A 53,604-nucleotide genomic window follows, 5' to 3' on the forward strand; every position below is an offset into this window, starting at 1 on the left:
AGCGCCCCCCATGGCTTTGCCTCAGCCGCGCGCGATGCTATAGCCGCACCGGATATTTTTCCGGATACCGGCGCCATCCGGCGCCACAGCTTCGAAGGTGAGGAATTCATGGCAAAGATCAAGGTAGCCAATCCGGTCGTCGATCTCGACGGCGACGAAATGACCCGTATCATCTGGCAGCTCATCAAGGATAAGCTGATCCTGCCATACCTCGATCTCGACATCGAATATTACGACCTTTCGGTTGAAAACCGCGACGCCACCAACGACCAGGTCACCGTCGATGCGGCGCACGCCATCAAGAAGCACGGCGTCGGCATCAAGTGCGCGACCATCACCCCGGATGAAGCCCGCGTCGAGGAGTTCGGCCTGAAGCAGATGTGGAAGAGCCCGAACGGCACGATCCGCAACATTCTGGGCGGCGTCATCTTCCGCGAGCCGATCATCTGCAAGAACGTTCCGCGCCTCGTTCCCGGCTGGACCAAGCCGATCGTTGTCGGCCGTCACGCTTTCGGCGACCAGTACAAGGCAACCGATTTCAAGTTCCCCGGCAAGGGCAAGCTGACCATCAAGTTCGTCGGTGAAGACGGCCAGGTCATCGAAAAGGACGTCTTCGACGCCCCGAGCGCCGGCGTGGCGCTTGCCATGTACAACCTTGACGAATCCATCCGCGAATTCGCCCGTGCCTCCATGAACTATGGCCTTATGCGCAAGTGGCCGGTTTACCTCTCCACGAAGAACACCATCCTCAAGGCCTATGACGGCCGCTTCAAGGATATCTTCGAAGAAGTCTACCAGAACGAGTTCAAGAAGCAGTTCGATGAGATCGGCATCACCTATGAGCACCGCCTGATCGACGACATGGTCGCTTCCGCGCTGAAGTGGTCCGGCGGCTACATCTGGGCCTGCAAGAACTACGACGGCGACGTGCAGTCCGACACGGTTGCTCAAGGCTTCGGCTCGCTCGGCCTGATGACCTCCGTTCTCCTGTCTCCCGACGGCCGCACGGTCGAAGCCGAAGCCGCACATGGCACGGTGACGCGCCACTACCGCCAGCACCAGAAGGGTCAGGAAACCTCGACCAACTCGATCGCTTCGATCTTCGCCTGGACCCGTGGCCTCGCCCACCGCGCCAAGCTGGACGACAATGCGGAACTCGCAAAGTTCGCGGCAACGCTCGAAACCGTCTGCGTCGACACCGTGGAAAGCGGCTACATGACCAAGGACCTGGCGCTCCTCATCGGTCCCGACCAGCCCTGGCTCTCCACCACGGCTTTCCTCGACAAGATCGACGAAAACCTCAAGAAGGCGATGGCAGCTTAAGCCTGCTTTTCCAGTGACTTCAAAACCCGGCCTCAGCGCCGGGTTTTTCATTTGTACCGTATAGACGAAACATAAGTTCCGCGGCGCGGATCGACCGCGCCCGCAGCTCCTCTTGTGTCGGCAGGCCAAGCGCACCCGTCGCGCGCCTTATCTGCAAATCCCCCACCAGAAGCGACAACCAGATTTCCGCAGGCTCCTCCGATGCACCCGTGCCTATGAGACCCTGTTTCTCCAGCGCCTGAAAATATGCCGCAAGCTTCGGCATCACGTGGTCACGGCCCTTTTCCGCCAGAAATGCTCCCAGTGCGGCGTCACCGCCGGCTTCCGCCGCCGCAACCCGATTGAGCAGAACCGCTCGCTCCCCCAGGAGCATCGACAATAATTCAGCCCCGAAACGGGAAAGCTCCTTCACGCCATCGGCCGCATCCGCCGAGGGCAATACCAGTCTGGCCGCGTTTTCTTCCACCATGGCTTCATAAAGCCCGGCCTTGCCGCCAAACCAGCCATAGAGCGTTTCCTTGGACGATTTGCTCACCTTCGCCAGCGCCTGCATGGAAAAGACGGCATAGCCATCCCGGGCAAGCATGTCGAAGGCGTGTTCAACGATCTCACGCCGGCGCAATTCCCTGTTTTCGTTTCGCATCCGCATTTCCTTGACAATAACCGTACGTATGCGTACGGATAAGCCGTACATATATGTACGGTTATTCGATGGAGATTTTCATGTCCAGCTCATTTCTGCACGAAATAAGAACAAGATATTTTCCCGCCCTTGGCCTTGTCGCAGGCCCGGCGATTTCGGCCCTGCGCATCGTAGCGCCGCTAAACCTCGGCGTGATGGCCGGCTTTTTCTTCGCTTTCAGCAATCCGGTGATGATGGCCTTTCCCCAGCTTGAGGCGGAGATTTTCATTGCGGCGTTCAACAGCATCAACATCAGCGTCCGAAATGGCGTCTTTTATGCCGCCTTCTTCGCCCCGCTGGCTCTCCTTCTCGGGGCCATGCTGGCAGACCGGCGCAACCGGCTGATATGGCTGTCCGCTCTGGTCATCTACACCGTCGTCGTGATCCAGACCCGCATGGTCAATGTCCCCATCAACGAGTTCTTCAAAACCGTCTCGGCCGAAATACCGCCGAACTGGCAGGATTTGCGTGATCGCTGGGCGCTTTCCAATCTTATCCGCACCATATTGACCATCATTGCCTTTTTCCTCGCCCTCATCGCCGCAACGCGGCATGCGGGAAAAAAGACAGACAACTAGGCTGCCGCGGCGACGGCTGCCCTCTCCAGGCTGTGGCATGCGATGCCAATGATGGCCGGCCAGCGCCGTGCCACATCAGGGAACGGGACCCGGCCGCAACGCCGGGTTTCTTTTTTGTTCACAGTATCTTGATTAGCAATTGTACTAGGCGCAGAGTCCGATTCCACGTGCCACGGCCAGTACAACAATAAGACAAAGCTAAAACAGCATCTACTTGCACATAACTTGCCCGGCACAGTCAAATATTCATCGGAGCATCGGCGCGATCCTTAAGGAACGTGCGAATGATGCTGCGGGTCTTGAAAAAACGAAGCGCGAGCGTGAAACCCCCGCCGGTTTTCCATGATGCTTCGACAATTTTGCTTGGGGAGGCAAAAGCATGAGTGAATTGATCTTTTACACCAACCCCATGTCGCGCGGACGCATTGCGCGATGGATGCTCGAGGAAGTGGGCGTTCCGTATAAAACCGAAATATTGGGCTTTGAAACCTCGATGAAATCGCCCGCCTACCGGCTGATAAATCCGATGGCGAAGGTGCCCGCCATCAAGCACGGCGATACCATCGTCACCGAGGCGGCGGCGATCTGCGCCTATCTCGCCGATGCCTTTCCCGGCGCGAACCTCGCGCCGACACCCAAGGCACGCGGACTTTATTATCGCTGGATGTTCTTTGCCGCCGGCCCGCTGGAAATGGCGGCCAGCATGAAGGCGATGGGTTTCGAAGTGCCCAAGGAAAAGCTGCGCATGGCCGGCTGCGGCAGCTATGTGGATGTGATGAACACGCTCGAGCGGGCCGTCAGTGAAAACCGCTTCATCGCCGGCGATCTCTTCACCGCGGCGGATGTCTATGTCGGCGCCCATATCGGCTGGGGGCTGCACTTCGGCACCATCGAAAAACGCCCGGCCTTCATCGACTACATGACCCATCTTACCGACCGCCCCGCCTTCAAGCGGGCCACCCAGCTCGATGAGGAGGCGGCAAAGGATTTGCGGGCAACCGGATAAGACGGGCCAACCGTTTCACCACCAGTCAAACAGTAGCCCGCCCGAAAATCGAACATCCGATCGATCATCGCGGCGGGTTATGTACCGGACTGGCCGAGCGGCTCCCCGACCTCTATCGCGTGCCCGTCCGGATCGTAAAAACGAAACACCCTCTGCCCCCAGGCCTGTCGCTGGAGTGGATGGATAAGCTCCACATGCGGCGCGATATTTCGAAAGGCCACATCGACATCCCCATGTTCGAAATAAAGCAGCATATTTCGTCTGCCATAGGGTTCTTCCGCGCCCGACGATGTGCCCCAGACGGTCTCCGCGAGCGACCGCCCCTCATGAATTGCAAAGCCGCTTTCAAAGAGGACGAAGTTCCCGAAATCCTCGACTATATTCAGGCCAAGCCTGTCGCGATAAAACGCCTTTGAGCAATTGATGTCGCGCACGAAAGGGATGGGATTTACAAAACGCATCGCTTCCCTCCGCCGCCTCTTTGGCGGCCCCTAAGGCCGAAACAAAAAGGCGGGGTAAAACCCCGCCCTCTTCAATTCACGCCTATCATGCAGCCAGCGCCGCCGCCACCGCTTCGATGGCATCCTGCGCCCTGGCGCCATCCGGGCCGCCGGCCTGCGCCATGTCGGGGCGACCGCCGCCGCCCTTGCCGCCAAGTGCGGCGGAAGCGGTGCGGACGATATCGACAGCGCTGAAACGGGCCGTCAGATCTTCGGTCACGGCCGCGACAGCGCTTGCCTTGCCGTCTTCGGAAACGGCAATCAACAGCACGACGCCCGAGCCGAGATTGGCCTTGGCCTCATCGGCAAGACCCTTGAGATCCTTGGCGTCGATGCCGGAGAGCGATTTCGCCAGGAAATTGACGCCGGCAACCTGCTTGACGTCGCTTGCGCCGGCGTCCGCCGAACCGCCGCCCATGGCAAGCTTCCGGCGCGCATCCGCAAGCTCACGTTCCAGCTTCTTGCGCTCATCGAGCAGGCCTTCGACACGCGACAGCACATCGCCCGGCTGAACCTTCAGCGACGAAGCGAGCGCCTTGACCCGCTCATCCTGCTCGGCGAGATAGGCAAGCGCGCCCTGACCCGTGACGGCTTCGAGACGGCGCACGCCCGCACCGACGGCGCTTTCACCGAGAATGCGGATGAGGCCGATCTGGCCGGTGGCCGCCACATGCGTGCCGCCGCAAAGCTCGACGGAATAGGGACGATTGGCTTTTGCGCCGTGAACGCCGGTGCCCATGGAGACGACACGAACTTCATCACCGTATTTTTCACCGAACAGCGCCATGGCGCCCTCGGCAATGGCGTCGTCGACGCTCATCAGGCGGGTCACGACCGGCGAGTTCTGCAGCACGATTTCGTTCGCCATTTCCTCGACGACCTTCAGCTCCTCGGCCGACATCGGCTTCGGATGCGAAACATCGAAACGCAGGCGCTCGGGCGCAACCAGCGAACCCTTCTGGGCAACGTGTGTGCCGAGCACTTCGCGCAATGCCTCGTGCAGCAGGTGGGTGGCGGAATGGTTGGCGCGCAGACGCGAGCGGCGGTCATGATCGACCGTCAGCTGAACGGCGTCGCCAACTTTCAGACCGCCCTTGGAGACCGTGCCCAAATGCACGAACAGGCCTTCGCCCTTCTTCTGGGTATCGGAAACGGCAAAGACGCCATTGTCGCCGGATATCACACCAGTATCGCCCATCTGGCCGCCGGACTCGCCATAAAACGGCGTCTGGTTAACCACGACCTGCACCGCCTCGCCATCGGCAGCGCTTTCAACAGCCTTACCGTCCTTGACGATCGCCAGGATGACGCCTTCAGCGGTTTCGGTGTCGTAACCGAGGAATTCGCTCGCGCCGAGCTTTTCCTTCAGCTCGAACCAGACGGTTTCGGTCGCCTTGTCGCCGGAACCGGCCCAATGCGAGCGGGCTTCGGCCTTCTGGCGCTCCATCGCATCGGTGAAACCGGAAAGATCGACGCCGATTTCGCGGGCGCGCAGCGCATCCTGCGTCAGGTCGAGCGGGAAACCGTAGGTGTCGTAAAGCTTGAAGGCGGTTTCGCCATCCAGCATGTCGCCCTTGTGCAGGGTCGAGGTGGCGTCTGACAGCAGCGACAGGCCGCGTTCCAGCGTCTTGCGGAAACGGGTTTCCTCAAGCTTCAGCGTCTCGGAAATCAGCGCCTCGGCACGGACCAGTTCCGGATAGGCGCGGCCCATCTGCTGCACCAGCGCCGGCAGCAGCTTGTAGATCAGCGGCTCGCGCGCGCCGAGAAGTTCGGCATGGCGCATGGCGCGCCGCATGATGCGGCGCAGGACATAACCACGGCCCTCATTGGACGGCAGAACGCCATCGGCGATCAGGAAGGCGGACGAACGCAGATGATCGGCGATGACGCGGTGGCTGGCGCGCTTTTCGCCTTCGGCCGGAACGCCGGTCGCTTCCACGGAAGCGGCAATCAGCGCGCGAAACAGGTCCGTATCGTAATTGTCATGCTTGCCCTGCAGCAGCGCCGAAATACGCTCAAGGCCCATGCCGGTGTCGATTGACGGACGCGGCAGGTCGATACGCTCTTCCTTCGTCAACTGCTCATATTGCATGAAGACGAGGTTCCATATCTCGATGAAGCGATCGCCATCCTCTTCCGGCGAGCCGGGCGGGCCGCCCCAGATATGATCGCCATGATCGTAGAAGATTTCCGAACAGGGACCGCAGGGGCCGGTATCGCCCATCGCCCAGAAATTGTCGCTGGTCGGAATGCGGATGATACGGTCGTCGGAGAAACCGGCGATCTTCTTCCAGAGGTTAAAGGCCTCATCGTCGGTGTGGTAGACGGTGACCAGCAGACGATTGCGGTCGATGCCGAATTCCTTGGTAATCAGGTTCCAGGCATGGGTGATCGCTTCTTCCTTGAAGTAATCGCCGAAGGAGAAATTGCCTAGCATTTCGAAGAAGGTGTGGTGACGGGCGGTATAACCGACATTGTCGAGGTCGTTATGCTTGCCGCCGGCGCGCACGCATTTCTGCGCCGAAGCGGCCGTGGAATAGGGACGGCTTTCAAGACCGGTGAAGACGTTCTTGAACTGCACCATGCCGGCATTGGTGAACATCAGTGTCGGATCGTTGCGCGGCACCAGCGGGCTGGAGGGCACGATCTCGTGTCCGTTCTTCTTGAAGTAGTCGAGAAAGGTCGACCGAATTTCATTCACACCGCTCATGCCCACACACCGCTCACAGCTGGAGTCCATCACTTCCACCCCGAAGGATGGCTATATTGCAAAATCACTGGCTTTTATCGTCCGCACCCGGCCCTGTCCAGCCATGGAGGCCCGCGAAGGCGCGCCGACAAACAAAAAGGGCCATGCGAGGCAAATCGCACGGCCCTTTTTGTTCAATCGCAGTTCACATCAGGCAAAACCACCGGGCAGGAAACACCCGCAGTTCTGCCGGAAATCAGCCGTCGTCGCCGTCGCTGTCACCGGCCTCCGGGCCGCCATTCTGCAGGAAGCGGTCGGCGATCAGGCCGGCATTCTGGCGCAGCGCCAGTTCGATCTCATTTGCCGTGTCCGGATTGTCGCGCAGGAAAATCTTGGCGTTTTCACGCCCCTGCCCCAGACGCTGGCTATTATAGGAGAACCATGCACCGGACTTCTCGACGATACCGGCCTTCACGCCGAGATCGACAAGCTCACCGGTCTTGGAGACGCCTTCGCCATACATGATGTCGAATTCCACCTGCTTGAAGGGCGGCGCCATCTTGTTCTTGACGACCTTGACACGCGTCTGGTTGCCGACAACCTCCTCGCGCTCCTTGACGGAGCCGATACGGCGGATGTCGAGGCGAACGGACGCATAGAACTTCAGCGCGTTGCCGCCCGTCGTCGTTTCCGGCGAACCGAACATGACGCCGATCTTCATGCGGATCTGGTTGATGAAGATCACCATGCACTTCGACTTCGAGATCGACGCCGTCAGCTTGCGCAGCGCCTGGCTCATCAAACGCGCTTGAAGACCCGGCAGGCTGTCGCCCATTTCGCCTTCGATTTCCGCCCGCGGCGTCAGCGCCGCAACGGAGTCGACGACCAGCACGTCAACCGCGCCGGAACGCACCAGCGTATCGGTAATTTCCAGCGCCTGTTCGCCCGTATCGGGCTGCGAGATCAAAAGGCCCTGCAAATCCACACCGAGCTTGCGGGCATAGACCGGATCGAGCGCATGTTCAGCGTCCACGAAGGCGCAGATGCCGCCCTTCTTCTGGGCTTCGGCAATGGTCTGCAATGCCAGCGTCGTTTTACCGGAGCTTTCCGGGCCGTAAATTTCAATGATGCGCCCCTTCGGCAGACCGCCGATGCCGAGCGCGATATCCAGGCTGAGCGAGCCCGTCGAAACGGTTTCCACTTCAACCACGTTTTCATTGGAACCGAGCTTCATGATCGATCCCTTGCCGAACGACCGTTCGATCTGGGAGAGCGCCGCTTCCAGTGCCTTGCTTTTATCCACCGATTTATCCTCTACGAGACGCAAAGAATTTTGTGCCATCCGAACCACCTTTAGGTTATTGAAGCCGCACAGGCAATGAAGCAGTATGGAAACGGTATGTACTCTATTTGTTCTCATTTCGCAAGGCTAAGCCAGCATATTGAAAACAAATAGCGATAAGTAGTTTGTTCTGCTTTCGTTTTTCCGTGCCCGGCCCATGGCCGCAAACCGGATGCGAGGTCAGGAAGACGTCAGTTTAGGCCGAATCGTCCGGTCTTTCCATCCGCCAAAGAGGGAAACGCAAGCGTGAAGAAAATACTCGTTCTGGGCGGCGCGCATATCGACAGGCGCGGCATGATCGAGACTGAGACGGCGCCCGGCGCGAGCAACCCCGGCTCGTGGATGGAAGAGGCCGGCGGCGGCGGTTTCAACGCCGCGCGCAATCTTTCCCGCCTCGGTTTTCAGGTCCGCATCATCGCCCCGCGCGGCGGCGACGTTACCGGCGAGGCGGTGGCGGAGGCCGCACGGCAGGCGGGCGTGGAAGATACGCCCTTCACCTTCCTCGATCGCCGCACGCCAAGCTACACCGCCATTCTGGAGCGTGACGGCAATCTGGTCATCGCGCTTGCCGACATGGACCTGTACAAGCTCTTCACTCCACGGCGCCTCAAGATACGCGCCGTTCGCGAGGCGATCACGGCGAGCGACATCCTGCTCTGCGACGCCAACCTGCCGGAAGATACGCTGACGGCGCTCGGCCTCGTCGCCCGCGCCTGCGAAAAGCCGCTGGCGGCCATCGCCATTTCGCCGGCCAAGGCGGTGAGGCTGAAAGCGGCGCTCGGCGATATCGACATCCTCTTCATGAACGAGGCGGAGGCCCGCGCGCTGACCGGGGAGACTGCGGCCAATGTCCGCGACTGGCCCGACATCCTGCGCAAGGCCGGGCTTTCCGGCGGCGTCGTTACCCGCGGCGCAAGTGAAGTCGTGGCCTTCAACGCAACCGAAAAAGCAATCCTCCACCCGCCGCTCATCCGCGAGGTAAAGGATGTGACCGGCGCGGGCGACGCCATGGCGTCGGGTTATCTTGCCGCCATCGCCGAGGGAAAGACGATTGCGCAAGCGTTGAGGCAAGGCGCGGCGGCGGCCGCCATCACCGTGCAATCGCCCTTCGCCACGTCCCAAGACCTATCAAAAGACAGTGTCGACGCCATGTTGGGGCTTGTTCCCCAGGCTGAAATGCTGGCATGAACCCGCTTTTAAAAACTGGAACAGATGCAATGACCCGCCCCATCTCCCCGCTCCTGCCCATCGTCTACTCTCGGGAAGTCGCCGCCGCCAAGCAGCGCGGCGCGCCGATCGTGGCGCTCGAATCGACCATCATCACCCACGGCATGCCCTATCCCGGCAATATCGAGATGGCGGAAAGCGTCGAGCAGATCATCCGTGATCAGGGTGCGGTTCCGGCCACCATCGCCGTCATTCACGGCACGCTGCATATCGGCCTTGAGAAGGACCAGCTCGAGGCGCTCGCCCAGACCACCGACGCCATGAAGGTTTCGCGCGCCGATATCGCCTTCGCGATTGCCGAACGCCGCACCGGCGCCACCACGGTTGCCGCCACCATGATCGCCGCCGCCCGCGCCGGCATCCGCGTTTTTGCGACAGGCGGTATCGGCGGCGTGCACAAGGGCGCTGAAGAGACCTTCGACATCTCCGCCGATCTGACCGAGCTTGCGAAGACCGGCGTGATCGTCGTCTGCGCCGGCGCGAAGGCGATCCTCGACATTCCGAAAACGCTCGAGGTTCTCGAAACCAATGGCGTGCCCGTCGTCACCTTCGGTTCGGAAGAATTCCCCGCCTTCTGGTCGCGTTCCTCCGGCCTGCCGAGCCCGCTCTCGCTGAACAGCCCGGCGGCGATTGCCAATTTCCAGGCAACCCGCGAACAGCTGGGTATCGATGGCGGCATGCTGGTGGCCAATCCCGTGCCCGAAGCAGACGAGATTCCGCGCGAGGAAATGGAAATCTACATCAACCGCGCCATCTCCCACGCCGAGCGCGACGAGGTCACCGGCAAGGAAGTCACCCCCTACCTGCTCGGCGACATCTTCCGCCTGACGGACGGCCGCAGCCTGGAAACCAATATCGCGCTGGTGCGCAACAATGCCCAGCTTGCGGCCGAGATCGCGGTGGCGCTGAACTGAAGACACATATCTCCCCTTCGGGCGGTTCCCAAAGGGAGTGCTGGCGAGGTTTTGGAGGCTGGAACAAACACTTCCTCCGTCATGCTCGGGCCTGTCCCGAGCATCTACTACGTCTCGACCGGAGGAAACCTGATTAGATCCTCGCCACAAGGGCGAGGATGACGTCGCGTATTTGGAAAGCCTGTCCCAACAAAAAAGGCCCGGAGAGCTTGCGCTTCCGGGCCTTTGTTTTTCCTGTCGAACCCAATCAGTTCTGGGCGACCGGCTTCACCAGCGGCGTCACGCGGCGGATGGTGACGCGGCGGTTCTGCTGTTCCGGGCCGAGCGTCTGGACCTTCAGGTAACGCTCGCCATAGCCCTGCGTCGCGAGGTTTTCCGGCGGGATGCCGTAAACGTCGGTCAAAACATTGGCGACGGAAGCGGCGCGTTCGTCGGAAAGCACGAGGTTGCTTTCATCGGAACCGACGGCGTCGGTATGGCCTTCGATGAGGAAGGTTTCCCCCGGGTTCCTGTCCAGCGCCTTATTGATGGCGTCAGCAACCTTGCGCAGCGAACGGGCCTGCGCCATCGGTATTTCGGCGCTGCCGGTAGCGAAGGTGATGGTATCGAGGTCGATACGGCGCACCTTGTCGCGGATACGGGCCGAATAACGCACTTCATCCAGCGAATAGACACGTTCCACCGGCTCGACCGGCGGCTGTTCCAGGAAGCGGTAATAATCTCGGTCCGGATCGCTCGAGGTGTCGATGATGTAGTCGCGCACAGGAATGCGCAGGCGCATCGGCGGCAGGTCGAGGCCGGGATCGCGATAGACGTAGTCACGATCAGGATCGTCCATCAGATCGGGCGCATAGAACAGCACATATTCCCGGCCGCGATCGTCGATGCGCGAACGCTGGATCACATCGCCGTAACGGTTGCGGATCGTCACCACCTGCGTGCCGTCACGCCGCTCCACGGTTTCGCGGACACGACCGCCGGGCAGGCGCTCGTAATAGGGCTCGCCGCCATCGCGGATGAAGCGCTGGTTGTCATCGCCGCGCACCACGACACGGTCGCCAAATTGCAGGATAATCGGCGCGTCGCGATCGCGGTCACGCGGGCGGCCTTCGCGCGGCTGCCATTCGCGCACGCCTTCCGGTCGCTCATATTGCGGACGACGGTCGACACGCTCGCCCTGCTGGGAGGTGATCGCCTCCATCTTCACGGGCGGCGGCGGTGCCTTGCCTTCGGCGGCGCCGGCGCGCTGCGCCTCGGCGTCCGATGTCGGCACCTTCACGTCGCCGGCCTGCTCGCGTTCACGACGGCGCTCCTCACGGGTCTGGCGGCTGCCGGAGCGTTCCACTTCCTTGTCGCTGTCGAGAACGGCGGCGCCCTTGTCGACCGGCAGAATGACGGTATCGGCCGTCTTGGACGGGTCCTTGGCGATGGCCTTGGCCTTGTCCAGCTCCTCCTTCGTCATCGGCGGCGCTTCCGTCTGCGGAACCGCAACCTGATTGGGGACCGGCTCACCGGCAGGCGCCTGCCCGGTCACGGCACCGCTCGGCGGCGGTGTCGGGCTGCCCGGCAGCGGCGCTGCGGGCTCTGTCCTGCCCTGCCCTTCGGCCGGTTTTTCGGAAGGCTGTTGGCCTGGCGCAGGGTTTGGCTGCGCCTCGGGTGCCGGCGGGCGCGCAGGGGTCGGCGCCTCGGTCGGAACAGGGGCTTCATTCGCGGCAGGCTCGGGAGCCGCTGGTTTCTTTTCCGGAACAGCCTTTTCGGCCGGTTCGGACGCCTTTTCCTCTACCTGCGGCTTTTTCTCCGGCGCCGGTTTGGCGGGCTGCTCGGCATTTTCAGGGCGGGCGGCAGGCTGTTCGTCGGCCGGCTCCTTTGCGCGTTCCTTGCGCGGACGCTGCTCACCCTCGCCTGCCGGCTGCTCGGCACGCTCCGGCTTGCGGGGGCGCTCCTTCGGCTGCTGTTCGGCCGGTGCGGCCTCAGGCGCAGCTTCGGGCGCCGCCTCCGGGCGCTGGCGGGCGGGACGCTGTTCGCCTTCGGCCTGCGGCTCCTGCGCAGGCTCGGCGCGGCGCGGGCGCTCCTGCGGTTGTTCGGCCGGTGCGGGTTCCGGGCGGGCTTCACGTTGCGGCTGCGGCTCCCGCTGGGGTTCCGGCTGCGCTTCGCGCTGGGGTTCCCGTTGCGGCTCGGGGCGCGGTTCGGCGGGTGCGGCTTCAGCCTTCGGCTCGGGCGGGCGTTCACGCGGCGGCTCCGGCGCCTGTTCCTGCTTCTGCGGCTCGGCCTGCGGCTGCGCCTCCTCGGCCTGCTGGCGCTGCTTGCGCAGAAGCTCTTCCGGATTCTGTTCTTCCGCGGCCTGCCCTTCCGGTTGCGCCTGCGCCAGAATCAGCGGGGTCTGCGACTGGGGCATCTGCGCCCGCGCGGCACCGGCAAAACCGGCGGCGGCCGGCTCCACCGCGATCGCCAGCGACATGAGGGGGAAAACCACCCCCGTCAGCAATGTGTTCTTCTTCAGCATCGGTGCTTCCTCATCTGCCATTTTTGGTCGCTTGTTTTGCGACATCTTGAATCCGGCTGCGCGTGCAGGCGCTGGTCAACGCCTCGCACAGGCTTCGGTTCCCATGATGGACAAAGCCTTGTGTACCGGAAATGAACAGATCAAGGCGTTTTCGTGAAAGCACTGCGGCGCAAACGCGGTCACTAATATTGCAGTTGCATTTTTTGACCAACCGGATGAATAATCTCATCCGCGCTGAAGGTCACAGGCGGTATCCTCCGTCCTGCCGCGCCCAGCGCCCATGGCGTCCGCACTGAAAATAACAACAGACTGCGGATGAACGACCAAAAGAGAGGATCGAAATGCCTATTTCCACCCGTCTGCTCGCAGCCGCATCGATTGCCGCCATCTCGCTGTTGTCAGGCGCAGCCCTCGCGCAGGACAAGATCGTCATCGGCACCGAAGGCGCCTATCCGCCCTTCAACAATCTCGAAGCCGACGGCACGCTGACCGGCTTCGACATCGACATCGCCAAGGCGCTGTGCGAACAAATGAAGGCCGAGTGCACCTTCGTCACCAATGACTGGGACGGCATCATCCCCGCCCTTCAGGCCAAGAAGTTCGACGCCATCATCGCGTCCATGTCGATCACGCCCGAGCGTCTCGAGAAGGTCGACTTCTCCAAGAAATATTACAACACCCCGCCGGCCATCGCCGTACCGAAGGATTCGCCGATCAAGTCCGTCGAGGACCTGAAGGGCAAGTCGCTCGGCGCGCAGGGTTCCACCACCCACTCCAACTATGCCGAAAAGCATTTCCCCGATGCCGACGTGAAGATGTATCCGACCGCCGACGAATATAAGCTCGACATCGCCAATGGCCGTATCGACGCCGTCATCGACGATATCGTCGTTCTGTCGGAATGGCTGAAGACGGATGCCGGCGCCTGCTGCAAGATCCTGACGCCGCTTCCGGTCGATGTCGAGATCAACGGCAATGGCGCGGGCGTCGCCGTGCGCAAGGGTGACACGGCGCTTGCCGACAAGTTCACCGCCGCCATCGCCGGCATTCGCGCCAGCGGCAAGTATCAGGAGATCAACAAAAAATACTTCGATTTCGACGTTTACGGCGAGTAAGCCGGTTCGATCTGTTGAAATCTCGTGGCGGAAGGCTTGCCCTTCCGCCATTTTTGTTTGAAAACGTCACGATAACAATCACGGCGGCTTAAGACCGCAGGGGAAAATTGGCATGAGCGGAGCATTTTCCGCCATAGGTGCGTTCTGGACCTATGTCTCGACACTTCTCGATCCCTTTTGCGGGCCGGTCGGTCTCTTCTCGCTTTTCGGAAACGGCACCCTGGTCGCCTGCGGCGATGCGGGCTGGGGCGACGAAATCGCCTTCGGCGTCAAGGTCACCATCTCGCTGGCGCTCGCCACCCTGCCCGTCGGGCTGCTGATCGGCTTCCTCATCGCGCTCGCTGCGCAATCGGAGGAAAAGTCGCTGCGGCTGGCGACCGGCATCTACACCACCATCTTCCGCGGCCTGCCGGAACTGCTGACGCTCTTCATCGTCTATTACGGCATACAGATGCTGCTGCAATCGGTGGCCGGTTATGTCGGCATTACCGGTCCGGTCGAGATCAACGCCTTCGTGGCGGGCATGGTGGCGCTATCGGTGGTGTTTTCATCCTACGCGTCCGAAGTGCTGCTCTCCGCCTTCAAGGCCATACCGAAGGGCCAATATGAGGCGGGTCACGCCCTTGGCCTGTCGCGCGGCCGCACCATGGTGCTCATCATCATCCCGCAGCTGGTCAGGATCGCCCTGCCCGGCATGACCAATCTCTGGGTCATCCTGCTGAAGGACACCTCCTACGTCTCGATCATCGGCCTTGCCGATATCGTCCGCCAGACCGGCATCGCCGCCCGCGTCAGCAAGGAAGCCTTCTTCTTCTACAGCATCGCCTGCCTGCTCTACCTCATCCTCGCGCTGCTTTCCTCCATCGGCATCGGCTTCATCGATCGCTGGTCGCGCAAGTCGGAGGTGAGCCGATGAGCCATATCAAGGAACTCATTCCACCCCGCCCCGCCCCGGCCGTCGCGGACAAACCACTCAATATTTCGCGCATCGTCGGCATCGCCGTCATCACGCTCTGGCTGCTGCTCGCCGCCGGGCTGATCTTCGCCATGATCGAGGGCTGGGACTGGGACAAATTCCAGCGTTACGGACCGCGCTATATCGACGGTCTCATCACCACCATCACGCTGGTCGGCAGTTCGATCATTCTCGGTGCCATTCTTTCCGTGCCGATCGCCTTCGGCCGCATGTCGGAAAACCGCATCGTCGGCGCACTGGCCTATGCCTATGTCTACGTCTTCCGCAGCACGCCGCTTTTGGCGCAGCTTTTCCTGATTTATTACGGCCTCGGCAGTTTCCGCCAGGGGCTGGAAACTGTCGGCCTGTGGTGGTTCTTCCGCGAGGCCTGGTATTGCGGCCTGTTGTCGCTCACCCTCAACACCGCCGCCTATCAGGCTGAAATCCTGCGCGGCGCGATCCGCAGCGTGCCGCGCGGCCAGCATGAGGGCGCCGCCTCGCTCGGCCTGTCGAAACTCGTCACCTTCCGCAAGATCATCCTGCCGCAGGCGCTCATCGTGGCGCTGCGTCCCTATGGCAACGAAATCATCCTGATGATCAAGGGTTCAGCGGTGGTCTCCATCGTCACGGTGTTCGACCTGATGGGCCAGACCCGCTACGCCTTTTCCCGCACCTTCGACTATCAGGCCTATCTCTGGGCCGCGATCTTCTACCTGACGATCGTCGAAACGCTGCGGCATGTCTGGGCATGGCTGGAGGCCCGCCTGACGCGCCATCTGAAGCGTTAGTCGCAACGTTGGCAGCACTCATCAGATGAGGCTGCCAACATTTTGAAAAATATAACAAATTTGTGACATATCCAGGCCTTTGGCAAGGTTGGATTAACCCTGTCGTGTTCCCATCTTAGATACAGCGGTAATGCTGTGATCGGCAATCATGGATACGGGAACCGCCGTCATGAACAAGGACATGGAAATGATGCTGAGAGGCTACGGCCTCACCACCGCCCAGATATTCTATCGCCTGCCGGACCATCCGCTGGTTCTCCAGACCTATGTCTGGCAGGACTACGATCTGGCCCCTGACTTCCCCGAAATGCACGGTTTCCTCAAATTCTGGCAGGAAAAGCTCGACGGTCCGCTGCATTCCGTCCGCTACGTGCACCGGCAGGTGATCTCGGCGCAGGAATGGCGCGCGCTCAAAGGGGAGTTCATCATCCACTGAGCCATCGCGCCACATAAACATTGCGCCCGTCCCCGATGCGGCTTACAGCAAACCTCAACTGAAGATGCTGACGGATAAGGCACGATGACGAAGAACCAGAAAATCGACGAAGAGGCGCTTGCCGAGGCCTATAATCGCGCGCTGGCGCTTGAAAAAGCCGGCGATGTGGACGCGGCGGTGAAGGCCTATGAAGAGGTTCTGGCCATCGATCCCGACGATCACGGCGGCGCGGCCGTTCGCATCGCCGCCATGGGCCGGGGCGAAACCCCGCCAAAGGCGCCCGACGCCTATGTCGAAACCCTGTTCGACCAGCATGCCGAAGCTTTCGAGGATATTCTTGTCGAGCAGCTCGGTTACGCCGTGCCGATGATGGTGCGCCAGCGGTTGCAGACGCTGAACCTCGGCCCCTTCAAGCGCCTGCTCGATCTCGGCTGCGGCACCGGCCTGACAGGCGAAGCGCTGCGCGACATGGCCGACGATATCACCGGCATCGACATTTCCGAAAACATGGTCGAGATCGCCCATGAGAAGGACCTCTACGAGACGCTCTACGTCGCCGAAGCCGAGGATTTTCTCGAAGACAATGACGACGAACCTTTCGATATCATCACCGCCACTGATGTGCTGCCCTATCTCGGCGCGCTGGAGCCGCTGTTTTTCGGCGCAGCCGAAAACCTCAATGCCGGCGGCCTGCTGATCTTCTCGTCGGAAACCCTGCCCGAAGAAACCCTGGCCGGACGCCCCTATATGGTCGGCCCGCACCAGCGTTTCGCCCATGCGGAAACCTATGTCCGAGAAAGACTGGCCGCGACCGGTTTCGAGATTCTCGAAGTGACCGACATCAATGTGCGCATGCAGGACGGCAATCCGACACCCGGCCATCTGGTGATTGCCGAGCTCAAGGGCTGATGCGGGATCGAAGGCTTATGTCGCCGACGTCTCGGCAGTTTTCTTCTCCCCAAGGGGGAGAAGGTGGCCCGAAGGGTCGGATGAGGGGGCAACGTCAGCGATAGGCCGCACCCTCGCCCCCTCATCCCGCTGCCGCGGACTTCTCCCCTGCGGGGAGAAGAAACAAGCGGGACATGCTCGCCCTGCATTTAAGGAACATTGCTGAATCAACCTCTCAGCAACACCCGCCAGCAGATTGAAGAGACTCACCTTTTCCGGCCCGCTCAGCTCGCCTTCGGCCGCCAGACAATATCCGCCACCTTGAGTTTCTTCGGCACGATCTTCAGATCGTAGAACTCATCCGCAAGCGCCTGCTGATAGGCGATGGCCTCATCGGGAACCAGCGAAACCCGCCCGAGATCGGCGCCCGGCCGCGTCAGCGAGACCTTGGTGACATCTTCGGGAACGCCGGTGATCGACGCCAGCGACTTTGCCGTTGCATCGATATTGATCTGCGCTTTCGCACCCACATTCGCCAGCTCCTTGAGGATCAGCGGCACGAGATCGGGATTGGCCTCCACGAAATCGCCATTGGCAAGGAAATAGCTCCACGGATCGACGATGCCTTCGGCGGTCGAGAGAACCCGCGTCGTCGGCTCTTTTTCCGCCACGGCGAAATAGGGATCCCAGATCGACCAGGCATCGATGCTGCCGCTGCGGAAGGCGGCGGCCGCATCCGGGGGCGCAAGGTCGACCGGCGTAATGTCGTTTAACGTCAACCCCGCCTTTCGCAGCGCCTTCACCGTCACGTTATGGGCGCTGGAACCACGCTTGAAAGCGACCTTCCTGCCTTTCAGGTCTTCCAGCGTCTTCAGCGGCGAATCCTTCTGCACAAGGATGGCCGATCCGCCGGCCGCCGCTTTGTAAGTGCCCACATAACGCAGATTGCCGCCGGCGGCCTGCGCAAAAAGCGGCGGCACATCGCCGGTCGGGCCGATATCCAGCGCGCCGGCACCCAGCGCCTCGAGAAGCGGCGGTCCGGAGGAGAATTCCGACCATTTAACCTCGATGCCGCGATCCTTCAGCAGCGCTTCGAGCGCGCCCTGACTTTTTGCGAGCGCTATCACGCCATTCTTCTGCCAGCCAATCCGCAATGTGGTGGTTGCGGCATTCGCCCGCCGGATATGCGGCAGAAACGCCGCCCCGGTCGCACCTGCAATCAATCCCAATGTTCCGCGTCGTGTCAGCATATGGATATCCCTCGCTATTCCATCCTTCGACAATAAAAGCGTAGATATTCGAGCGATTTTATCAAAATCGCAGTTTGCACGGAGACAGCGCCGGGAGAATTGAATATGCGAATTTGCCGCTATGGGCGGAATAGAATTGTCGTGCCCCGGCAGCGGTTACCGGATGGACCTTCCGGCTGGATCAGCCCTTGGCGGGCCAGATCGACGGGAAAAACGACCCGCAAATGAAAACGCCCTCCCCGGCAACCGGAAAGGGCATTGGTCGAAAAACTGACCGGCGGCGGATCACTCCTCGCCGGATTTCGGATTGTCCAGCAGCATGTAATCGAGCGGCAGTTCCGTCGTATATTTGATCTGCTCCATCGCGAAGGCGGAAGACACGTCGCGAATTTCGATCTTGGCGATCATGCGCTTGTAGAAGGCATCATAGGCCGCAATATCGGGCACGACGACGCGCAGCAGATAATCGACATCGCCGCTCATGCGGTAAAATTCGACGACTTCCGGAAACTCGGAAACCACCTCGGAAAAACGCTTCAGCCATTCGATGGAATGGGAGGCGGTGCGGATGGAGACAAAAACCGTGACCTTGGTGTTGACCTTGACCGGATCGAGCAACGCCACGCGCCGGCGAATAACGCCGTCTTCCTCCATTTTCTGGATACGCCGCCAACAGGGCGTCGTGGAAAGGCCGACCTTTTTCGCCAGATCGGCAACGGCCAGCGTGGAATCCTCTTGCAGAATGCGCAAAATCTTACGGTCTAGGCGATCCAATGCGTCTACCCTCCTGAATTAATTTCCTTTCAATACACTAATTTTCGCAGAAAAACAGAAAATTGTTTCACGCTAGCCGCATTTCCACATGTTGCCGCAGAACCGGCAGCAGCTCCTCCGTGAACCATGGATTCCTTTTCAGCCAGCCCGTGTTGCGCCAGCTTGGATGCGGCAGGGGTAAAATGCCGGGGCCGCAATTGGCATGAAGATAGCTGCGCCAGTCCTGTACGGTTTCCGTCATGGTCTTGCGCCGCCTTTCACCCAGGTGAAATGCCTGCGCATATTGGCCGATGGCGAGGATCAGCTCCACCTGCGGCATCGCCGCCATTACCCGCTCGCGCCACTGCGGCGCGCATTCGCGCCTTGGCGGCAGGTCGCTGCCCTTATCGTCATAACCGGGAAAACAGAAACCCATGGGCACGATGGCGAAGCGATCCGGATCGTAGAATGTCTGCCGGTCGACGTTCAGCCATTGGCGCAGCCTGTCGCCCGAGGCATCGTTGAACGGCAGTCCCGTTTCATGCACGCGCAGCCCCGGCGCCTGCCCGGCAATCAGGACGCGCGCTTTTGTCGACATGACGACCACCGGCCGGGGTTCGTGCGGCAGGCGATCTGCCATTCCCCTGAGCGGCCTGTCGCGACAGAGCCGGCAGCGAGCGATTTCGCCGCGCAACCCATCCAGCCCGTCATCATGCACCGGCGCAAACCGGTCATCCTCAGCCATGGTCCCACCCCAGAAGATGACGGATAACGGTGAGGAAACCCACCGCCGGCGTTTCCAGATCCGCGGCGCGGTGCTCCCGCCGCCATTGCGACGGTTTCTCGAATTCCCCCGCCCAGATGCCGCGTGCTTCCTTTCGCGCCGCCGCCTGCTCGCTGGAGAACTGGAAATAACCTGATGCGACGGCAAAACCCGCCGACACCATTTCCGATGAGACATCCCTGCCGCTTGAGGCGCAATAAACGAGCAGCCGCCCGTAACGGTCTCTGGAGCTGCCGGAACAGGAGAAATCCGCCGGCGCGGCCAGCCGTTGCAGGACACGGCGCGCTTCCTCGCCGCACGGCCAGCTTTCGCCGCCGCGCAGGCATGTCTGCGCAAGCTCCGGCGCATCGATGCCGAGCAGCCGGAACCGCTCCTCCCCCTTCGACAGCGTATCGCCATCGATCACGAAGAAGCGGCCGTGATAGGTCTCGCTGTTGATCTGGTCGAGCTTGGCGGCAATCAGAATGCCGAGAAAAACCGTGGCGAGAAAAATCCCGCCATCGCGAACTGCCGAGAAACGTCTGCCCCTGCCACCATTTCGTCTCATGTCACAACAAACCCTTGTCAGAAATGGCAAACAAATCCTTTCACGGCAGCATCTTCTTAAGATTTTGCGCGTAGCCTGCAAGGGTTCATGTCACCCCGCGTTGTAACAATGAGTAAAAGCGTCAGCACGTCCACCGACAAGATCATCGTCGACCGTTCGAAAAAACACCGCAACAAGGCGGTTTTCGACACGGTGAAGACGACGCGTGAACGCCTGCAGCAAGGGGCCGGCGCAAGCGACGCCTATGAACGCGAAATGCTGACCATGCATATCGCCGAAACCCTGCAGGGCGCGATGATCATGCCGCTTTTCATCGTGCTCGCCTCCATCATCGGCGTTTATATAACCCGCGACATCAGCCTGATCATCTGGTCGCTGATCGCACTGAGTTTCCACGCCTTTTCCCTGCTGCTGGCCAAACGGGCAGCAAAGCAGGAAATCACGGCCGACAATCTTCAGCACTGGAAAAGTCTCTTTCTCGGCATGCAGATCCTCATCGGCTGCGCCTGGGCGATGTTTGCGCTGGCCGAGCCGGTGCGCAACGACCCGACACTGGTCCTCTTCTTCAAGGGCTCGACGCTGCTGATCGCGCTGTCCCTGACCGCCATGGCCAATTTCATGCTGCGGCGGGCGACCTTCATGACCTTTTTGCCGGTGCTGGCGGCGCTCTGCATCACCTCGGCCATCTCGCGCGACCCCTTCGATGTGGGCCTCGCGCTGATGTTCGGCATGGCGATCCTCTTCTGCCATCGCATTACCAGCCGGCTTTACCAGACCAGCGTCAAGCTGCTCTCGTCGCAGACGGAAAAGGACGACCTGATCGCCGAGCTCGAAGTCGCAAACTCGGTTTCGGATGAGGCCCGGCGGCGCGCGGAAGAGGCCAATCTGGCGAAATCGCGCTTTCTCGCCTCCATGTCGCACGAGCTGCGCACCCCGCTCAACGCCATTCTCGGTTTCTCCGAGGTCATGTCATCAGAGGTGCTCGGCCCGCTCAACAATCCGCTCTACAAGGAATATTCCGGCGATATCCATCGCTCCGGCCAGCATCTGCTCGACCTCATCAACGAAATCCTCGACCTGTCACGCATCGAGGCCGGACGATATGACCTCAACGAAGAAGCGATCTCAATGCTGGAAATCGCCGAGGATTGCATCGGCATGATCCAGCTTCGCGCCCGCGCCAAGAATATCAAAATTGGCCAGCAGTTCGAAAACAGCCTGCCGCAGGTCTGGGCCGACGAAAAATCCATCCGCCAGGTCATCCTCAACCTGCTCTCCAACGCCGTGAAATTTACCCCCCAGGGCGGCGAAATCCTCGTGAAAGCCGGCTGGACCGCGGGCGGCGGCCAATATGTCTCGATCAGGGATAATGGCCCCGGCATTCCCGAAGATGAAATTCCCGTGGTTCTCTCGGCCTTCGGTCAGGGATCGATCGCAATCAAGAGCGCCGAACAGGGAACCGGCCTTGGCCTGCCCATCGTTCAGGCCATTCTCGCCAAGCATGACGGCCAGTTCATCCTGAAATCGAAACTGCGCGAGGGCACCGAGGGCATCGCCATCCTGCCGGCCAAACGTGTGCTGCAAAGCCTGCCGGCGGTCGAGGAAACCCACGCCATCCAGCCGCGCCGGCGGTCCTTCGCCTGAAGCCCCTTGAGCATCAGAGGCGCTCCGCTTAAAAGAACAGCGTCGTCACCAGCGAATAAAGCACGAAAAATCCATTCGCCATCAACAGGCAGAAGACGGCAAAGGAGCCGAGATCCTTGGCGTGCCGCCCGACCGAGGAGATTTCCGGCGAAATGCGGTCCACCAGCTCTTCGATGGCGGTATTGAGCGCTTCCACCGAAAACAGCAGCAGCATCAGCACGGTGAAGACGAGAAGATGCGCAAAGGGCGCGCCGACCACCAGAAGCAGGGCAAGCCCGACACCGAAGGCGAGAACCTCGTGCCGGAAGGCCGCTTCCTGCCACAGCCGGCCGAGCCCCTGCACGGAATAGCGGGCGGCGGCGAAAAGATGCCGCCAGCCCTTTTCCTTGCGAAAGGCGGGCTCCGGTTGCTTCCTCTGCGGCGTCGCGTCCATCTGTAACCTCAATGGTCGGTGCGGGAGCTGATGCGGGTGTCCACACCTGCCGCTTCGAACGTCGCCATGCCGGAATGGCAGGCGGCCGCAGCCTTGACGATGCCGGCGGCAAGCGCTGCCCCGGTGCCCTCGCCCAGCCGCATGCCAAGCGCCAGAAGCGGCGTCTTGCCGAGTTTTTCAACGGCGGCCAGATGGCCGGGCTCGCCCGAGACATGGCCGATCAGGCAATGGTCGAGCGCCGAAGGATTGGCGGCCTTTAACAGAGCGGCAGCGGCCGTCGCCACATAACCGTCGATCAGCACGGGAATACGCTGCACGCGGGCGGCGAGAATGGCGCCGGCAATCGCCGCGATCTCGCGTCCGCCGAGACGGCGCATGATTTCCAGCGGGTCGGACAGATGATCCTTGTGGAACTCCACCGCAGCCTTCACCGCCGCGATCTTGCGGGCCATGACCTCGCCTTCCGAGCCGGTGCCCGGACCGGTCCACTCTTCCGCCGTGCCGCCGTAAAGCGCGAGATTGATCGCCGCCGCAATGGTGGTGTTGCCGATACCCATTTCGCCGACGCAGAGAAGGTCGGTGCCGCCGGCAATCGCTTCCATGCCGAAGGCCATGGTGGCGGCGCAGTCGCGCTCGGAAAGCGCGGGCTCGCAGGTGATGTCGCCGGTCGGATAATCGAGCGCCAGATCGAAGATCTTCAGACCGAGATCGTTGGCAACGCAGATCTGGTTGATCGCCGCACCGCCTGCCGCGAAATTTTCCACCATCTGCTGGGTCACGGAGGTCGGATAGGGCGTAACGCCATGGCGGGTGACGCCGTGATTACCGGCGAAGATCGCCACCAGCGGGCGGGTGACGGCCGGAGAACGGCCGGACCAGGCAGCCAGCCACATGGCGATTTCTTCCAGACGGCCGAGCGAACCGGCAGGCTTGGTCAGCTGAGCATTGCGTTCCTTGGCCGCCACAAGCGCGTGCGTATCCGGGCCGGGAAGCTCGCGCAGCAGCGCGCGGAAATCGTCGAAGGGCAATCCGCTCATGCTCATGATATCTGTCTTTCTCGTCGTCGGGTTGGCTGTCGCATCGGCTCATGCGTCCGGAACTTGTGTTTTCCGGCAAATCGGTCTTTGTTGCGCCTCTCATAATCGCGGATGCGCCGCGGAACAACCGGAAATGCAGCAACTGCAACGGAGAGAGCATGAAGGCCGGGGATTTTATAACAGATGTCATGCATTCCCTCGCCTTTCTGAGCCGCCTGCCCGTTCCTTCCCGTTTCTTCGAAGACAGTTCCGGCGTATCAATGCGCCGCGCCGCCCGCGCCTTTCCCGCCGCCGGCCTGCTGATCGCCCTGCCGGCCGCTTTCCTGGTAATGATTTTCGCCGGCTTCGATGCCTCGCCCCAGCTCACCGGCTGGTTCGCCATCGGCCTGACGGCGCTCGCAACGGACGCGCTGCACGAAGACGGTCTCGCGGATATGGCCGACGGTTTCGGCGGCGGCAAGGATAGAACGCGCATGCTTGAGATCATGAAGGACAGCCGTATCGGCAGCTATGGCACGATCGCCATGGTCCTCTCCTTTGCACTGCGCGCAACGGCGCTCGCGTCATTGATCGAGACCCTGCCCGGCAAAACCGCCGCCGCCTGCCTGATCGCCGCGCTTGTCATGAGCCGCGCCCTGATGGTGTGGCACTGGCAGGCCCTGCCCGCCGCCAAAACCTCCGGCATCGCCGCCGGCGCCGGCCAGCCGGGGGCAACCGAGCGCAACATCGCGCTGGTGATCGGGCTGCTGCTTTTCATCCTGTTCACACTGCACGCCCTGCCGCTGCTGTCGATTGCCCTCGTGCTGGCGGCAGCCGTTCTGGCGGCCGTGCTTTTCGGCAGGCTCTGCGACAGGAAGATCGGCGGCCATACCGGCGATACCATCGGCGCCTGCCAGCAGATCACGGAGATCGTGATTCTCGTCGCTCTTGCCCTTGCGGCGTGACGGCCTGATATAAATCATCATGGAAACACCCTGCATCCATATCTGCCGCCTCGATGAAACCAGCAGCCTCTGCATCGGCTGCGGGCGAATGCTGGATGAAATTGGCGGCTGGGCAGGGTATAGCGACGAGAAGCGCCGCGAAATCATGCGGTTGCTGCCGCAAAGACTGGCAAACCTGCCCGAGACCGCCAAGGAGACGCACACCGCATGAACAGGCTGACCATCGTTCTCCTCCTGCTGGCCGTCGGCCTTGGCCTGCTTCTCATCAATCACGACGGCGGCCGAACGCTCGGCATCGACAATGACCAATTTGCCTATGTGCTTTATCTTCTGCCCATTGCCGGCCTGTTATCCGCCGGCATCCTGACCGGAAGACGCGGTGGTTTCGGCACCGTCATCCGCCAGCTCGCCGTCTGGCTCGTCATCATTCTCGGCCTCGTCTCGCTTTATCTCTATCGCTACGACCTGCAAGCCTTCGGCGACCGGCTGCTGGGCGGCCTGATGCCCGGCCGCGCCGTGGTGGTAACGACGGCTGGCGGCGAGCAGGAAATCGTGCTGCATAAATCGATGAGCGGCCATTTCGAGGCGAATGTCGGCGTCGAGGGCAAGACGATCCACATGCTGGTCGATACTGGCGCAAGCTCGGTGGTGCTCGCCAATGCAGATGCGGCCGCAATCGGCATCGACACCACAAATCTCCGCTATACCGTACCGGTGATGACCGCGAATGGCCGCACGGCGGCAGCCCCGGTTACCCTGTCGGAAATCAGCATTGGCCCGATCATGCGACGCAACATCCCCGCCCTCGTCGCGCAGGATGGCCAATTGGGCCAGAGCCTGCTTGGCATGAGCTTCCTGTCGACGCTCGGTTCGCTGCAGATGCAGACCGATGAATTGCGGTTACGCGACCGGTAACCCCAGCCCCCTGTGTTTCACTTCCCGGGCTCACACGGGCTAGCGGCCCCGGAAAGGAAATACCCCGTTGCGACCGCAATCGGGATATTCTTTTCGCGCATAGGGGATAACGGCAGGCCATTGCCCCTTGATTCCTTCCCATTTGATAATTTATGTTGGCTCTGTTCTCAGGGCGGGGTGCAATTCCCCACCGGCGGTATCGGGATTTTTCCCGGAGCCCGCGAGCGCTTCCGGTCTCCAAAGCCGGAAGGTCAGCAGATCCGGTGAGAGGCCGGAGCCGACGGTATAGTCCGGATGGAAGAGGACAAGGCATAGGACGCCCGCGCGTGAGCGCGGCTTCGCATTGCATTGTTCGCCCAAGGGATATTTGGCGCTTCTCGAAGCGCGAAAATGCCGCAAAACGGCATAACCCTTGAAAGGCTTGAAAGAAAATGACCATTGCCAAGATTGAAGACGCCATCGAAGCCATTTCCCGTGGCGAGATGGTAATTGTGGTTGACGACGAAGACCGCGAAAATGAAGGCGATATCATCGCCGCCTCCGACAGCATCACCCCGCAGCAGATCGCCTTCATGATGAACCATGCGCGCGGGCTGATCTGCGTCGCCATGCCGGGCGAGCGTCTCGATGCGCTCGACATTCCGCTGATGGTGTCGCGCAATACCGAATCCCTCAAGACGGCCTTCACCGTCTCGGTGGACTATATTCCGGGCACCACCACCGGCATTTCCGCCGCCGACCGCGCGAAGACCGTGCGCGCGCTGGTATCGGAAGAATCGCGCCCGGAAGATTTCGCCCGCCCCGGCCACATCTTCCCGCTGCGCGCCAACCCGCAGGGCGTTCTCGGCCGCACCGGCCACACCGAAGCAGCCGTGGACCTCTGCCGCCTCGCCGGCAAGTATCCCTGCGGCACCATCTGCGAAGTCGCCAATGACGACGGCACCATGGCCCGCCTGCCCCAGCTCGAAGTCTTCGCCGAACGCCACGGCCTGCTGGTCGTGACGATCAAGGATCTTGTTGCTTACCTGAAGGGCGAGGTTGTCGAGGATGTGGTGCAGAAGCAGGTTGCGTGAGCTGCTGCTCGTGTCGTGAATACGAAAACGCCCGGCGCAAGCCGGGCGTGAAATGGGTAACTGAAGCGCTGAAACCTCTCAGCTCCGTCATCCTCGGGCTTGACCCGAGGATCCACAACTCGGCCACCCATGGATCCTCGGGTCAAGCCCGAGGATGACGTGGAGTGTGGTGAACCGCCGATTGGCGCGGACGTCCATGTTTATCAAACCAGGAAGCTCAATACTTCCGCGCCAAAACCTTACCAGCAGCAGAAACCGCCATCCACCAGCAGATCCACGCCCGTCACGAAGCTCGCCGCATCTGACAGCAGGAAGATCGCCGGACCAACCATCTCATCAACGCCCGCCATGCGCTGCATCGGCGTCTGTTCTTCGAACAGCTTGGTCTGATGCACCATCTCCGGCCGCGTATTCATCGGTGTTGCCGTGTAACCCGGCGAGATGGTGTTGACGCGAATGCCGCGCCCCACCCACTCCATCGCCATGGATTTCGACATGTGGATGACGCCGGCCTTCGAGGCGTTGTAATGGCACTGCATCAGCCCGCGATTGACGATGACGCCGGACATGGAGGCGATGTTGACGATCGCACCGCGGCCGTTCTTCAGCATGGCATTGGCTTCCGCCTGGCAGGACAGGAAAACGCCCTTCAGGTTGATGTCCATCATCGTCTGGAACTGGCTTTCGTCCATCTCCTCGGCCGGATTGGCATTGGCGATGCCGGCGGCATTGACGGCAAGTGAAAGCGCGCCAAGCTCGGCCTCAGTACGCGCGACCGCTTCAGTCAATGCCTGCTTGCTGGTGACGTCAGCCGCAATCTGGATCGACTTGCGTCCGGCCTTGGCGATAAAATCGGCCGTCTGCGCCAGGCCGTCATCGGTGCGGCGGTCGAGCAGCGCGACATTAGCGCCGGACTGGGCAAGCCCCATGGCGATCCGCTGGCCGATGCCGGAACCGGCGCCGGTGACGAGCGCCACCTGGCCGGAAAGATCGAACAGTTTCGGCGCGTTGAGCGTGATGGTGGACATCGGTATTTCCTTCTTCAGATGGTTGCCAGTTCCATGACCGAGACGTCGTTTGCTTCGTCACGGTTGAGAATGCCGGCCTGTTTTCCCTGCGCGAGCACGAGGATGCGGTTCGATACGCCCAGCACTTCCTCGAGATCGGAACTGACGACGATGACGGCCACGCCGCTTTTCGCCAGACCGACGATAATGTCGTAAATGCCCGCCCGCGCGCCGACATCGATGCCGCGGGTCGGCTCGTCCAGCACCACAACGCGCGGATTGCGAGCCAGCCATTTGGCAATGACCACCTTCTGCTGGTTGCCACCGGAAAGATCCGACGCCGGCTGTTCGCTGCGGCCCTTCACCCCGAATTTGGCGATGGCTTCTTTTGTAAAGGCACGCTTGATGCGCGACGTGATCCAGCCGGTGCCAACGCGGTCGAGATTGGCATAGATCAGGTTCTCGCCGATCTCGTGCTCCACCACCAGCCCCTGCAATTTACGGTCTTCCGGCACCATGACGATGCCCTTCTCTATCGCGTCCGCCGGGCTTTTCAGCGTCAGCACCTTGCCATCCAGCAGTACCTCACCCGCACTCGTCGAGTCGGCACCGGAAATCGCCCGCACCAGCTCGGTGCGTCCCGCCCCGATAAGACCGGCGATACCAAGAATTTCGCCGGCGCGAACGCCGAAGCTGATGTCGCGGAAGGCGTTGTTCGCGCCGGTCAGCCCCTTGACCTCCAGCACCACCTTGTCCTGCGGTTCCGGCAGCGCTGGAAACAGGCGCTCCAGCGAGCGGCCGACCATGCTTTCAACGATGGTACGCACCGGTGTTGCGCTATCGGCAAATTCATGCACCCGCTCGCCATCGCGCAACACGACGATGCGGTCGGTGATCTGTTTGATCTCTTCCATGCGGTGGGAAATATAGATGATGCCGACTCCCTCGGCGCGCAGCTTGCGCACCTGCTCAAACAGCGCCTGTGTTTCCGCGCCGCCAAGTGCCGCCGTCGGCTCGTCGAGGATCAGTAGTTTGGCGTCCAGCGCCAGCGCCTTGGCGATTTCGATCAGCTGCTGATTGGCGGTCGAAAGGCCGGCCACCTTGCGGGTTGCGGGAATGTGAAGGTTGAGGCGTGCCAATTGCTGCTGGGCTCTGCGCACCATCTTGGCACGGTCGACAACGCCGTTCTTCATCGGCCAGCGGCCAATGAACACGTTTTCGGCGATGGAAAGCTCCGGCAGAAGCTTCAATTCCTGATGGATGAGGACGATGCCCTTGTCGATCGCCTCGCGCGGTGATGCAGGCGCGTAAGGCTGTCCAAGCCATGTCATCGTGCCTTCGGACGGTTCACGCGAACCGGCGATGATGCCTGACAGCGTGGATTTGCCCGCGCCGTTTTCACCCAGCAGGGCCACCACTTCGCCGGGATAAACATCGAGATCGACGTTTTTCAGGACCTCGAGCGGACCGTAACGTTTGCTGATGCCACGGAGCGAAAGAACCGGCTCGCGCATGACGGGACCTCCCAGGACATGATCGCGGCGGAGAGACGCCACAGCCTTGTGTCCAAATTGCATAGAGACAAACCAATGAGAGCCCCGCGCATCCCAGCGGACGCGCGGGGCGGATGCATCAGGGATGGTTGGCGATGAAGCCTTCGACATTTTCCTTGGTGGTCAGCGTCGCATCGGAAAGCTGTACGGCCGGAACCTTCTCGCCGCCGACGATCTTGACGGCCATCTCGACAGCCGTGCGGCCCATCTTCTGGGTCTGCTGTGTTGCGGTCACGTCGAAGACGCCGTTCTTCAGCGCCTCAAGCGCCGCCGTATCGCCATCGAAGCCGCCGACGACGATCTTCTGCGAGGGATTGGCGACCTTGATCGCCTGCGCCGCGCCGAGCGCCAGACCATCGGCCTGCGCAAAGACGATGGAAACATCCGGATTGGCCTGCAGCATGTTCTGCATGATCTGGAAGCCTTCGTCCTGGCTCCACATGTTGGACCACTGTTCGGCAACGATCTTCACGCCGGAATTGGCCTTCACCGATTCCATGCAGCCCTTGGTGCGGTCCACTTCCGGCGTCGTGCCCTTCTGGCCATGGATGATGACCATCTTGCCCGAACCGCCGGCCTGCTTGATAATGTAATCGCAAACCGCCTTGGCGGAGGCGACGGAATCGGTGGCAAGGAAGGTATCGCCCGGCGCGCCATCGGCATTGCGGTCGATGTTGATAACGGGAACGCCGGCGGCCTTGGCAAGCTTCACCGGAACGGTCGCGGCAGCGGCGCCGGCCGGAATATAGATCAGCGCATCGATATTCTGGGTCAGCAGATCCTGGATCTGGTTCACCTGCGTCGGGCCATCGCCCTTGGCATCGACGGTGACGACAGCAATGCCGCGCGTCTTGGCTTCGGCTTCGACGGCCTGCTTGATCTGGTTGAAGAAGTTCGCCTGCAGATTGGCGACGGCAAGGCCGATCTTCTTGACTTCGGCGGCGTTGGCAGAGCCGAGCGACAGGGCGAGAAGGGCGGCGGATGTCAGCAGAATGCGTGAAAATTTCATGATTATTCCTCCATTTGTTGATTGTTGACCTTCGGGCAGATCGAAACTCCTCCCCTCCGGCCGTTTATTTCACGCCTCCCCAATAAGGAGGGTCGTTTATTGCGCGGACGGCTCAGCACCGACCGCAGGCAAATTCAGCTTCTGCGGCGACGCAAAGTTTCAGCGCCAACGGCCAGCACGATGACCACACCGATGATGACCTGCTGCAAAAAGGGAGAGACGTTGAGCAGGTTGAGGCCGTTGCGCAGCACGCCGATGATCAGCACGCCGATCAGCGTTCCGCCGATGCCGCCCGCACCGCCCGAAAGCGAGGTTCCGCCGATGACAACGGCCGCAATCGTATCCAGCTCGTAACCAAAGCCGCTTGAGGGCTGCACCGAGTCGAGACGTGCCGCAAGAACGATGCCGGCGAGACCGGCAAGAACCGCGCAGGCGACATAAACGCAGATCGTCACCAGCGGCACATTGATACCGGCAAGGCGCGCCACTTCCGGGTTACCGCCAACCGCATAGACCGTGCGGCCTTCCGAACGGAAGCGCAGGAACAGCCAGGAAACCAGAACGACGACAAGCATCAGAAGCACGGTCGCTGTCAGCACGCCGAAATGGCGGTCGATTGCCAGCATCATGAACCAGTCAGGGAAACCGACGATCTGTTGTCCATCCGTGATCATGTTGGCGAGACCACGCGCCACCGACATCATCGCCAGCGTGGCGATGAAAGCAGGCACCCGAAAAGCCGTAACCAGAATACCGACCACGAGGCCGCAGGCGGCGGACGCGATCAGCGCCAGCACGATGGCCATGCCCATCGGCATGCCCGCCACATTGGCCGTCCATCCCATGATCATCATCGACAGCGCCAAAACCGAGCCGACGGACAGATCGATGCCGCCGAGAAGGATCACGAAGGTCATGCCGACGGCCATGATGCCGAGAACGGTGATCTGGTCGAGGATGTTGAGCCCATTGCGCAGCGACAGGAAATTCTCGCTGGCGAAGGTCAGAAACACGCAGAGCAGCAGCAGGCCCAAAAGAGGTCCGGTCGCACCGCTCAACCAGGCAAGCGGGCTCCTGGTGTGCGTGACCCCCTCATTGCGTTCAATCGCGGACATGGCTCCTCCCGGTGACTGTCTTGCATTTTTTAAACCGATTAGAATAATTATTCATCATCGGTGAAACATGCATAAGCCAGTTTCGAGAAGCTTGTCAATAGGGTGTTAATGGCGGGACGGACCCTGCGGCGGATGGGATGGCTGGCGACTTACGTTCCCACCCTCATTCCTGTGCTCGTCACAGGAATCCAGCAGACGCGCGTCTGCGCGGCGGAAAGACTCCTTTCAGCCCAAGGACTTGGGCTGGCTGGATCCCTGTGACAAGCACAGGGATGAGGACGCCGCGAATACCCTTCCCCATGAAAAATTCTGCGACACCGGAACGGAGCGGCTTGGGCCCAAACAACACAATTCACAATTCCGGCTTGACAGAAACGCCATCTCTGCAATTATATAAATAGCTGTATAAATATTCACACGCATGTTTTGAAGAGGATTCCATGCAGTCCCAGGAGCTAGAGCGCATTGCGCGCCAGATTCGCCTTCGCGACGTACAAGCCGTTTTCGAAGCGGGTGCGGGCCATGTCGGCGGCGAAATGTCCGCTATCGACATCATGACGGCCCTTTATTTCCGCGTCCTGCGCATCTGGCCGGATGATCCGAAGAACCCTGCCCGCGACCGTTTCGTGCTTTCCAAGGGCCATACGGCCTGCGCGCTTTATGTGACGCTCGCCAAGCGCGGTTTCATCCCGGAAGAGGAAATCTCGACCTTCCTGCAGCCGAATTCGCGCCTTAACGGCCATCCCAACTGTAACAAGGTGCCGGGCGTCGAAACCAATACAGGCCCGCTCGGCCATGGATTGCCCGTCGCCGTCGGCATGGCCAAGGCGGCCAAGCTTTCCGGTGCCGACTACCACACCTATGTGATGACCGGCGACGGCGAGATGCAGGAAGGCTCCAACTGGGAAGCCATCATGTCCGCCGCCCAATTCGGCCTGAACAACCTGACGCTGATCGTCGATCACAATCGCTTCCAGCAGGGTGCGGCGCTTTCGGAAACCAACGATGTCGCGCCGCTTCGCCCGAAGCTGGAAGCTTTCGGCTGGGAAGTCAGCGAAATCAACGGCAACGCCATGGCGGAAGTCGTGCCGGCGCTGGAGCATCGCGGCAACCGCCCGCATTGCATCGTCGCCCACACCAACAAGGGTCACGGCATTTCCTTCATGCAGGACCGCGTTGACTGGCACCATAAGGTTCCGAGCAGGGAACAATATGAAATCGCCGTCAAAGAACTTTCGGAGGCATTGTGATGAACGCGCCCGTAACCGCCGCCAAGCTTTATGACTGCCGCGACGCCTTCGCCGAAACGCTGGAGGCGCTGGCCGCCGGCAATGACAAGGTCGTCGCCGTCTGCAACGATTCGGTCGGCTCCTCGAAACTCGGCGGCTTCAAGTCGAAATTCCCCGAGCGCCTCGTCAATGTCGGGATCGCCGAACAGAACATGGTCGGCGTTGGCGCCGGCCTTGCCAATGGCGGCCAGCTGCCCTTCGTCTGCGGCGCATCCTGCTTCCTCACCGGCCGCGCGCTGGAGCAGATCAAGGTCGACCTCGCTTATTCCAACGCCAATGTGAAGCTGATCGGCATATCCTCGGGCATGGCCTATGGCGAACTCGGCCCGACGCATCATTCCATCGAGGATTTCGCCTGGACCCGCGTTCTGCCGAACCTGCCGGTCATCGCCCCCTGCGACCGCATCGAGACGGCCGCCGCCGTCAAATGGGCGGCGGACTATGCCGGCCCCTGCTTCCTGCGCCTGTCGCGCGTCGGCGTGCCGGATCTGCTGCCGGAAGGCCATGTCTTCGAACTCGGCCGCGCCAATCTGCTGCGCGAAGGCTCCGATGTGACGCTGATCGCCAACGGCACGCTGACGCACCGCATCGTCAAGGCCGCCGACATTCTGGCAAGCCGTGGCGTCAGGGCGCGTGTGCTGAACATGGCGACCGTGCGTCCCATCGATGAGGCGGCCATCGTCGCCGCAGCGACCGAAACCGGCGCGATCCTGACGGCCGAGGAACATTCGATCTTCGGCGGCCTCGGCTCCGCCATTGCCGAAGTCGTGGTCGAACAGGCCCCCGTGCCGATGAAACGCCTCGGCGTCCCCGGCGTCTTCGCCCATACGGGTTCGGCCGAATGGCTGCTCGATGAGTTCGGCATGGCGCCTGCCGCCATTGCGGATGCGGCCGAAGCGCTGATCAAGAGGAAATAAGGTCTCCTCCCAGAGTCGTCGCGTGTCTTCGGATGCGCGGCGACACCCTTTCTGCAATATCGTCGTTTAATCGCCGCAAGGCCGAAACGAAAAACTGCCGACGAAAGACTCACGTAATGCGCGCCATTCTGTCCATCGATCAGGGCACCACCAATTCCAAGGCCATTCTCGTCTCGGAAAGCGGAGAGTTGCTGGCGCGCGGCTCATCACCGGTCGGCATCGCCTATCCGCAGCCTGGCTGGGTGGAACAGGAGCCGCAGCGCATCTGGGCCTCGGTCTGCGAAGCGATCTCCGCCTGCCTTGCCGCCGCGCCCTCTGACGTCGATGTCGCGGCCATCGCCATCTCCAACCAGCGCGAATCCGTGACCATCTGGGACGGCGAAACCGGTGAGCCGCTCGGCCCGGTGCTCAGCTGGCAGTGCCGAAGAACGGCGCAAGACTGCGCTGAGCTGATCGAGAGAGGCCATTCCGAGCGCGTCATGGCGCTGACCGGCCTGCCGATCGACCCAATGTTTCCCGGCGCAAAAATGCGCTGGCTTCTGGAGCGTGCCCCGAAGGGGCGCAGGCTCCGCATCGGCACCATCGATAGCTGGCTCATCCATTGCTTCACCGGCGGCAAGGTTCATGCCTGCGACGCCTCCAACGCCGCCCGCAGCCAGGTGCTCGATCTCAACCGGCAGGTCTGGAGCGATGAGCTTTGCGAGCTCTTCGGCATCGATATCAACGCCCTGCCCGATCTGCGCGACAGCAGCGGCGATTTTGGCGTCACATCAGGCGTTCCCGGCATCAAGGACGGCACGCCGATCCTCGCCGCCATCGGCGACAGCCATGCCGCCCTCTTCGGTCATGGCGCCTTCAATCCGGGTGACGGCAAGGTAACCTTCGGCACCGGCTCCTCTGTCATGACGACCCTGCCGCATTTCATCGCGCCCGAACGCGGCATCACCACCACCGTCGCATGGCGGCTCGGCGGCAAACCCACCTTCGCCTTCGAGGGCAATATTCTCGTTTCCGCCGCCTCCCTACCCTGGATGACGGAGATTCTCGGCCTGCCCGATGTCGCCGCCCTCGTCGAGCTGGCCGCCACCGCCGAGCCAAACGGCCCCGGCTTCGTGCCGGCCTTCGTCGGTCTCGGCGCGCCCTATTGGGATACGAATGCGCGTGCGCTTTTCTCCCAGATCAATTTCAGCACCAGCCGTGCCCAGATGGCCCGCGCTGTCACCGATTCCATCGCCTTTCAGGTCCATGACGTCTTTGCCGCCATGCGCGCGCAGTCGCCTTCCGGTTTCGGGCGGCTGTTTGTGGATGGCGGGCCGAGCCAGAACCGTTTCCTGATGCAATGCGTCGCCGATATGCTGGAACACCCCGTCATCCAGCGCGATGCGCCGGAAGCCTCCGCGCTGGGCGCTGCCTATCTCGCCGGCCTCGCCCTCGGTTTCTGGAGCGATCTTACGGCCATCGCCGCCCTTGCAAGCCAGGGCAACACCATCGCGCCCGCCAACAGCGAAAGCCGGGAGCGGCTCGGCATCTGGCGCGACGCGATTGCCCGCTCGACCTTGCCTGTAACCTCGGGTAATGGTGAATAAAAATTCACCCTGGAGGGCTTATGGGCAGGCTAAACGAACTTCGAATGATTTCCCGCGTGGCGCAGATGTATTTCAGCGAGCACAAGCGTCAGGCGGAAATCGCCCAGCATCTCAATCTTTCGCAAGCCACCGTCTCGCGCATGTTGAAGCGCGCCGAAACGGAAGGCATCGTCCGCACCAGCATCATTCCGCCGCCCGGCACCTATAGCGATCTGGAAGCGCAGCTGCGCGAACGTTTCGACCTGCCGGAGGCCATCGTTGTCGATTGCAGCGAGGATCGCGATGGCGCGATCATGGCCCGCATCGGCGAAGCGGCGGCGCATTTTCTCGAAGTGACACTGTCGCAGAACGAGATCATCGGCGTTTCCAGCTGGAGCCAGACGATCTTCAAGATGGTGGAAAACATCCACCCGCTTAAAGGCGCCAAGGCGCGCTATATCGTCCAGACGCTGGGCGGCATGGGCGACCCATCGGTACAGACGCATGCGACCCAGATCACCACGCGTCTGGCGCGGCTGACGGAGGCGGAACCGAAACTGCTACCGGTGCCGGGCGTCGCCACGTCCCGCGAGGCGAAGCTTTTGATGCTCGCCGATCCCTTCGTGCGCGAAACCATCGATCTCTTCGGGTCGATCACGCTCGCCGTCGTCGGCATCGGTGCGGTCGAGCCGTCGGAGCTTCTCGCCCGCTCCGGCAACATCTTTTCCGCCAAGGAACTCGCCGATCTCGCGCAGGCGGGTGCGGTGGGCGACATATCGCTGCGGTTCTTCGACAGGCAAGGCAAGCCGGTCAAAACACCGCTCGATGACCGGGTCATCGGCCTGCCGCTGGAAAACCTCTCCAATGTCGACCGTGTCATCGCGCTCGCCGGCGGTTCGAAAAAGACCGAGGCGATTGCCGGTGCGCTCAGAACCGGTGTGATCGACGTGCTTGTCACCGACAAATTCACCGCCGAACGACTGGTCGGCAAGGAAACATAGCCAAAATCCCATAAAGGAGGAGACATGAGGCGCTTTGAAGGTCAATCCGTATTCGTGACCGGAGGCAACAAGGGCATCGGTTACGGCATCGCCCGCCGTTTTGCCGAGGAAGGCGCGAAAGTCGCCATCGCCTCTGTCGACAAGGACACGCAGGACGTTGCGAAAAAACTCGCGGACGAAACCGGCACCGTCACCCATGGCCTCATCCTCGACGTTCGGGATGCGGCAGCGGTGCGCGAGGCCTATGGCGCCGCCGAAGAGGCGATCGGCCCGCTTTCCATTTCCGTCCAGAATGCCGGCGTCATAACCATTTCGAAGATCGAAGAGCTGACGCAGGAACAGTGGGATCTCAACCTCGACGTCAATACCAAGGGCGCGTTCCTCTGCTGCCAGGAGGCGATCCGCCGCTTTCGCGAAAGCGGCACCAAGGGCCGCCTCGTCAACACCGCCTCCGGTCAGGCGCGGCAGGGTTTCATCTATACCCCGCATTACGCCGCCTCGAAGTTCGGCGTCGTCGGCCTGACGCAAAGCCTTGCCAAGGAACTGGCGCCGGAAGGCATCACCGTCAACGCCATTTGCCCCGGCATCATCCATACCGAAATGTGGGACTATAACGACCGCGTCTGGGGCCAGATGCTGGGCGACTACAAGCCCGGCGAACTGATGGCCGAATGGGTGCGCAACATCCCCATGCGCCGCGCCGGAACGCCCGCCGAAGTCGCCGCACTGGTGGCGTTTCTGGCTTCCGACGACGCGGCCTATATCACCGGCCAGACGATCAATGTCGATGGTGGGTTGATTATGTCTTGATGTAACCCGCAATACCAGATGGCAGGAGGAGGCTTTAACCGGGAATAACTGGGAAAATCCGGGAACCTGCGGTTAAAACCTTTATTTGCGCGGCATTTGCGACACTGTCTAGAAGGTCTCAAAGGGCCTCAAAAGAAAATCACGACGCAAGATCAAATGGCAGGCAGGGTGCGCGGCACCAAATCGTAATGTGTAGTCGCCACCGCTAGGTGGAACGACCAAACCACATTACCCTACCAGCAATATTAAGCAAATCCACCTCGCCGGGCGCGATCTCCTCAGGAGGATAAAGTGGGTTATCGCTTATTATCTGCAGTGAACCGTTCATCCTGCCATGTACGCGTTTGACCAGAACCATTTCGCCATAAACTATGACGTAGATTGCATTATCTTTTATCCGATCAATCGATGTATCGACCAATAAAATATCGCCGTCTCTGATCGTTGGCTCCATTGAATCGCCTCGCGTTGTGAGGACCCGAGCGTATTTCGGATTGATCTTCCGTGACCTTAGCCAGCTTTCTTGAAAAGCAAGAAAATCAACGGGTTCCTCGGTCACCGCGATCGTGCCGTTGCCAGCCGACGCATGAACACCGAGGCGCGGAATTAGGGTGAAGCCGGGTAGGTCACCGGTCTGAATAATGACGCCACCCTGCGCCTCTGTTGGCAATTCGGGGGCCTCTTCACCAGTAATAAGCCAGTCCAACGACTTTCCAGCGGCATAAGTTAGCATCGCTATGCCGTAAAAATTGGGCTTGGCTTTGCCGTCGCGCCACCGCGCGATCTGCTCGTCTGACACGCCAGCTATTTCCCCCGCTTTTACCAAGCTGCCGATTCGGTCAATCACCACGGATAAGCGTTCTCGCGTGGCCGCGTTATCGAAAGTGGAAACATCGTTTCCGCTTTTTATCGGCTTTGTCAGCATAGACTAACCCATTGATATGCCAAAGCAACTTAACATTACCGCTCATAATCGGTTAATTCCTAAGTGGAAACGCAGATAAGCGTTGCAAACCGACAAAAAGCGAGTACCTTAGTTGAGGCTCTTGTTTGAACACATTGCGGCCGACTGCCCCTGCAAGGGCACCCGACAAAAGGAGATGTCATGACCGCCAAAAAGTGGGATCGCCACGAAATCCTCGCAGAAATCAGACGCCGAGGCATGACGCTAACCGGCATCGCACGCGATGCTGGTCTTTACGCCAGTGCATGCCGAGCAGGCATGATCGGGGCAAGTCGCCCCGGTGCGGAAGCAATAGCGTCAGCACTCGGTATCGGTTTTCGCGAACTCTTTCCTGACAGCTACACACGTGGCCGTCACGACGAGGGGAAGACTAGCAGCAACAGCAGTTGCAACACCAGAGCAAAAAAGTCGTCGAAGTCTGACGGCGCGCAGAGCGCCGCCTGATGATTTCGTCAGGCCGTGCATCCTTTCCTGACAATCCAGAGTGCCAAATGCAGATTGAACTTCTGTCTCCTCAATTGATCGACGTCTCCTCTGACGCGAAAAAAGTCTCCCCCGACGCCATTCAGGCGTTGGCTGAAAGTTTCCAGCAAATTGGGCAGCGCGTCCCCGTCGAGGTCGTCGCCGGAACCGAAGGGCGCTATCGACTCGTCTTCGGCGTCAAGCGCCTTGCAGCAGCCGCATCGATCGGCATCGACATCCGCGCCATCGTTCGCCAATCTGACGAATTCGCGAACGAAGCCCAAATCCGCCTGACCGAAATCTCTGAAACGCTCTATCGCCACGAACTGACGGCGCTGGAACACAGCGTCGACGTTGCCGATTGGTGCGCGATCTGGCGGGCAGCAAACCCGGTCCGGCGCGGCCCCAAGCCCAAGCAGGAATTAAGTGCAGAGTCTGCACTAAACTCCGATGTCGAGACGATCGAGACCGCCGCCGCGTTCTCCGGCACTTTCAGCGAGGCAGCGCAGCGCTTCCTCAAGATCAGCCGCCGCAATGTTTTCAACGCCCTCAAGATTGCCGGTATTCCTGCCGACCTGCGGGAGCGTATCGCGCTGGATGACGGCTTGGCCGACAACCAGCAGACCCTTCTGGATATCGCTGGCCAACCATATGAACGCGCCGCCCGTATCGTAGAGCTGCTCATTTCCGGCGAAGCGACAAACTATGCTGACGCCATTGCCATCATCGACCAAGTTCCCCGCGCCAATCCTTTGGCTGCATGGGAAAAGCTCAATGACCGCTTCACACGGCTGAAGCCCAACGAACAGGACGCATTCTTCGCCCTGAACGAAGCTTCTGTCATGCGTTGGCTTGCCGATCGGAAGGCCGCTCGCCGATGAGCAAACGCCGCGACCCTCTCACGAAAGACCTTTTCGAGTGGACGCCGCCGCAGGTGGCGATCCGCTACGAGGAAGGCGTGACTGGTCGCGGCCCGCTCGACAATCGAATTTCTCGCCTCATCGCCCGCGCCCTGCGCGATGCCCGCGATGACGGTTTTCAGCGGTCAGAGATCGCCAGCGCCATGAGCAAATATCTCGGCCGCACGATCTCAAGCGCGATGCTCGACAAATGGGCTTCGGAAGGCAGCGGCGAACACCGCATTCCGCTCGATGCCTTCATCGCGCTCGTTCACGCCACCGAAGCCAAGGAACTGCTCGGATTCGTGCCGGGCGAGTTCGGTCTGACCGTCATCGAGGACGAATACGCCGAGATGATCGAGGACCAGCTCCTTGAGGAGCACATCAAGGAAATGGAGGCGCTGAGAGCAGCTCGCGCCGTAAGGAAGAGAGCACGCCGATGAATAAAGTCAGCAGCATCGCGCCGTTCCTGCAGTTCGTCTGCCGTGTCGCGAAAAGCCAGATCGTAAAAGACGTTTCCGCCTTGTGGGCAGTCGCCTGTTTCATCCTCGGAATGATCTATTTCTCGCAGGTCGCCACGGCGCTTGTCCTGATCGTGAGGGCAACGCGTTGAATACGGTTCCCTTTCCCTCCGAGACCCGACGCCTGAAGGAATGGCTGACAGCGCAAGAGATTGCTGAAGAAGCCCTGCCGGGAATGCCCACAACCAAACAAGGTGTGAATAAGCTCGCAAAAACAGGTGGGTGGTCCACATACCCATCTATGTGCCGATCGCGCTCAAGCGTTGGCGGCGGGCTGGAGTACCACTATCGCCTGTTCCCGACGCTCGCCCAAGTCACCTATGTGCAGCGCTACATGGTTGTCGGCAGTGAGCCTGTGCAGCCGCAGGCCGAGCCGGAAGCCCCAACCTCGGCGGTGCTGACCGATCGCGCCCGGCGCGAACGCGATGCTCGCTTGGCTGTTGTCGCCGCCTTTGAGACCTTCTCAAAGGGCCTTTCAATATCGGTTCAGGCCTCCATGTTCATCTTCTGCGACCGGTGGAACATGAACATGATCCAAGCGGACGCTTGGGTGAAAGATATCCTGCCACAGATTTCGCAGCGTTCGGTTTTTCGGTGGCGCTCGGCTAAACAGGCCGGAGCAAAGGACAAGCTGGCCGTCGATCGGTCGGAGGCGCGCAAGGGTAAAGGCTTGCTCGACACCGCGAATGCAGGTGAGGTTCGCGCATTTGTGCTGGCTTGGATCGCCAAGAACCCGGCGCTGTCGGCCGATGTTATCCGGGGCTATTGCAAGGATCATTTTGGCGCGGAGCTGGTCGACCGCAACGGTGAACTGAAGCCGCTCCCGCCGGAGCGCACCTTCCAGCATTTCATCGCGCAGTTGAAGTCCTCGGAAAAGGTTGTCCTGACCAAAATCACGGACCCGGACAAATTCCGGTCGCACATGAAGCTTTCCGGTACCGGCACCTATCGCCACATCACCGATCCGAATGCACTCTGGATGATCGATGCCTCTCCGGTCGATGCGCTCTGCATCGACGGTCGCCATTCGCTGTATGCCTGCATCGACATTGCCACGCGTCGGCTGGTCATCACCCTGTCGAAAACGCCGCGTGCCTCGGCCGTTGGCCTGATGATGCGCAAAGCGGTCCTGAAATGGGGCGTGGCGAAGATCATCAAGACGGACAACGGCAGTGATTTCGTCGCCGTTTCGATCAAGCGCCTGTTTGCCGATCTCAACATAGAGCCGGACGTTTCCGACGCCTATTCACCGGAACAAAAAGGCCATGTCGAGCGCGTCATCAAGACCTTCCAGCATGAGGTTGGTCCACAGTTGCCCGGTTATATCGGCCATTCTGTCGCCGATCGAAAGGCGATCGAAGGTCGCAAATCGTTTGCGGAGCGTCTCGGCGCTGACGAAAAAGACCTGTTCGAAGTGGCACTCACCGCCGAGCAGCTCCAGCGCCATATCGATGACTGGCTGGAATATGTCTATCACGAGCGCGGCCATGGTGGCCTGAAAGACCGCACTCCGAATGAGGTTGCCGCCGCGTCTCTCGCGAAGATCAACCGCGTTGACGAGCGTGCGCTGGATGCGCTGCTGATGCCGGTCGCTGGCAAGAATGGCCATCGCGTCATGCAGAAGCGCGGCATTCAGAATGACGGCTTCTTCTATCTCGCCGGTTCCATCATGGTCGGCACCGATGTGTTCTGCCGCCTCGATCCGCTCGACATGGGCAAGATGTACGTCTTTGACGGCGAAACCGGACGGTATCTCGATGTCGCCATCTGCCCGGAACTCTCGGACGTCAACCCGCAGGCTTACGTCAAGGCGCAGAAACAGATTGCCTCCGAACTGGTCCGTGAGAAGGAACGCGAGATCAAGGCCGGTATTCGCGAGCTGAAGAAGGGGCCGTCCGGTATCGAGCGCACCATCCGCCTTGCCAAGAAAGAAAAGGCAGAGCGCGAAGCCGGGACCGCCAACGTCATCCAGTTGCCCAAGCGTGAACAGCAGCACAGCACGCCCGCCATTGCCGCCGCACTGGAGGCCATGACCGCACCGAAGGTGCCGCAGCCTGCCACGCTTAACGAGAAGGCGGCGGAAATCCACGCTGCAATCGTCCGCGAGGCCGAGTTGAAGGGCAATTCCACCGTCATTCATCTGGACCCGGACGCCGCACTGACGGACGGCGCACGCATGTTCAAGTGGTCGCAGACCGTCGAGGCGCAGATCGCCTCCGGTGTCGCGATCGATGACGCCACGGCGGGCAAGCTCGCCCGCTACAAGGCCAGCGCCGATTACCAGACGCGCCGGGACATTTTCGAGGATTTCGGGATCGACGCCGCATTGCGCGGCTAGGTCAAGAAAAAGGGGCCGACTGCCATCGACCCCTCTGCATTGCAATAAATACGAGGATCAAAATGACGACACAACCGATAAAAGTCAATGGCGACACGGCTCCGATCAAGAACGTCACTACGGCGCTTAATCTCCTCCGGTCGCTTCAGAACCGTAATCCCCTGCAACCCAACCTTGGCGTTCTCGCCGGTTACTCCGGTTATGGCAAAAGCGTAGCGGCGCTCTATTGCCAGAACAAGACCGGCGCAGCCTATGTCGAAATCCGGGACACATGGACCCGCGCCAAGCTGCTGCGCTCGATCCTCTCCGAACTCGGCATCTACCAGCCACGCGGCACGCTGTCCGACATGGAAGACGAGGTAATCGGCCTCCTTTGCCGCGATCCGCGCCGCCCGCTCATCATTGATGAAGGCGATCTGCTCATCAAAAAGAACCTGATCGAACTGGTGCGCGGCATTGCCAAGGCCAGCGGCGTGCCGGTCCTGCTGATCGGCGAAGAACTGTTCCCGCAGAAGCTGGAACATGTCGGCGACCGCTTCCGCGATCTGGTTCTCGACACGAAATATGCGCATCCCTGCGATCTTGATGATGCCCGCTCGCTGGCCCGGACTTTTTATCCCAACCTGACGATTGCGGATGGCCTGCTCGAAAAGGCCATCACTGAAGGCGAAGGCCGTGTCCGGCGCGTCGGCAACTCCCTGCATAACATTGCCGAGGCGGCAGCGAGGATGGGCGTCAGCTCGATCGACATTGCTGCCTACGAGGGCGGCAACGGCCTGTTCTCCCGCTCGCGCCTGCCCACCAGAAGGGAGGCCGCATAATGCGGGTTACTCCAATCGCCCTCAAGATCGCCGTCGCCAAGGGCCAGCGGGTCCTGACAGGCCGCGACCATTACTGGAAGCTGATGATGGACGCAGATATGCGAAAGCAGCCCTTCAGCGTGGACGATATCTTCGGCCTGTCCAACAACCGTAGCCGCCTGCAGGTATCGGATTTCATCGACATGCTGGAAAAGGCGGAGATCATCCGCCGCACCGGCGAAACGAACCCGCGTGGCATGGCCCTGTTCCGTGTTGCGGCCCGCCAGTCCGCCACGCCGATGTTCAAGCGCGACGGCACCCTGATCGCCGACCAGATGACGGCGCGGCAGGCGCTCTGGAATGCGATGCGCTCGCCTTTCTTCAGGAACGGCTTCAAGCTGATCGACATTTCGGTGCATGCATCGACCGACACGCTGGAAATCAACCAGCGTTCGGCCCGGCTCTATATTTCCTGCCTCCTGCGGGCCGGATATTTGATCGTGCTGCAGAAGGGTACCCGCACCGAACCGACGATCTGGCGACTTGTTCAGAATACCGGCCCGGTCGCGCCGAAGCTCCTGAAAACCCAATGCGTCTATGACCCGAACGCCGAGAAGATTTTCGGCGAGCCAGAAACTGTCGAGGTCGAGCCATGACCCCGACGAAGCCCAAGCCCGACAATCTGGAAAAGGCCCGAGCCGCATGGGGCGAGCAGCCCCCGGAATGGATCGTCGCACTGGCGGAGGCATGCAACGCCGAGAACCAGACGCTGGTCGGTAAACGCATCGGATATGCCGGTTCGACCGTCAGCCAGCTTCTTTCGAACAGCTATCCCGGCGATGTCGGCCGCATCGAGCAGCTCGTGCGCGGAGCGCTCATGTCCGAGACCGTGCGCTGCCCGGTCCTGCAGGAGATCGGCCGGGATATCTGCCTCGGCTGGCAACGCCGCCCCTTCAGCACCGCCAGTGCCAATGCCGTCCGCATGTATCAGGCGTGCCGGAATAATTGCTCTCACAGCCGCATAAAGGAGACGAACAGTGAGCCAGTCTAATCTTCTTTCAGACCGTTTGCGTGAAACCCGCAACCTGATCGCCGACTACCGGCACGGCGGCGTGGTCCTGTCCAGTGAGCAGGTCGAGCTGCTCGTGCAGTGCCTCGACGGTTGCGCGGAAACAGCCAGAGATTTGGAAATCTTTGTGCGTGATTTCCAGCTGGTCAGCCGGGAAGCCCTCGACAGGCTTGTTCCGCCCGCCAGCGCCACGGTCCTGCACATGATGCGTCCTGGCACAAACGTTGTGCCGTTTCCGCGCTCTCCGCACACCTCCTGAAACCGCCTTCGAAGGGCGTTCGAGCGCCCTTCCAATTCCCTTTTAGAACTGAGGAAACGACCTTGAAAAACGCATTGAAGACGAAAACGAAAGCCATCTCCCGCGTACCGCAGAACCGTGAAGACGCCATTTTTGCAGTCGGCCGGATTGGTGTTTTGCGCCGCTCCATCGCAGCGCAGAAGGCGCTGGCTGACGAAGCCATCCGCCTTGTCGGTGAAAAGTTCGAGGCCGACACGGCTGCGATGCTGAAGGAACTCGCCGAACATGAGCGTGGCGTTCAAACCTTCTGCGAAGCAAACCGCCTTGCCCTGACCAATGACGGTAAGGTGAAATATCACGATTTTGGCAACGGCCGGATCAACTGGCGGTCCCGCCCACCGAAGGTGTCCATTCGCGGCGTCAAGGCCGCGATCGAGGCATTCAGGAAACTTGGCCTGAGTGCGTTCATCCGCACCCACGAGGAACTGAACAAGGATGCCATGCTCGCCGATCCCGACAAGGCCCGCCTCGTCAACGGCGTGACGATCTCCTCCGAAGGCGAGGATTTCGTGATCGAACCCGCCGAACTCGAAACCTCTGCGTTGAACTGAGGGCGAGCCGATGAAGAACATTCGCGTAGAAAATCCTGCCACACCGGAAGCCTTCATTCAGGCGATGAACGAATTGGGCGTCGCCTTTCCCTTGACATGCTCTCAGCGGGACATGGGTGTTCTGCTGGATGCAGATGGTGATGAGCTTCTCACCATCGATTCCGCTGGCGCCATGCCCGACGACACCGTCGCGCTGCTTGCCGCAAACATCGTCATGGTGCTGAACAACGCTGCCGGCCATGTCGCCATTGCCGCGATCGTCCCTCTTGAGCAAGGGAACGCAGCGTGACCAGCTTTGCCATCTCCGTAGGGACTGACCCGAACGTACTCCGCGTGACGCCTACCGATGACGGTTTCGGCATCTTTCCGGACGAAGCAGCTGCCGCCACCCGGCTGATCGCCATGGTGGATGAGCGCATGCATGAGCTTCGCAAGTCGGCCACCCACGCCCGGCGCATCTTGCGTGCCGCCAAGAAGAAAGGCGGTGCAGCATGAGCGAGGTATTCATCACCCTGTTCAACGTGATCGGCCTGATCCTCTTGGTTGCCGTAGTCCGCCATGGCTTCCCGGCTGTCATGAGGGCAATTTTCAACCGGGGGGATCACGAATGAGCCAGCCTGTTTCCATCACAGCCAAACACAAAAAGAGCCGAAGCGGCGCAGGCGATCCTTGCCCGCATTGCGGCAAGCTTCTGCGCGGTCAGAAGGGCCTGAAAATGCACATCCAGCAGGAGCATTCACAGGAAGCTGGCCTTTGCGAGTATGAACTGACTGTTCTGAACGCCTTCGCTGGAAGCACGGTCGATGATCTCGTGCAAGGAGCCGCCCTCAATGCTGCCGCCGAGGCGCTTGTTACCTCCGGCTACATGAACCGCAGTGGCGACATCACCGACAAAGGTGCAACCGCTCTCGGCCATTTGCATCCTCTGCGTAAAAAATCGGGTGCGCGATGACCAGCATCTACTTCTCCGACGCGACGTTGAAATCCTTCTCCGCCGCCACCAAGGGCGGAAAGTCCACGATCAAGATCGAGATCGAGACGGCCGATCGCTACCAGATGGCCAGCATTCTCAACCAGCTCGATGAGATCGAAGCCGAACAGAAGGCAGCGAAAACGCCTCGCAAAGCACCCTCCAGAAAGACGGAAGCGCCCTTGTTGGCGCTTCCCGCTCCCCTGAAACAAATCAGCTTTCACGGTGATGACCATGACTGACCCTATCGCCAAGGCAAAAGCCGAAGAGGCCCGCCAGTCGCAAATCCTCGCCGACGCCATCCATAAGGCTATTATCGAGACCGGCGAACAGTTCGAGGTGCCGATCCTGAATGCAGTTGGTGGCGCGCTTGCCACCAATATTGCTGAAGTTCTGGCGTCGATCTCCGATCGCCGTCACCGGAAGATGTTCCGTGACCAGCTCGATCGCGCCGTTTCTCTTGCTCTTGCGCAGGCCGCCACCAGACCGATGGCGCACGTCGAGACCGTCGTCGTCGGAGGTGTCCGCCAGTGACGAGCAAGCGGCAAATCCCTGCGGCCTTTACCAAGGGCTATGTGCTTTGCTCTCCATCGGGAAAGCTTCAGCCGAGCACTTGGGGGGCTACCGCCAAAAAGGCGATCGCAACCAAGTACCGCAAACGCGAGACGTGGGAAAAAGCGCAAAGCCGGGGCTGGTCCGTCCAGCTCGTCTATGTCCGCTTTTTCGTGCCGGTCTTCAAAGCCACCTTCACCACCACCGAAATCAGCGAGATTTGCGAATGAGCACGGTCGAAAACCAAGGTCTTACGGATGAACAGGTCAGCATCGCCCTCAAGATCATCGGCGTCATCCAGCCCCATAGCGCCGACAACGTCATAACCGCGATGGTCTCCATCATTTCGCATGCGATCAGCCAGTCGGACGATCCTGATGGTAACGCTCAGTTTTGGGCGAATACCCTTCGGGAGACTGTCAATTATGCCCTTAAGAATGGTGACCGCCCTCACAGCGGAGGGTCGATCCAGTGAGGCTTTTCCCTGATGTCTGGTGTTTTGGTGACCTGCCGCCGTTCTCTTTCGACTTCATCATGGCCGACCCGCCGTGGCTTTACAAAGTGCGATCGGAAAAGGGCGAAGGCAAATCCGCGCAGGCTCATTACAAGTGCATGCCGCTGGATAAGATCAAGGCCATGCCCGTTCTCGATCTTGCGTCGGAAAACTGCCTGCTCTGGCTCTATGCCACCAACCCGATGCTGTTTCAGGCCTACGAGGTTTTGACCGATTGGGGCTTCGATTTCGTCACGGCAGGTTCTTGGGAAAAGATCACCAAGAACGGGAAGCAGGCGTTTGGGCCGGGCTACGTACTACGCACATCTAACGAACCATACCTCATCGGAAAACGCGGCGAGCCGAAAACCACGAAATCCGTCCGCTCCTCCTTTGCCGGTGTGGTCCGTGGCCACTCCCGCAAACCCGAGGAAGGCTATCGGCACGCTGAAAAGCTCATGCCAAACGCCCGGCGTCTTGAGCTTTTCAGCCGGACCAACCGCAAGGGCTGGACGGTGTGGGGTGATGAAACCGGAAAATTTGGAGAAGCAGCATGAGCATTCAACGTGCGATTTTCGGCGGTTTCCGCCAGCTCGGTATCACTGAGGAAGAAGCGCAGCGCGCCATCTACTCTCGCGTGACAGGACAACCTCGCCTGTCCCTGATGAACGCGCAGCAACAGGACGCTGTCGTGAAGGAACTGCGCCGCCTCGGTTACAAGCCGAAGGCAGTGCGCCGCAATGGCCGCCGTCGCCTCGACGGCCGCTATGTGCCGAAGATGCAGTCGCTGTGGATCGCAGCCTACAATCTCGGCATTGTCGAGGATCGCGAAGACCGGGCGCTGGAGGCGTTCGTCAAGCGCCAGACCGGTCTCGACAGTGGCCGGTGGGTCAATAATGCAGACGATGCCAGAGCGGTTGTCGAGGCCCTGAAAAGCTGGATCGCCCGCGAGGCCGGTGTGGTGTGGGCCGATCGCAAGCCCTGCGAAGCATACACCATGCGCTACGGTTACAAGATCGCGATCGCGCAGCACGCCATGCTGAAATCCATGCTCTGCGACGGCTTTTGGCCTTCGGTGACCGGCATTCTCGATCAGGAGATCACCTATCGCGCCGTGACCGACAAGGAGTGGATCACGGTCATGGATTATTATGGCAAGCTCATTCGTGGCCGCCGTGCACCGAAGACGAAGGCGAGCGCGTGATGGTCGCCTACGGTTTCAAATCCTTCTTCAGTGGCCAGATAGAGAGCGGCCAAAAGCGCCAGACGGTGCGCGGCGACCGCGCCCGTCATGCCCGGCCGGGCGAGCGCGTGCAGCTCTACGAGGCCATGCGCACCAAGTATTGCCGCAAGATCATCACCGATCCGGTCTGCACTCATGTCGTGCCGATCGAGATCGTGGTGAGCGACCTGATCAACGAGCTGGTCGCCAGCATAGTCATCGGCGGTGTGCATCTGCACCGGACAGAGGTCGAGGCATTCGCCCGACGTGATGGTTTTTCGCCCGAGCTGCTCGGCAACAGCTACCCGGCCAAACTCTATGGCCGGACGGCGCGGGAGACGATGGGCCGGTTCTGGATCGCCAATCATCCGGGTGTTTCGAAATTCACCGGCGTCCTGATCCGTTGGCAACCGGAGGCACCGACGCCATGAACCGGGACGTCTCTCCCTCGACAGTCATGCCGCTCTTCGGCTGGCCGGAGCAGCGGGAGATAGACGTCCTTCAGGAGAAGCGGGACGAACTGGCGGCACGCGCCGCCAAGCTCCCGCGATTTTCACACAAACGCCTAGAGCTGGAAGTGCGGCTGAAAGCCTTGACCGAAGAACAACTGAGATTATCGAGCAGGATCAATCATGGAAGATGACCGTTTCGCCCATCTGCCCGTGGTCATGCGCGAGATCGCCGAGGTTGCCGGTCTGGAAGCCGCATGGGCAATCGTTCAGGCGCAGGGCGGCCGTGTGGCCTATATTCCGGCGAAGGCCGTGCCGGGCCATTGGCTGCCGGAACTGGTCGGCATGGAGGCCGCCGCCAAAATCTGCAGTTTCTACAAGGCGGGCGATTCCGGCTACCGTATTCTGGTCCCGATTGCCAAGGACGCCGCGAAGCGGTTAAGATTGGTCAAGGCATTGGCTGACGGCATGTCGGCCCCGGATGCTGCTGCAGCCGCTGGCATGCATGTTCGCTCAGCCTTTCGCGCCCGCAAGCGCATGAAGCACAGCGACGACGATCAGGGCAGTCTTTTCTGAAGAAACATAGGCTGGCACTGACAGTGTCAGGGGCGCGACGGCACAACCTTTGAAGCACATTTGAACGGATTTCAACGAACCGTTCAAGGTGCTTTTTTTATGTCTCCCAACGTCAGTCCGAAAGGACGGAAATTCATCTACGGACACGAAGGCGTCGTCCTGAAAGCCTATCGTGACGTTGTCGGCGTGTGGACGATCGGCCCCGGCCTGACCGCTGCCTCCGGTGTCATCACGCCCAAGGCGGGCATGACGATTACCTCCCAAAAATGCGATGAGCTGTTCGATCTCGCTGTCGGACGCAACTATCTGCCCCGCGTGGTGAAAGCGCTCGGTGCGAATGTCAGCCCTTTCGCGATCGACGCGGGCGTCTCTTTCGACTGGAACACCGGCGCAATCCACAAGGCCTCTTGGGTGAAATCCTTCCTTGCCGGGAAAAACGACGAGGCCCGTCAGCTCCTCGGCCTCTGGAACAAGGCAGGCGGCAAGGTGCTGCGTGGCCTGACGCGCCGCCGTGCTGAAGAAGCGAACATCCTGTTGCTCGGTAAATATCCCGCCGACATCGAGGCGGCATCCGTGACCATTACCGACACGGCCCGGTTTGCTGTTTTTGTGGTGTCGGTGACGACGCCGGAAATCGAGGAGGTCAGAACCGGTCTCACCAGTATCGGTTTTGATGCTGGTATCGTGACCGGCAAAATCCTCCGATCGGCGGTTGAGGGCTTCCAGAAAGCCTACAATCTCACGGTCGACGGCAAGATCGGCAGGGCAACCCTGTCAACCCTGCAGCGCGAAGTGGATGCCCGGCGCAAGGCAAAGAGCGGTGCGGTAACGACCGCTGCCAGCACCACCGTCGCGGCAGGGGATCAGGCCGTCAGCACTGTCACCACGCCAGCGCCCGCCGATCCGACTTCCGTTGTACCGGATCATCTCGTCTCGTGGATCGGTGGCGGTATCGCCGTGATCGCCGTCGCCTATCTCGCATGGCAGGCGTACCAGTACCGTGACATCATCGCCGTGCGCGTGGCCGACAAGGCCCCGCGTCTTGCGCGCTGGCTGCGGAGCTTCTGACATGAGCGCAGCCATCACCTCCATTCTTATCGGGGCCGCCGCGAAAGTCGGCGCTCCCATCGTCAAGGGCGTGCTGGAAAAGCACGTCGGCGGGCTTGCCGGAACGTTGGCCGGAACCGTTGTCGATCAGGTTGCCGAGCGCCTCGGTGTCGAGCCGGAGGCGTTGCCGTCCGTCGATCAGGCCGAACTCGGCGATGCCGTCAGCGATGTCAACGCCAATATGCCGGAGCTGATCGCCCTCTATGAAAAGGGCCTTCAGGGGCAGTTCGCGCTCCTCCTGGCCGAGCAGGCCGAAGGCTTCTGGCAAAGCGCGTGGCGCTGGGGCTGGATGTATCTGCTCGCCTTTCTGTGGATTTGTGCGTTTCTGCTTTTCCCGGTTCTGCGCGTCTTCGGCATCTATATCGACCCGATCGACAGCGCCACGTTGATGACGCTGACCGGCTGGTTCATCTCCCTCTACATGGGCGGCCACACGCTGAAGGAATTCGGCAAGCAGGCGGTCGAGGCCGTCAAGACTTGGAAGCGCACTCCATGAATTTCGGTGGAAATGCTGCCTTTGAGCAGGCCGAACTGCGCGCCGAACAGGAACGGGAGGCCGCGATCGCCGACGCCTCCCGCACCTTGCGCGGCCCCGGCACCATGCAGTGCGAGGATTGCGGCGGCGATATCGCCCGCGAACGCCGCCTCGCATTGCCATCCGCCACACGCTGCATCGTCTGCCAGACCATGCTGGAGAGATCGCGAGTATGACCACCGCAGAAATAGCGCTTTATTGCAGCCTTGCCCTCTCCGCCATCGCGATTTTCGGACACGTAAAAGGCTGGATGAACACGGGCGAAAAGCAACTGACAGAAGATGTCGCTGCCCTGAAAAAACAACAGGCGGCCGATGTCGCGGCGCTGAAAAGCGAAGACGAGTCGCACGAGAAAAAGCTGATCGAACACGACCGCCGCATCCAGTCGGTCGAGAGCGACATGAAATATCTGCCCGACCGGGAAAGCCAGCACCGGCTGGAGCTGGCGCTCGAAAAGGTGAACGGGCGTCTCGACACCCTCAACGAAACCCTCAAGCCGATCAAGGCGAACGGCGAGGCTATGAACGAACTGCTGTTGGAAAGGGCGCGACAGGCCAATGTCTGATATCGGTGTGGATTGGGCGCGGATGCGCCGCGAGCGTGCACGGCTCATCATCCTGAAGGCGCTTGCCGAGCAGGTGAATGGTTCCTTGGACAGCAGCATGATCGAAGAAATCATGCCGAGCTTTGCCATCCGGGAAACACGCCTCTGGATACACGAGCAGATGGAGTATCTGGCGGAACGGGATGCGGTGACGCTCACCAAGGCCGGAACGGTCATGATTGCCACGCTCAATAAACGTGGCCGCCGCCATCTTCAGCGCGACATTGCTATTGAAGGCATCCTGCGCCCCTCCGAGCCGGGTGAATGACCATGGGTCGCGGTCGTTTATCCGGCATTGAGCTGTTGCCTGAAGCCTGCGCCGATGTTGTCGCATGGGCCGCCGAGGAACTTCAGAAGCGTGAGCGAACGCAGACGGAAATCTATGAGGAGTTCGTCGGCAAGCTTGAGGCGCTCGACCAAGAATACCGGGGCGAGCTGGAATTCACCATTCCCTCATTCTCGGCCTTCAATCGCTATTCGATCCGCCTTGCAACGCTGACCCAGCGCCTCAACCAGACGCGGGAAATCGCCACGACGCTTGCCAGCAAGTTCGATGCCGCCGCCTCCGATGATCTCACGCTGATCGCCTCCGAGGCGATCAAGACGCTGGTGTTCGAACTGGTGACGGCGGGTGGCGAGGCCGGGTTCGATCCCAAGGGCGCGAAGGCTCTTGCCGACGCCCTGTTTTCGGCAACCCGTGCGCAGGGCGTCTCGACGGCCCGGCGTCAGAAGGTCGAAGCGGAGTTTTCCAAGAAGGCCGAGAATGTCATCGACAAGGTCTCGAAGGAAATGGGCCTTTCGTCCGAGCGCGTTGCGCAGCTGCGCCGTGACTTCCTCGGCGTGCGACCGGAACACAAGACGGAACCCGAAACCGTCACCACCAGAGGATCGCAGGAATGATGGAAGCTGCCCGCCCAGAGCCGTGCAGCCGGTGCGGTGGCGTCGGGCAGGCTGTCAAACGCATCAACCGTCGCCGTGACGGCACGATCTCCAGCGTCGTCTATGACCCGAAGGTGATCTGCAAGCCCTGCAAGGGCAGCGGCCTTGCCTGCATGGAGGTGCGTCGTGACAGAGAATGAGCTGCCCGGCCTGCCGCGTGGCAAGTGGGACGGCTCGACCGTTCTCGCCAGTCTGGCTGACCTGCCTCCTGAACTGCCCCGCGGGGCGGATGTACCGGACGATCTCGATCCGCTCGCCGAAGGCGTGCTGATGAAACATCAGTCCGAGTGGCTTGCGGACGATTCCGATCTGAAGCTCGGCGAAAAGGGCCGACGCACCGGCATTACCTTTGCCGAGGCGACCGACGCGACCCTGATTTCGTCATCGGCTCCCAGCGCCGGTGGCCAGAACTATTTCTATATCGGCGACACCAAGGACAAGGGCCGCGAATTCATCGGCTATGTCGCCAAGTTCGCGAAGACGATCGCTGACGATCTCGGCCAGATCGAGGAGTTCCTGTTTGAAGACGAGCTGAAGGACGGCTCGACGCGGTACATCGCCGCCTACCGGGTGCGCTTCCGGTCGGGCTATCGTGTCGAGGCGCTATCGTCGCGGCCGGAAAACATCCGTGGTTTGCAGGGAACTGTCTGCATTGACGAGGCCGCCTATCACCGCGACGTGCGCGGCGTCCTCGATGCCGTCAACGCGCTGCTGATCTGGGGCGGCAAAATCCGCGTGATCTCGACCCACAACGGCGTCCTCAATCCGTTCAACGAACTGATCCGGGAAGCGCACGCCGGGAAAATCCCGTTCTCGGTCCATCACATTCCGTTCGCCCTCGCTGTCAAGAACGGCCTCTTCCGGCGTGTCTGCATGCTCAAGGGCGAAGAGTGGACCCAAGCGGGACAGGACGCATGGGAAAAGAAAATCCGTGGCTCCTACGGCGTTCGTCTTAGCGCCATGCGGCAGGAGCTGGACGCGATCCCGGCCGATCAGGCAGGAGCAGCCCTCACTCGCGTCCAGATCGAAAGCCGCATGGAGAAGGATATCCCGATCCTGCGCTATGCCCAGACCGACGATTTCAAGAACTGGGGTGAAGAGGACCGCACGGCCGAGGCGCTGAAGTGGTGCAAGGAAAACCTGATCGCCGTTCTGGAGCGGCTCGACCATCGCCGTCAGCATGTGTTCGGCGTGGACTTTGCCCGCAGCGGTGATGCCACCGCGATCGTGTTGATGGAGATCGGTCAGGACCTCGTCAGGCGCACCCGCTTCATTGTCGAGCTGCACAACATGCCGTTCGACCAGCAGCGCGAGATCCTTTTCTATGTTTGCGATCGCATCCCAAGCCTTGCCGGGGGCGCGCTCGATGCCGGTGGCAACGGTTCGTATCTCGCGGAAAAAGCGACCCAGAGATACGGCTCCAGCATCATTGAAGTGAAATTCTCCGAACAATGGTATCGCCGCGAGATGACCGCCTATGTCGCCGCATTCGGCGACCAGACGATCGTCCTGCCGCTTGATGCCGATGTTCTGGCCGACCATCAGGCGCTCGCCTATGTGAGCGGCGGCTATATCAAGGTGCCGGACGGCCATCGCTTCAAGGGCGCGAACGGTTTCAACCGTCACGGCGACACCGCGATCGCCGGAGCCTTGGCCTATTTCG

66 protein-coding genes and 1 riboswitch (1 of these 67 cut by a window edge) are annotated in these 53,604 nt (G+C 60.8%); of the genes, 50 read left to right on the forward strand and 16 right to left on the reverse strand.

Annotation, left to right across the window (positions count from 1 at the left end; translation table 11 throughout):
- Positions 1-108: 108 nt before the first annotated feature.
- Entirely contained in the window at positions 109-1,323 is a 1,215-nt protein-coding gene (locus N5D22_RS08930; RefSeq protein ID WP_003520411.1) for an NADP-dependent isocitrate dehydrogenase, read from the forward strand.
- Between the two features lie 19 nt (positions 1,324-1,342).
- Here the strand turns inward: N5D22_RS08930 and N5D22_RS08935 are convergent, their stop codons facing one another.
- Complete coding sequence (locus N5D22_RS08935; protein ID WP_279658530.1) at positions 1,343-1,966, reverse strand: TetR/AcrR family transcriptional regulator; 624 nt, start codon at positions 1,964-1,966, stop codon at positions 1,343-1,345.
- 80 nt (positions 1,967-2,046) lie between these two features.
- Here N5D22_RS08935 and N5D22_RS08940 point away from each other — a divergent pair, with 80 nt between their 5' ends.
- Both N5D22_RS08940 and N5D22_RS08945 read left to right on the forward strand, forming a co-directional pair.
- On the forward strand, positions 2,047-2,583 hold the full coding sequence (locus tag N5D22_RS08940) for an anthrone oxygenase family protein (protein WP_279658531.1): 537 nt from the start codon (positions 2,047-2,049) through the stop codon (positions 2,581-2,583).
- Positions 2,584-2,962: 379 nt separating this feature from the next.
- The gene (locus N5D22_RS08945) at positions 2,963-3,589 is read left to right on the forward strand and encodes a glutathione S-transferase family protein (protein WP_279658532.1); all 627 of its coding nucleotides are present in this window, start codon (positions 2,963-2,965) and stop codon (positions 3,587-3,589) included.
- 77 nt (positions 3,590-3,666) lie between these two features.
- On the opposite strand, the gene N5D22_RS08950 is transcribed toward N5D22_RS08945, so the two are convergent.
- The 3 genes from N5D22_RS08950 to recA form a co-directional block, all read right to left on the reverse strand.
- Positions 3,667-4,050, reverse strand: a complete 384-nt coding sequence (locus tag N5D22_RS08950) for a VOC family protein (protein WP_279658533.1) — start codon at positions 4,048-4,050, stop codon at positions 3,667-3,669.
- An 85-nt stretch (positions 4,051-4,135) separates the two neighbouring features.
- Positions 4,136-6,799, reverse strand: coding sequence for an alanine--tRNA ligase (gene alaS, locus N5D22_RS08955; RefSeq protein WP_279658534.1), 2,664 nt, complete (start codon positions 6,797-6,799; stop codon positions 4,136-4,138).
- Between the two features lie 235 nt (positions 6,800-7,034).
- Positions 7,035-8,120: a recombinase RecA gene (gene recA / locus N5D22_RS08960; RefSeq protein WP_279658535.1), complete on the reverse strand. Its 1,086-nt coding sequence runs from the start codon at positions 8,118-8,120 to the stop codon at positions 7,035-7,037.
- A gap of 246 nt (positions 8,121-8,366) precedes the next feature.
- Between recA and N5D22_RS08965 the strand changes: the two genes are divergently transcribed.
- Together N5D22_RS08965 and N5D22_RS08970 are read left to right on the forward strand one after the other, a co-directional pair.
- Positions 8,367-9,308, forward strand: a complete 942-nt coding sequence (locus tag N5D22_RS08965; protein ID WP_279658536.1) for a carbohydrate kinase family protein — start codon at positions 8,367-8,369, stop codon at positions 9,306-9,308.
- A gap of 29 nt (positions 9,309-9,337) precedes the next feature.
- Positions 9,338-10,261 carry a pseudouridine-5'-phosphate glycosidase gene (locus tag N5D22_RS08970; protein ID WP_279658537.1) on the forward strand — a complete coding sequence of 308 codons (924 nt, stop codon included), beginning with the start codon at positions 9,338-9,340 and terminating at the stop codon, positions 10,259-10,261.
- A gap of 247 nt (positions 10,262-10,508) precedes the next feature.
- On the opposite strand, the gene N5D22_RS08975 is transcribed toward N5D22_RS08970, so the two are convergent.
- On the reverse strand, positions 10,509-12,764 hold the full coding sequence (locus N5D22_RS08975; RefSeq protein WP_279658538.1) for an OmpA family protein: 2,256 nt from the start codon (positions 12,762-12,764) through the stop codon (positions 10,509-10,511).
- 341 nt (positions 12,765-13,105) lie between these two features.
- Between N5D22_RS08975 and N5D22_RS08980 the strand changes: the two genes are divergently transcribed.
- From N5D22_RS08980 to N5D22_RS09000, 5 genes are all read left to right on the forward strand, one after another.
- Positions 13,106-13,879, forward strand: coding sequence for an ABC transporter substrate-binding protein (locus N5D22_RS08980; protein WP_279658539.1), 774 nt, complete (start codon positions 13,106-13,108; stop codon positions 13,877-13,879).
- A gap of 112 nt (positions 13,880-13,991) precedes the next feature.
- On the forward strand, positions 13,992-14,795 hold the full coding sequence (locus N5D22_RS08985) for an ABC transporter permease (RefSeq protein WP_279658540.1): 804 nt from the start codon (positions 13,992-13,994) through the stop codon (positions 14,793-14,795).
- Complete coding sequence (locus tag N5D22_RS08990; protein ID WP_279658541.1) at positions 14,792-15,622, forward strand: ABC transporter permease; 831 nt, start codon at positions 14,792-14,794, stop codon at positions 15,620-15,622. The genes N5D22_RS08985 and N5D22_RS08990 overlap by 4 nt, the downstream gene beginning before the upstream one ends.
- 169 nt (positions 15,623-15,791) lie before the next feature.
- Positions 15,792-16,058: an usg protein gene (locus tag N5D22_RS08995; protein WP_174057312.1), complete on the forward strand. Its 267-nt coding sequence runs from the start codon at positions 15,792-15,794 to the stop codon at positions 16,056-16,058.
- A gap of 84 nt (positions 16,059-16,142) precedes the next feature.
- Positions 16,143-16,967, forward strand: coding sequence for a class I SAM-dependent methyltransferase (locus N5D22_RS09000; protein ID WP_279658542.1), 825 nt, complete (start codon positions 16,143-16,145; stop codon positions 16,965-16,967).
- Between the two features lie 263 nt (positions 16,968-17,230).
- Here the strand turns inward: N5D22_RS09000 and N5D22_RS09005 are convergent, their stop codons facing one another.
- The 4 genes from N5D22_RS09005 to N5D22_RS09020 all read right to left on the reverse strand — a co-directional run bounded on the left by N5D22_RS09005 (position 17,231) and on the right by N5D22_RS09020 (position 20,280).
- Positions 17,231-18,196 carry an aliphatic sulfonate ABC transporter substrate-binding protein gene (locus N5D22_RS09005; protein ID WP_279658543.1) on the reverse strand — a complete coding sequence of 322 codons (966 nt, stop codon included), beginning with the start codon at positions 18,194-18,196 and terminating at the stop codon, positions 17,231-17,233.
- A gap of 285 nt (positions 18,197-18,481) precedes the next feature.
- Entirely contained in the window at positions 18,482-18,970 is a 489-nt protein-coding gene (locus N5D22_RS09010) for an Lrp/AsnC family transcriptional regulator (protein WP_003507846.1), read from the reverse strand.
- A 67-nt stretch (positions 18,971-19,037) separates the two neighbouring features.
- Positions 19,038-19,694: a uracil-DNA glycosylase family protein gene (locus N5D22_RS09015; protein ID WP_279658544.1), complete on the reverse strand. Its 657-nt coding sequence runs from the start codon at positions 19,692-19,694 to the stop codon at positions 19,038-19,040.
- Entirely contained in the window at positions 19,687-20,280 is a 594-nt protein-coding gene (locus N5D22_RS09020) for a thermonuclease family protein (protein WP_279658545.1), read from the reverse strand. The genes N5D22_RS09015 and N5D22_RS09020 overlap by 8 nt, the downstream gene beginning before the upstream one ends.
- Before the next feature lie 108 nt (positions 20,281-20,388).
- Between N5D22_RS09020 and pdhS2 the strand changes: the two genes are divergently transcribed.
- Positions 20,389-21,924, forward strand: coding sequence for a two-component system sensor histidine kinase PdhS2 (gene pdhS2, locus N5D22_RS09025; protein ID WP_279658546.1), 1,536 nt, complete (start codon positions 20,389-20,391; stop codon positions 21,922-21,924).
- Between the two features lie 28 nt (positions 21,925-21,952).
- Here the strand turns inward: pdhS2 and N5D22_RS09030 are convergent, their stop codons facing one another.
- Together N5D22_RS09030 and cobT are read right to left on the reverse strand one after the other, a co-directional pair.
- Positions 21,953-22,357, reverse strand: a complete 405-nt coding sequence (locus tag N5D22_RS09030) for a diacylglycerol kinase (protein ID WP_279658547.1) — start codon at positions 22,355-22,357, stop codon at positions 21,953-21,955.
- Between the two features lie 8 nt (positions 22,358-22,365).
- Positions 22,366-23,400 (reverse strand): nicotinate-nucleotide--dimethylbenzimidazole phosphoribosyltransferase, encoded by a 1,035-nt coding sequence (gene cobT, locus N5D22_RS09035; protein ID WP_173989400.1) that lies wholly within the window; start codon positions 23,398-23,400, stop codon positions 22,366-22,368.
- A 152-nt stretch (positions 23,401-23,552) separates the two neighbouring features.
- On the opposite strand from cobT, the gene N5D22_RS09040 reads away from it, so the two are divergent.
- The 4 genes from N5D22_RS09040 to ribB all read left to right on the forward strand — a co-directional run bounded on the left by N5D22_RS09040 (position 23,553) and on the right by ribB (position 26,326).
- Entirely contained in the window at positions 23,553-24,338 is a 786-nt protein-coding gene (locus N5D22_RS09040) for an adenosylcobinamide-GDP ribazoletransferase (RefSeq protein WP_347881148.1), read from the forward strand.
- A gap of 19 nt (positions 24,339-24,357) precedes the next feature.
- Positions 24,358-24,549, forward strand: a complete 192-nt coding sequence (locus N5D22_RS09045; protein WP_279658549.1) for a DUF1289 domain-containing protein — start codon at positions 24,358-24,360, stop codon at positions 24,547-24,549.
- Positions 24,546-25,253 carry a TIGR02281 family clan AA aspartic protease gene (locus tag N5D22_RS09050; RefSeq protein WP_279658550.1) on the forward strand — a complete coding sequence of 236 codons (708 nt, stop codon included), beginning with the start codon at positions 24,546-24,548 and terminating at the stop codon, positions 25,251-25,253. Before N5D22_RS09045 ends, N5D22_RS09050 begins: the two co-directional genes overlap by 4 nt.
- Positions 25,254-25,412: 159 nt before the next feature.
- A riboswitch (FMN riboswitch) is annotated at positions 25,413-25,563 on the forward strand.
- 121 nt (positions 25,564-25,684) lie between these two features.
- Positions 25,685-26,326 carry a 3,4-dihydroxy-2-butanone-4-phosphate synthase gene (gene ribB / locus N5D22_RS09055; protein WP_279658551.1) on the forward strand — a complete coding sequence of 214 codons (642 nt, stop codon included), beginning with the start codon at positions 25,685-25,687 and terminating at the stop codon, positions 26,324-26,326.
- Positions 26,327-26,565: 239 nt separating this feature from the next.
- Here the strand turns inward: ribB and N5D22_RS09060 are convergent, their stop codons facing one another.
- From N5D22_RS09060 to N5D22_RS09075, 4 genes are all read right to left on the reverse strand, one after another.
- Entirely contained in the window at positions 26,566-27,354 is a 789-nt protein-coding gene (locus N5D22_RS09060; protein ID WP_279656121.1) for an SDR family oxidoreductase, read from the reverse strand.
- A 14-nt stretch (positions 27,355-27,368) separates the two neighbouring features.
- Positions 27,369-28,847, reverse strand: coding sequence for a sugar ABC transporter ATP-binding protein (locus tag N5D22_RS09065; RefSeq protein WP_279656122.1), 1,479 nt, complete (start codon positions 28,845-28,847; stop codon positions 27,369-27,371).
- 118 nt (positions 28,848-28,965) lie between these two features.
- Positions 28,966-29,895: a sugar ABC transporter substrate-binding protein gene (locus tag N5D22_RS09070; RefSeq protein ID WP_035262239.1), complete on the reverse strand. Its 930-nt coding sequence runs from the start codon at positions 29,893-29,895 to the stop codon at positions 28,966-28,968.
- A gap of 134 nt (positions 29,896-30,029) precedes the next feature.
- Entirely contained in the window at positions 30,030-31,010 is a 981-nt protein-coding gene (locus N5D22_RS09075; protein ID WP_065655910.1) for an ABC transporter permease, read from the reverse strand.
- A gap of 440 nt (positions 31,011-31,450) precedes the next feature.
- Between N5D22_RS09075 and N5D22_RS09080 the strand changes: the two genes are divergently transcribed.
- From N5D22_RS09080 to N5D22_RS09100, 5 genes are all read left to right on the forward strand, one after another.
- On the forward strand, positions 31,451-32,260 hold the full coding sequence (locus N5D22_RS09080) for a transketolase (protein ID WP_279656123.1): 810 nt from the start codon (positions 31,451-31,453) through the stop codon (positions 32,258-32,260).
- Positions 32,260-33,216 (forward strand): transketolase family protein, encoded by a 957-nt coding sequence (locus N5D22_RS09085; RefSeq protein WP_279656124.1) that lies wholly within the window; start codon positions 32,260-32,262, stop codon positions 33,214-33,216. The genes N5D22_RS09080 and N5D22_RS09085 overlap by 1 nt, the downstream gene beginning before the upstream one ends.
- Positions 33,217-33,332: 116 nt before the next feature.
- Positions 33,333-34,802 carry an FGGY-family carbohydrate kinase gene (locus N5D22_RS09090; RefSeq protein WP_279656125.1) on the forward strand — a complete coding sequence of 490 codons (1,470 nt, stop codon included), beginning with the start codon at positions 33,333-33,335 and terminating at the stop codon, positions 34,800-34,802.
- A 20-nt stretch (positions 34,803-34,822) separates the two neighbouring features.
- The gene (locus N5D22_RS09095; protein WP_279656126.1) at positions 34,823-35,782 is read left to right on the forward strand and encodes a sugar-binding transcriptional regulator; all 960 of its coding nucleotides are present in this window, start codon (positions 34,823-34,825) and stop codon (positions 35,780-35,782) included.
- 24 nt (positions 35,783-35,806) lie between these two features.
- Complete coding sequence (locus N5D22_RS09100) at positions 35,807-36,592, forward strand: SDR family oxidoreductase (protein WP_279656127.1); 786 nt, start codon at positions 35,807-35,809, stop codon at positions 36,590-36,592.
- Between the two features lie 205 nt (positions 36,593-36,797).
- On the opposite strand, the gene N5D22_RS09105 is transcribed toward N5D22_RS09100, so the two are convergent.
- The gene (locus N5D22_RS09105; RefSeq protein WP_271045448.1) at positions 36,798-37,517 is read right to left on the reverse strand and encodes a helix-turn-helix transcriptional regulator; all 720 of its coding nucleotides are present in this window, start codon (positions 37,515-37,517) and stop codon (positions 36,798-36,800) included.
- A gap of 180 nt (positions 37,518-37,697) precedes the next feature.
- Here N5D22_RS09105 and N5D22_RS09110 point away from each other — a divergent pair, with 180 nt between their 5' ends.
- The 30 genes from N5D22_RS09110 to N5D22_RS09255 form a co-directional block, all read left to right on the forward strand.
- The gene (locus N5D22_RS09110) at positions 37,698-38,000 is read left to right on the forward strand and encodes a helix-turn-helix domain-containing protein (protein ID WP_271045447.1); all 303 of its coding nucleotides are present in this window, start codon (positions 37,698-37,700) and stop codon (positions 37,998-38,000) included.
- A gap of 47 nt (positions 38,001-38,047) precedes the next feature.
- Positions 38,048-38,899, forward strand: coding sequence for a ParB N-terminal domain-containing protein (locus N5D22_RS09115; RefSeq protein ID WP_271045446.1), 852 nt, complete (start codon positions 38,048-38,050; stop codon positions 38,897-38,899).
- Positions 38,896-39,360, forward strand: a complete 465-nt coding sequence (locus tag N5D22_RS09120; protein ID WP_271045445.1) for a hypothetical protein — start codon at positions 38,896-38,898, stop codon at positions 39,358-39,360. Before N5D22_RS09115 ends, N5D22_RS09120 begins: the two co-directional genes overlap by 4 nt.
- Positions 39,357-39,530, forward strand: coding sequence for a hypothetical protein (locus N5D22_RS09125; RefSeq protein ID WP_169692095.1), 174 nt, complete (start codon positions 39,357-39,359; stop codon positions 39,528-39,530). The genes N5D22_RS09120 and N5D22_RS09125 overlap by 4 nt, the downstream gene beginning before the upstream one ends.
- Positions 39,527-41,776 carry a DDE-type integrase/transposase/recombinase gene (locus N5D22_RS09130; RefSeq protein WP_279656128.1) on the forward strand — a complete coding sequence of 750 codons (2,250 nt, stop codon included), beginning with the start codon at positions 39,527-39,529 and terminating at the stop codon, positions 41,774-41,776. The genes N5D22_RS09125 and N5D22_RS09130 overlap by 4 nt, the downstream gene beginning before the upstream one ends.
- 62 nt (positions 41,777-41,838) lie before the next feature.
- Complete coding sequence (locus N5D22_RS09135) at positions 41,839-42,597, forward strand: ATP-binding protein (protein ID WP_279656129.1); 759 nt, start codon at positions 41,839-41,841, stop codon at positions 42,595-42,597.
- The gene (locus N5D22_RS09140) at positions 42,597-43,232 is read left to right on the forward strand and encodes a hypothetical protein (protein WP_279656130.1); all 636 of its coding nucleotides are present in this window, start codon (positions 42,597-42,599) and stop codon (positions 43,230-43,232) included. Before N5D22_RS09135 ends, N5D22_RS09140 begins: the two co-directional genes overlap by 1 nt.
- Complete coding sequence (locus tag N5D22_RS09145) at positions 43,229-43,627, forward strand: transcriptional regulator (RefSeq protein ID WP_279656131.1); 399 nt, start codon at positions 43,229-43,231, stop codon at positions 43,625-43,627. Before N5D22_RS09140 ends, N5D22_RS09145 begins: the two co-directional genes overlap by 4 nt.
- Positions 43,614-43,904 (forward strand): hypothetical protein, encoded by a 291-nt coding sequence (locus N5D22_RS09150; RefSeq protein WP_279656132.1) that lies wholly within the window; start codon positions 43,614-43,616, stop codon positions 43,902-43,904. The genes N5D22_RS09145 and N5D22_RS09150 overlap by 14 nt, the downstream gene beginning before the upstream one ends.
- A gap of 62 nt (positions 43,905-43,966) precedes the next feature.
- Entirely contained in the window at positions 43,967-44,494 is a 528-nt protein-coding gene (locus N5D22_RS09155; protein WP_279656133.1) for a host-nuclease inhibitor Gam family protein, read from the forward strand.
- 10 nt (positions 44,495-44,504) lie between these two features.
- Positions 44,505-44,783 carry a hypothetical protein gene (locus N5D22_RS09160; protein ID WP_279656134.1) on the forward strand — a complete coding sequence of 93 codons (279 nt, stop codon included), beginning with the start codon at positions 44,505-44,507 and terminating at the stop codon, positions 44,781-44,783.
- On the forward strand, positions 44,780-44,989 hold the full coding sequence (locus N5D22_RS09165; RefSeq protein ID WP_279656135.1) for a hypothetical protein: 210 nt from the start codon (positions 44,780-44,782) through the stop codon (positions 44,987-44,989). The genes N5D22_RS09160 and N5D22_RS09165 overlap by 4 nt, the downstream gene beginning before the upstream one ends.
- Positions 44,990-45,101: 112 nt before the next feature.
- Positions 45,102-45,446, forward strand: coding sequence for a hypothetical protein (locus N5D22_RS09170; protein WP_279656136.1), 345 nt, complete (start codon positions 45,102-45,104; stop codon positions 45,444-45,446).
- Entirely contained in the window at positions 45,443-45,706 is a 264-nt protein-coding gene (locus N5D22_RS09175; protein WP_279656137.1) for a hypothetical protein, read from the forward strand. The genes N5D22_RS09170 and N5D22_RS09175 overlap by 4 nt, the downstream gene beginning before the upstream one ends.
- Positions 45,699-45,998 (forward strand): hypothetical protein, encoded by a 300-nt coding sequence (locus tag N5D22_RS09180; RefSeq protein ID WP_279656138.1) that lies wholly within the window; start codon positions 45,699-45,701, stop codon positions 45,996-45,998. Before N5D22_RS09175 ends, N5D22_RS09180 begins: the two co-directional genes overlap by 8 nt.
- Positions 45,995-46,246, forward strand: a complete 252-nt coding sequence (locus N5D22_RS09185) for a hypothetical protein (RefSeq protein WP_279656139.1) — start codon at positions 45,995-45,997, stop codon at positions 46,244-46,246. Before N5D22_RS09180 ends, N5D22_RS09185 begins: the two co-directional genes overlap by 4 nt.
- Entirely contained in the window at positions 46,243-46,491 is a 249-nt protein-coding gene (locus N5D22_RS09190; protein ID WP_279656140.1) for a hypothetical protein, read from the forward strand. The genes N5D22_RS09185 and N5D22_RS09190 overlap by 4 nt, the downstream gene beginning before the upstream one ends.
- Positions 46,488-47,066: an MT-A70 family methyltransferase gene (locus tag N5D22_RS09195; protein WP_052817269.1), complete on the forward strand. Its 579-nt coding sequence runs from the start codon at positions 46,488-46,490 to the stop codon at positions 47,064-47,066. Before N5D22_RS09190 ends, N5D22_RS09195 begins: the two co-directional genes overlap by 4 nt.
- Positions 47,063-47,713 (forward strand): regulatory protein GemA, encoded by a 651-nt coding sequence (locus N5D22_RS09200; RefSeq protein WP_279656141.1) that lies wholly within the window; start codon positions 47,063-47,065, stop codon positions 47,711-47,713. The genes N5D22_RS09195 and N5D22_RS09200 overlap by 4 nt, the downstream gene beginning before the upstream one ends.
- Positions 47,713-48,162, forward strand: coding sequence for an ASCH domain-containing protein (locus tag N5D22_RS09205; RefSeq protein ID WP_279656415.1), 450 nt, complete (start codon positions 47,713-47,715; stop codon positions 48,160-48,162). The genes N5D22_RS09200 and N5D22_RS09205 overlap by 1 nt, the downstream gene beginning before the upstream one ends.
- Positions 48,159-48,374: a hypothetical protein gene (locus N5D22_RS09210; RefSeq protein WP_279656142.1), complete on the forward strand. Its 216-nt coding sequence runs from the start codon at positions 48,159-48,161 to the stop codon at positions 48,372-48,374. The genes N5D22_RS09205 and N5D22_RS09210 overlap by 4 nt, the downstream gene beginning before the upstream one ends.
- Positions 48,364-48,756, forward strand: coding sequence for a helix-turn-helix domain-containing protein (locus tag N5D22_RS09215; protein WP_279656143.1), 393 nt, complete (start codon positions 48,364-48,366; stop codon positions 48,754-48,756). The genes N5D22_RS09210 and N5D22_RS09215 overlap by 11 nt, the downstream gene beginning before the upstream one ends.
- A 99-nt stretch (positions 48,757-48,855) precedes the next feature.
- A complete protein-coding gene (locus N5D22_RS09220) occupies positions 48,856-49,824 on the forward strand; it encodes a peptidoglycan-binding protein (protein WP_279656144.1) in 969 nt (322 codons plus the stop codon).
- 1 nt (position 49,825) lies between these two features.
- Complete coding sequence (locus N5D22_RS09225; RefSeq protein WP_279656145.1) at positions 49,826-50,359, forward strand: hypothetical protein; 534 nt, start codon at positions 49,826-49,828, stop codon at positions 50,357-50,359.
- Complete coding sequence (locus tag N5D22_RS09230) at positions 50,356-50,574, forward strand: TraR/DksA C4-type zinc finger protein (protein WP_052817252.1); 219 nt, start codon at positions 50,356-50,358, stop codon at positions 50,572-50,574. Before N5D22_RS09225 ends, N5D22_RS09230 begins: the two co-directional genes overlap by 4 nt.
- Positions 50,571-50,963 carry a DUF2730 family protein gene (locus N5D22_RS09235; RefSeq protein ID WP_052817249.1) on the forward strand — a complete coding sequence of 131 codons (393 nt, stop codon included), beginning with the start codon at positions 50,571-50,573 and terminating at the stop codon, positions 50,961-50,963. The genes N5D22_RS09230 and N5D22_RS09235 overlap by 4 nt, the downstream gene beginning before the upstream one ends.
- Positions 50,956-51,270 (forward strand): hypothetical protein, encoded by a 315-nt coding sequence (locus N5D22_RS09240; RefSeq protein ID WP_052817246.1) that lies wholly within the window; start codon positions 50,956-50,958, stop codon positions 51,268-51,270. The genes N5D22_RS09235 and N5D22_RS09240 overlap by 8 nt, the downstream gene beginning before the upstream one ends.
- A complete protein-coding gene (locus N5D22_RS09245) occupies positions 51,267-51,902 on the forward strand; it encodes a DUF3486 family protein (protein WP_269699217.1) in 636 nt (211 codons plus the stop codon). Before N5D22_RS09240 ends, N5D22_RS09245 begins: the two co-directional genes overlap by 4 nt.
- Positions 51,899-52,081, forward strand: coding sequence for a hypothetical protein (locus tag N5D22_RS09250; protein WP_271045430.1), 183 nt, complete (start codon positions 51,899-51,901; stop codon positions 52,079-52,081). Before N5D22_RS09245 ends, N5D22_RS09250 begins: the two co-directional genes overlap by 4 nt.
- A 130-nt stretch (positions 52,082-52,211) precedes the next feature.
- A protein-coding gene (locus tag N5D22_RS09255) for a hypothetical protein (protein WP_279656416.1) crosses the window boundary here: on the forward strand, positions 52,212-53,604 show its 5' portion. 134 nt of this gene lie beyond the right edge of the window; 1,393 of the gene's 1,527 nt are visible here — the first part of the coding sequence; the start codon lies at positions 52,212-52,214; its stop codon lies beyond the right edge, outside the window.

The sequence above is a fragment of the Agrobacterium sp. GD03872 genome (assembly GCF_029840625.1).
In the GTDB taxonomy this organism is placed as follows: Bacteria; Pseudomonadota; Alphaproteobacteria; order Rhizobiales; family Rhizobiaceae; genus Agrobacterium; species Agrobacterium fabrum_A.

What these genes read in the sequence shown, in the direction of transcription:
- N5D22_RS09250 (WP_271045430.1), top strand. Translation starts at nt 51,899, where the DNA reads ATGATGGAAGCTGCCCGCCCAGAGCCGTGCAGCCGGTGCGGTGGCGTC.
- N5D22_RS09040 (WP_347881148.1), top strand. Translation starts at nt 23,553, where the DNA reads ATGAAGGCCGGGGATTTTATAACAGATGTCATGCATTCCCTCGCCTTT.
- N5D22_RS08970 (WP_279658537.1), top strand. Translation starts at nt 9,338, where the DNA reads ATGACCCGCCCCATCTCCCCGCTCCTGCCCATCGTCTACTCTCGGGAA.
- N5D22_RS09205 (WP_279656415.1), top strand. Translation starts at nt 47,713, where the DNA reads ATGGTCGCCTACGGTTTCAAATCCTTCTTCAGTGGCCAGATAGAGAGC.
- N5D22_RS09125 (WP_169692095.1), top strand. Translation starts at nt 39,357, where the DNA reads ATGAATAAAGTCAGCAGCATCGCGCCGTTCCTGCAGTTCGTCTGCCGT.
- N5D22_RS08975 (WP_279658538.1), bottom strand. Translation starts at nt 12,764, where the DNA reads ATGCTGAAGAAGAACACATTGCTGACGGGGGTGGTTTTCCCCCTCATG.
- alaS (WP_279658534.1), bottom strand. Translation starts at nt 6,799, where the DNA reads ATGAGCGGTGTGAATGAAATTCGGTCGACCTTTCTCGACTACTTCAAG.
- N5D22_RS09075 (WP_065655910.1), bottom strand. Translation starts at nt 31,010, where the DNA reads ATGTCCGCGATTGAACGCAATGAGGGGGTCACGCACACCAGGAGCCCG.
- N5D22_RS09115 (WP_271045446.1), top strand. Translation starts at nt 38,048, where the DNA reads ATGCAGATTGAACTTCTGTCTCCTCAATTGATCGACGTCTCCTCTGAC.
- N5D22_RS08980 (WP_279658539.1), top strand. Translation starts at nt 13,106, where the DNA reads ATGCCTATTTCCACCCGTCTGCTCGCAGCCGCATCGATTGCCGCCATC.
- N5D22_RS09120 (WP_271045445.1), top strand. Translation starts at nt 38,896, where the DNA reads ATGAGCAAACGCCGCGACCCTCTCACGAAAGACCTTTTCGAGTGGACG.
- ribB (WP_279658551.1), top strand. Translation starts at nt 25,685, where the DNA reads ATGACCATTGCCAAGATTGAAGACGCCATCGAAGCCATTTCCCGTGGC.
- N5D22_RS09235 (WP_052817249.1), top strand. Translation starts at nt 50,571, where the DNA reads ATGACCACCGCAGAAATAGCGCTTTATTGCAGCCTTGCCCTCTCCGCC.
- N5D22_RS08940 (WP_279658531.1), top strand. Translation starts at nt 2,047, where the DNA reads ATGTCCAGCTCATTTCTGCACGAAATAAGAACAAGATATTTTCCCGCC.
- N5D22_RS08985 (WP_279658540.1), top strand. Translation starts at nt 13,992, where the DNA reads ATGAGCGGAGCATTTTCCGCCATAGGTGCGTTCTGGACCTATGTCTCG.
- N5D22_RS08930 (WP_003520411.1), top strand. Translation starts at nt 109, where the DNA reads ATGGCAAAGATCAAGGTAGCCAATCCGGTCGTCGATCTCGACGGCGAC.
- N5D22_RS09065 (WP_279656122.1), bottom strand. Translation starts at nt 28,847, where the DNA reads ATGCGCGAGCCGGTTCTTTCGCTCCGTGGCATCAGCAAACGTTACGGT.
- N5D22_RS09170 (WP_279656136.1), top strand. Translation starts at nt 45,102, where the DNA reads ATGAGCCAGCCTGTTTCCATCACAGCCAAACACAAAAAGAGCCGAAGC.
- N5D22_RS09080 (WP_279656123.1), top strand. Translation starts at nt 31,451, where the DNA reads ATGCAGTCCCAGGAGCTAGAGCGCATTGCGCGCCAGATTCGCCTTCGC.
- N5D22_RS09240 (WP_052817246.1), top strand. Translation starts at nt 50,956, where the DNA reads ATGTCTGATATCGGTGTGGATTGGGCGCGGATGCGCCGCGAGCGTGCA.
- N5D22_RS09070 (WP_035262239.1), bottom strand. Translation starts at nt 29,895, where the DNA reads ATGAAATTTTCACGCATTCTGCTGACATCCGCCGCCCTTCTCGCCCTG.
- N5D22_RS09180 (WP_279656138.1), top strand. Translation starts at nt 45,699, where the DNA reads ATGACTGACCCTATCGCCAAGGCAAAAGCCGAAGAGGCCCGCCAGTCG.
- N5D22_RS09245 (WP_269699217.1), top strand. Translation starts at nt 51,267, where the DNA reads ATGACCATGGGTCGCGGTCGTTTATCCGGCATTGAGCTGTTGCCTGAA.
- N5D22_RS09210 (WP_279656142.1), top strand. Translation starts at nt 48,159, where the DNA reads ATGAACCGGGACGTCTCTCCCTCGACAGTCATGCCGCTCTTCGGCTGG.
- N5D22_RS08950 (WP_279658533.1), bottom strand. Translation starts at nt 4,050, where the DNA reads ATGCGTTTTGTAAATCCCATCCCTTTCGTGCGCGACATCAATTGCTCA.
- N5D22_RS09220 (WP_279656144.1), top strand. Translation starts at nt 48,856, where the DNA reads ATGTCTCCCAACGTCAGTCCGAAAGGACGGAAATTCATCTACGGACAC.
- cobT (WP_173989400.1), bottom strand. Translation starts at nt 23,400, where the DNA reads ATGAGCATGAGCGGATTGCCCTTCGACGATTTCCGCGCGCTGCTGCGC.
- N5D22_RS09020 (WP_279658545.1), bottom strand. Translation starts at nt 20,280, where the DNA reads ATGAGACGAAATGGTGGCAGGGGCAGACGTTTCTCGGCAGTTCGCGAT.
- N5D22_RS09060 (WP_279656121.1), bottom strand. Translation starts at nt 27,354, where the DNA reads ATGTCCACCATCACGCTCAACGCGCCGAAACTGTTCGATCTTTCCGGC.
- N5D22_RS09200 (WP_279656141.1), top strand. Translation starts at nt 47,063, where the DNA reads ATGAGCATTCAACGTGCGATTTTCGGCGGTTTCCGCCAGCTCGGTATC.
- N5D22_RS08945 (WP_279658532.1), top strand. Translation starts at nt 2,963, where the DNA reads ATGAGTGAATTGATCTTTTACACCAACCCCATGTCGCGCGGACGCATT.
- N5D22_RS09140 (WP_279656130.1), top strand. Translation starts at nt 42,597, where the DNA reads ATGCGGGTTACTCCAATCGCCCTCAAGATCGCCGTCGCCAAGGGCCAG.
- N5D22_RS08995 (WP_174057312.1), top strand. Translation starts at nt 15,792, where the DNA reads ATGAACAAGGACATGGAAATGATGCTGAGAGGCTACGGCCTCACCACC.
- N5D22_RS09005 (WP_279658543.1), bottom strand. Translation starts at nt 18,196, where the DNA reads ATGCTGACACGACGCGGAACATTGGGATTGATTGCAGGTGCGACCGGG.
- N5D22_RS09090 (WP_279656125.1), top strand. Translation starts at nt 33,333, where the DNA reads ATGCGCGCCATTCTGTCCATCGATCAGGGCACCACCAATTCCAAGGCC.
- N5D22_RS09135 (WP_279656129.1), top strand. Translation starts at nt 41,839, where the DNA reads ATGACGACACAACCGATAAAAGTCAATGGCGACACGGCTCCGATCAAG.
- N5D22_RS09015 (WP_279658544.1), bottom strand. Translation starts at nt 19,694, where the DNA reads ATGGCTGAGGATGACCGGTTTGCGCCGGTGCATGATGACGGGCTGGAT.
- N5D22_RS09215 (WP_279656143.1), top strand. Translation starts at nt 48,364, where the DNA reads ATGGAAGATGACCGTTTCGCCCATCTGCCCGTGGTCATGCGCGAGATC.
- N5D22_RS09050 (WP_279658550.1), top strand. Translation starts at nt 24,546, where the DNA reads ATGAACAGGCTGACCATCGTTCTCCTCCTGCTGGCCGTCGGCCTTGGC.
- N5D22_RS09145 (WP_279656131.1), top strand. Translation starts at nt 43,229, where the DNA reads ATGACCCCGACGAAGCCCAAGCCCGACAATCTGGAAAAGGCCCGAGCC.
- N5D22_RS09110 (WP_271045447.1), top strand. Translation starts at nt 37,698, where the DNA reads ATGACCGCCAAAAAGTGGGATCGCCACGAAATCCTCGCAGAAATCAGA.
- N5D22_RS09030 (WP_279658547.1), bottom strand. Translation starts at nt 22,357, where the DNA reads ATGGACGCGACGCCGCAGAGGAAGCAACCGGAGCCCGCCTTTCGCAAG.
- N5D22_RS08935 (WP_279658530.1), bottom strand. Translation starts at nt 1,966, where the DNA reads ATGCGAAACGAAAACAGGGAATTGCGCCGGCGTGAGATCGTTGAACAC.
- N5D22_RS09225 (WP_279656145.1), top strand. Translation starts at nt 49,826, where the DNA reads ATGAGCGCAGCCATCACCTCCATTCTTATCGGGGCCGCCGCGAAAGTC.
- N5D22_RS09105 (WP_271045448.1), bottom strand. Translation starts at nt 37,517, where the DNA reads ATGCTGACAAAGCCGATAAAAAGCGGAAACGATGTTTCCACTTTCGAT.
- N5D22_RS09190 (WP_279656140.1), top strand. Translation starts at nt 46,243, where the DNA reads ATGAGCACGGTCGAAAACCAAGGTCTTACGGATGAACAGGTCAGCATC.
- N5D22_RS09160 (WP_279656134.1), top strand. Translation starts at nt 44,505, where the DNA reads ATGAAGAACATTCGCGTAGAAAATCCTGCCACACCGGAAGCCTTCATT.
- N5D22_RS09095 (WP_279656126.1), top strand. Translation starts at nt 34,823, where the DNA reads ATGGGCAGGCTAAACGAACTTCGAATGATTTCCCGCGTGGCGCAGATG.
- pdhS2 (WP_279658546.1), top strand. Translation starts at nt 20,389, where the DNA reads ATGAGTAAAAGCGTCAGCACGTCCACCGACAAGATCATCGTCGACCGT.
- N5D22_RS09045 (WP_279658549.1), top strand. Translation starts at nt 24,358, where the DNA reads ATGGAAACACCCTGCATCCATATCTGCCGCCTCGATGAAACCAGCAGC.
- N5D22_RS09230 (WP_052817252.1), top strand. Translation starts at nt 50,356, where the DNA reads ATGAATTTCGGTGGAAATGCTGCCTTTGAGCAGGCCGAACTGCGCGCC.
- N5D22_RS08990 (WP_279658541.1), top strand. Translation starts at nt 14,792, where the DNA reads ATGAGCCATATCAAGGAACTCATTCCACCCCGCCCCGCCCCGGCCGTC.
- N5D22_RS09085 (WP_279656124.1), top strand. Translation starts at nt 32,260, where the DNA reads ATGAACGCGCCCGTAACCGCCGCCAAGCTTTATGACTGCCGCGACGCC.
- N5D22_RS09000 (WP_279658542.1), top strand. Translation starts at nt 16,143, where the DNA reads ATGACGAAGAACCAGAAAATCGACGAAGAGGCGCTTGCCGAGGCCTAT.
- N5D22_RS09175 (WP_279656137.1), top strand. Translation starts at nt 45,443, where the DNA reads ATGACCAGCATCTACTTCTCCGACGCGACGTTGAAATCCTTCTCCGCC.
- recA (WP_279658535.1), bottom strand. Translation starts at nt 8,120, where the DNA reads ATGGCACAAAATTCTTTGCGTCTCGTAGAGGATAAATCGGTGGATAAA.
- N5D22_RS09100 (WP_279656127.1), top strand. Translation starts at nt 35,807, where the DNA reads ATGAGGCGCTTTGAAGGTCAATCCGTATTCGTGACCGGAGGCAACAAG.